This is a genomic window from Streptomyces sp. NPDC053069 (genome assembly GCF_044546895.1).
GTDB lineage: Bacteria > Actinomycetota > Actinomycetes > Streptomycetales > Streptomycetaceae > Streptomyces.
Genome location: NZ_JBITZN010000003.1, coordinates 112312 through 167292 on the forward strand (window position 1 = coordinate 112312; position 54981 = coordinate 167292).

Below are 54981 nucleotides of genomic sequence, written 5' to 3' on the forward strand. Positions count from 1 at the left end.
CGCCGCAGCCGCCCCGCCGACAAGGAGCTCCAGGTGGCGGGGCTGGTCCAGGACATCGGCGCGACCGAGGCGGTGCGCTCACTGCTCGGGGAGCGGGTTTTCCGGCTGGTGCGCGGGGACTGCGACCCCACCGCCCCCGCCGACGACGATGTGCTGCGGCTGCGCCAGGCCGACGCGGAGAGCCGCACCGCGGGCTTCGACGCGGGTGTGCTGGAGGACTGGCGTACGGTGCTGGAACTGGTGGCGGCCCGGAACTCCAGGCTCGGCGCCGTCGACTGACCGGGGAGGACGGTCCCGGCCTGCGGCCGGTGGCTGACGGCGCGTCACCACCGTCGCCCGCTCACCATTTGCCGGGCGCGTAGTCCTTCAGGAAGACGCCGTACAGGTCCTCGCCCGCCTCGCCGCGGACGATCGGGTCGTAGACGCGGGCGGCGCCGTCGACCAGGTCGAGGGGGGCGTGGAAGCCGGCCTCGGCGAGGCGCAGCTTGTCGTAGTGCGGACGCTCGTCCGTGATCCAGCCGGTGTCTACGGAGGTCATGAGGATGCCGTCGGTGTCGAACATCTCCTGGGCGCTGGTCCGCGTGACCATGTTCATGGCCGCCTTCGCGGCGTTGGTGTTCGGGTGCCCGGCGCCCTTGTAGCCGCGGCTGAAGACGCCCTCCATCGCGGAGACGTTGACGACGTACGCACGGCCGCTGGAGGCCTTCTTCGCGGCGTCCGCCATCGCCGGGCGCAGGGCGCTGATCAGGATGAACGGGGACGTGTAGTTGCACAGCTGGGTTTCGAGCAGCTCGACCGGCGAGATCTGGTCGATGGTCTGCACCCAGGTGTTGGTGTCGACGACGTCGGGAACGAGGCCGCCGGCGTCGATGGCGGTGCCGTCGATGTGCCGGGCGATGCTCGCGTTGCCCGCGACGAGGGCGAGGTCGGCGACCTTCTGCGCGTCCAGGCCGCTGGTGCCGACGGGCAGCGCGGCGATGCCGTCGACGGCGCCGGAGTTGAAGGCGCCGATCACGTGGTGGGCGGGGAGTTCACCGGCGGGCAGCGGGGCGCTCTCGCCCTCCACCAGGGCCGCGTACGCGGAGGGCAGGCGGCGTACGGTCTGCGTGGCGTTGTTGATCAGGATGTCCAGCGGGCCCGCCTCGGCGACCTGCTCGGCCAGGGCCACGGCCTGGGCCGGGTCGCGCAGGTCGATACCGACGACGTCGAGCCGGTGCAGCCAGTCCGCGGAGTCCTCCATCGCCTTGAAGCGCCGGATGGCGTCCTTGGGGAAGCGGGTGGTGATGGTGGTGTGCGCACCGTCACGCAGCAGCCGCAGCGCAATGTACATGCCGATCTTGGCGCGGCCGCCGGTGAGCAGGGCCCGCTTGCCGGTGAGGTCGGTGCGGGCGTCCCGCTTGGCGCGGTTCTCGGCGGCGCACTTCTGGCAGAGCTGGTGGTAGAAGTAGTCGACCTCGACGTAGCGCTGCTTGCAGGTGTAGCAGGAGCGGGGGCGCTGGAGTATGCCCGCGATCTTGCCGGCCTCGACCTTGGAGGAGGGCAGGATGCCCTCGGTCTCGTCGTCGATGCGCTCGGCGGAGCCGGTGGCGGTGGCCTCGGTGACGGCGCGGTCGTGCGCGGTCTTGGCGGCGCGGCGCTCCTGGCGGCGGCGCTGCTTGACCGTGCGGTAGATGTGCGAGGTGGCCCGGCGGACCTTGATCGCGTCCGGGTGGTCGACGTCGAGCTGGTCCAGTTCCTCCAGCACGCTCAGGCAGACGGCCAGCCGCTCGGGGTCGATACCCGGCCCGTAGACCACCTCGTCCGTGGCCATGGAGGCCATGGAGCCGTCCTCTGTCACCGTCATCGCGCTGCCGCTTCCCTGATCACCCGCGCAGCGCTCCGACTCGCGCCCGCTTTCGAACGGGGAATTTTACGGAGCGCACGGCCCGGCCGCCAAACCCGATCCGTTCCGTGGTCGTGATCGGGCGTGCTCGCCGTGGCCGGCTTGCGGTCGTGCGCTGGGGGCGGGGGCGGTGCTGTGCTCGCCGTCGAGGCCGTGCGGGACCATACCCGGCGGACACGTCCCCGGCCTCCCACGCCGAGCCGGGCCCCCTCACCGGCGACGGACCCGCAGGCGCCCCAAGGCGAGCTCCGCCCCCACCGACCGACCCGCAGGCAACCCAGGGTGAGCCCTGCGCCCCACCGACCGACGCACGGCGACCCATGGCGAGCCCTGCACCCCCACCGACCGACCCACGGCGACCCACGGCACGCCTCCCCCGCCCCACCAACCGACCCGCAAGCCCCCACGGCGCCCCTCCCGCCCACGGACCCGCGAGCCGCCGACGGTGGACGTGCCCCGCGGGGGCCACCCGCACCCGGCGACGAAAGCCGCGCGGGTGGTGCGGGTGGTGCGGGTGGGAACCCCTCCCGGCCGGAGGCCGGATCAGGCCTCGCAGACCGACAGCAGCATCGACACCTCGGCCGACACCGCGTGAGCGAACCGGTCCAGGTCCGGCACGGCCTCCGCATCGGCCACCAGCCCGTAGTGCACACGCCCCCGGTACGTCGAGATGGCCACCGCCAGCGCCTGGCCCGGGGCGAGCGGAGCCAGCGGATAGACCTCGGCCAGCTCGTGCCCGCCGAGCCGCAGTCCCACCCCCGGCAGCGGCACGCTGGTGACGAGGATGTCGAACCACAGCCGGGCCGCCTGTCCGACGAGCGGTCCGCCGAGCCGGTGGCCGAGGGCCGGGACGTGATCGGCGAGCAGCGCCACTGCGCCCGCACCCCGGTCGGGCCCCGCGTCCTTGTTGCGGAGCATGGCCGTGCGCACGGTGTCGAGCCGGCCGAGCGGGTCGGGCTCGTGCACGGGGAGCCGTATCAGATAGCCGGAGAGCCGGTTGCCCTGTGGGTGGGCGGTGCGCGGGCGGCGCCGGGAGACGGGGATGAGCGCACGGGGCGCCACCCCCTTGCTGCCGTCGCCCCGCTCCTCCAGCCAGCGGCGCAGCGCCCCGGCGACCACGGCGATGAGCACGTCGTTCACGGTGCCGCCGGCGGCCTTGCGCACCCGGTGCACGTCGTCGATGTCCACGACGACCCCTGCGGTACGGCGGGTACCGCTCGGGGCCGAGGTCAGCGCGGAGACCGGCCGCATACCCAGGGTGGAGCGGGCGAGCGAGGCCCCGATGTCCAGCGCCCGGCCGACGTCGGACAGCGCGCCCCTGACCAGCCCGGGAACGAGCCCGGGCAGCTTGCGGATGTCGGGCAGCAGGCCGCGCGGAGGCTCGATGGCGCGGGGTGCCCGCTCGGGCATGTCCACGGGATCCAGCACACCGGCGGCGAGTTTCAGCGCGCGCAGCCCGTCGGCGAGGGCGTGGTGGAACTTGAAAAGGACGGCGAAGGAGACACCGTCCTCGCCGGGCAGGACGTGCGCCTCCCACGGCGGCCGGCCCCGCTCCAGGGGGCGCTCCATGAGCCGGCCGGCGACCGCGTGGAAGTCGGCGGTCGGCGCGTGCAGCCGTACGTGGTTCAGCGGGTCGAAGTCCGGGTCGGGTTCCCGGGTGGCGCCGCCGAAGGCGAGCGGCTGCCACACGTCGCGGATGCGCAGGCGCAGCCCGGGTACGGCGGCGGCGCGGGCGGCGAGCAGGTCTGCGGCATGGGCACCGGCCGTGGGCGAGTGGCAGCCGAAGACGCCGAGGGCGCCGAGGTGCATCGGGTGCCGGTCGGACTCCATGTTCCAGAACGCCAGGTCGAGGGGAGCGAGCAGGTCGGAAGTCAAGGGCTTGCCTCACGCGTCGACGACGGGTGGATCTACGGTCTTTTGCAGTCAATCCCCGTCGACCGATTACGGTCAAGTACGATCAGGCTACGCTCAGTTAACGGCAGATTAAGTCCCGCCCCTGCAAAGCGGGCGGGACCTAGGGATACCTGAGCTCACTTCAGGACGGGCTGCGCCGCCTCGGGTGACGTACCCCACTCAGACGGGCGCGGGCCGACCGTGAACGCGAGCGAGCGCAGGGAGCGCAGCGCACCCGTCGTCAGATACGTCCGCTCGTGCGGTGTTCCGTCGGCACGGACGGTCTGGATGTAGCGGTCGGTGGCGGAGGTGCCGGGCGCGGCGATCGTCAGCCCGCCGCTCGGCCAGTACCGGCGGTCCAGGGTCAGGTCGACGCGGTCGAAGACCGGGGTCGACAGGCCCCAGGTGCTGTACCCGGGCTGGATCGGGAACAGCCCGATGGACGACAGCACGTTCCAGGCGGACATCGTGCCCAGGTCGTCGTTGCCGGTCATGCCGGTGGGCCCGTCGGTGAAGAGGGTCAGGGCCGCGTGCACCACGTCGGTGGTCTTCCACGGCTGCCCGGTGGCGAGGTAGGTGTAGGGGGCGATGAGGTCGGGCTCGTTCATCGGGTTGTACTTGTCGGCGTTGTAGTACGCGTACGCGTTGCCGTGCACCCACACCTCGCGGGCGGTCCTCGCGGGGTCGGCGAGCAGCCGGTCGTAGGCGAAGAAGGAGTCCAGGCGCTCGTTGGCGGCGCGCTCTCCGCCGATGAGCCGCACCATGCCGGGCACGTCCTGCGGCACCAGCCACTGGTACTGCCAGGCGGTGCCCTCGTGGAAGCCGGTGCCGAGCGCCGGGTCGGCCGAGCCGGTGAAGGCGCCGGATGCGTCGCGGGCGCGGAAGAAGCCCGTCGACGGGTCGAAGATGCTCCGGTAGTTCTGGGCGCGGGCCGCATACCGGTCGGCGTCCGCCTCATGGCCGAGTCCGCGGGCCATCTGGGCCAGCATCGCGTCGGCGAGCGCGTACTCCAGGGTGACGGAGGCGCCGTGGTGGTAGTCGGAGTCGCCCAGCTTGGCCAGCGGACGGTCCTTGATGAACGGGGCGAAGCCCTGCGCGAGGTACTCGGCGTTGGCCTCACGGCCGATGCCCGGGTAGTCGGCGGGCGGGACGCCGTCGGCGTTCTTCTTCAGCGCGCGGTAGGCCCGCTCCTCGAAGCCCTTGAGCAGCCCCGTCTGATACGCCGTGGTCAGGAACGGGGTGACCGGGTCGCCGCTCATGACGTTCGTCTCGACCGGACCGTAGCCCCACTTGGGCAGCCAGCCGCCGTCCTCGGCGATCGCCACGACCGAGCGGGCCATGTCCCGGGCCTCGTGCGGCGCGAGCAGCGCGAGGAGCTGGGCCTGGGTGCGGTAGGTGTCCCACAGCGACCAGTTCTGGTAGTACGTGAACCCGTCGGCGCGGTGGGTACGGCGGTCCCAGCCGAGGTACCGGCCGTCGGCGTCGCCGCCGATGTTCGGCGCGAGGAACGACCGGTAGAGCGAGGAGTAGAAGGTCCGGCGCAGGGTGCCCGTGCCGCCCCGCACCTGGACGGCTGCGAGCCGCTTCTCCCACTGCTCACGTGCCCGCTCGCGTACCGCGTCGAAGGACCGGCCGCCCTCGGCGCGCAGATTGCCGGCCGCGCCGCCCGCGTCGACGTACGACAGGGCGGTGGTCGCCTCGACGGTACGGTCCTCGGTGGTGTCGAAGCGGACGTAGGCGCCGCCGTGCCCGCTGCGGGAGCCCGGGGTGACGGTCTTCCCGTCCCAGGTGCCATAGGCGGTGAAGGGCCGGCTGAAGCGGGTGATCGTGTGGACCGTGTAGGGGCCGGTGTCCCGGCAGAAGCCGCGGCCGGTGATCTCGGTGCGCACGGTGTGGTCGTCGAGGATCTCGACGGTGCTGGAGACCGCCTTGTGCAGCGACTGGGCGGCGTTCAGCAGGACGTTGGCCTTGCCGGTGGCGGGGAAGGTGTAGCGCTGCACGCCGGTGCGCTCGGTCGCGGTCAGCTCGGCGCGGATGCCGGAGGACAGGCCGACACGGTAGTAGCCGGGGCTCGCCGTCTCGTCCTGGTGCGAGAAGCCGGCCGCGTACTGGCTGTAGTCCGTCTGCGTGACGTCGCCGGTGGTGGGCAGCACGGGCAGGTCACCGCCGATGCGGCAGCCGACGCCCGAGAGATGGACCAGGGAGAAGCCGCGAATGCGGTTCTGTGTGTAGTCGTAGCCGGTGCTGTGCCCGGTGTCCGGGGAGAGCTGCACCATGCCGAAGGGCACGGCCGCGCCGGGGAAGGTGTTGCCCTCGTCCTGGCTCCCGATGAACGGGTTGACCAGATCGGTGAGGTGGCCGTCGGTCCGCTCGGCAGCCCGTGCGGCGGGGGTGGCGATCAGCGCGGACGCTGCCATCACCCCGGCCAGGCACAGCCGTGTGCGCCGGGTCCCTCTCATGTCGGATGACCTCCGGAGGTTCGAGTCGTTGCCTGCATCCTGAGGGGCGAACGAGCCGAACCCGGGCATTCCATGGGGGTTACCCCCAACGCGTCGCACAAGGTCATGTGTACGAACGAACCATGACAGACGGTCAGAGCGTCAGCTTGAACCCCTCGTGGCTGCGGGCGAAGCCGAGCGCGGTGTAGAAGCGGTGCGCGTCCTCACGGCTCTTGTTGCTGGTGAGCTGAACGAGCGCGCAACCCCTCGCGCGTGCACGGCCCGTGGCCCGCTCCATCAGGGTCCGTCCGAGCCCGCCCCCGCGCCGGTCCGCGCGGATCCGCACCGCCTCGATCAGTGCCCGCTCGGCGCCGCGCCTGCCGAGCCCGGGGATGTACGTCGCCTGCAGGCAGCCCACGACCGTCCCGTCGGCGCTGTCGACGAGGACCAGCATCTCGTTGCGCGGGTCCGCCTCGATGGCGGCGAAGGCGCGCTCGTAGGCCTCCGTCACCTCCACCGTCTCCGGATCCACCACCCGGTCCTCGTCGGCGAGCAGGGCGAGAACGGCGGGCAAGTCGGCGCGGGTGGCGGGACGGAACACCAGTGCGGAGGCAGCAGACATGGCGCGACCCTATCGGGTGCCTCCCGCCGCGCAGCGGCCGTCCTACGGCACCCGCTGCCCCTTCCCCAGGGCGATCACGCCGCCCTTGGAGACGGTGTACAGCTCCGCGTCCCGCTCCGGGTTGACGCCGACGGTCGCGCCGGGCGGAACCTCGACGTTCTTGTCCAGGACGGCACCACGCACCACCGCGCCCCGGCCGATGCGCACGTTGTCGTGCAGCACCGAGCCCTGGACCACCGCGCCCGGGTCGACCCGTACGCCCGGGGACAGGACCGACCGGGTGACCTGACCGCGGATCAGGCAGCCCGCGCTGATGATGGACTCGCCGGCGATGCCGCCCGCGTTGAAGCGGGCCGGGGAGAGCTGGCCCGAGTGGGTGTAGATGGGCCACTGGCGGTTGTAGAGGTTGAACGCGGGACGCTCGGCGATGAGGTCCATGTGCGCCTCGTAGTAGGCGTCGAGGGTGCCCACGTCCCGCCAGTAACCCTGGTCGCCGGAGGTCTCGCCGGGCACGTGGTTCTCGCTGAAGTCGTACAGCCGGGCCTCGCCGCGGGCGGTGAGCTGGGGCAGGATCGAGCCGCCCATGTCGTGCACCGACTGCCCGTCCTCGGCGTCCCGTTGCAGCGCTTCGACGAGGGCCTTGGTGGTGAAGAGGTAGTTGCCCATCGAGGCGAAGACGGTCTCCGGGTCGTCCGGCAGGCCCGGGGGGTCGGCGGGCTTCTCCAGGAAGCGCTCGACGACACGGCCGTCCGGACCGGGGGTGATCACGCCGAAGGACGAGGACGCCGCGCGCGGCACCCGGATCCCGGCCACGGTCACGCCCGCGCCGCCCTCGATGTGCTGCCGGAGCATCTGCCGCGGATCCATCCGGTAGACGTGGTCGGCGCCGAACACGGCCACGTACTCGGGCCGTTCGTCGTGGATCAGGTTCAGCGACTGCAGGATCGCGTCGGCGCTGCCCAGGTACCAGCGCGGGCCGAGGCGCTGCTGGGCCGGGACCGGGGTGACGTAGTTGCCGAGCAGGCTGGACATCCGCCAGGTGGTGGTGATGTGCCGGTCCAGCGAGTGCGACTTGTACTGGGTCAGCACGCAGATGCGCAGGATGTCGGCGTTGACGAGGTTGGACAGGACGAAGTCGACGAGACGGTAGGTGCCGCCGAAGGTGACGGCTGGTTTGGCACGGTCGGCGGTCAGCGGCATCAGGCGTTTCCCCTCGCCGCCCGCCAGTACGATCCCGAGCACGGAAGGTCCTCCACGACGCATGGCCGCTCCCCTCACCCTCGTTGAACCATGGCTGCCCCGAGCGGACGGGACTAAGCCCGCTTGAGGATCTCCTCGTACAGCGCGGCCGTCCGCCGGGCCACGGTGTCCCAGCCGAACTCGCCGACCGCGCGCTCCCGTCCGGCCTCGCCCATCCGCCGGCCGACCGCCGGATCACCGAGGACGGTGTCCAGGGCACGCGCGAGACGCGTCTCGAACTCCTCGTCCACGTCGACCAGCACACCGGTACGGCCGTCGTCCACGACCTCCGGGATGCCGCCGACCCGGGAGGCCACGACCGGGGTGCCGCAGGCCATCGCCTCCAGGTTGACGATGCCGAGAGGTTCGTACACCGAAGGGCACACGAACACGGCCGCGCGGGTGAGGAGTTGGATCACCTCGGGGCGCGGCAGCATCCGCGGGATCCAGAACACGCCCGTCCGGACCCGGCTCAGCTCCTCGAACAGCTCCCGGAACTCCCGGTCGATCTCCGGGGTGTCGGGGGCGCCCGCGCACAGCACGACCTGGGCGCCCGGGTCGATGTCCCGTACCGCGCGCAGCAGATGGGGCACGCCCTTCTGGCGGGTGATCCGGCCGACGAACAGGACGTACGGGCGGGTGGGGTCGATGCCGTGCCGGACGAGGGCGTCGGTGCCGTGGTCGGGGCGGTACAGGCGGGTGTCGATGCCGTTGTGCACCACGTGCACGGCGGCCGGGTCGAGCGCCGGGTAACAGGCGAGGACGTCCTCGCGCATGGCTCCGGACACGGCGATGACCGCGTCGGCGGCCTCGACCGCGGTGCGTTCGGCCCAGCCCGACAGCGCGTATCCGCCGCCCAGTTGCTCCTCCTTCCAGGGGCGCAGCGGCTCCAGGGAGTGGGCGGTGAGCACGTGCGGGACGCCGTACAGCAGCTTGGCGAAGTGGCCGGCGAGGTTCGCGTACCAGGTGTGCGAGTGGACGACTTCGCGGCCCTGGAGGGCGGCGGCGACGGACAGGTCCACGGAGAAGGTGCGCAGCGCGTCGTTGGCGCCGTCCAGCGCGGACCAGGGCCGGTGGCGTACGACCCCCACCCCGCGTCCCTCGCCCCAGCAGTGCACCTCCAGGTCGACCAGCGAGGTCAACTCCCGGGCCAGGAACTCCACATGGACACCGGCGCCGCCGTACACATCCGGGGGGTACTCCCGGGTCAGCAGTCCCACTCGCACCCGACAACCCCCTGGTCTCGGCGGCAGGTTCCTTTTCATGGTCACCCAGACGCGGCCCGTGGGGAAGAGCGCGGCGGCCGGGTGAAGCAGCAGTCGCCGCAGACCCCGCCACCGGGCACCCGGTAGTACAGGCAGCAGCTGCGGCGGCGGAAGGCCGTGCCGGTGCGGGTGCCGGTGGTGCGCAGGAGGGGGTGGGCGAAGAGTTCGTCCGTGAGGGCGCGGGCCCGGCCGGCGGCGTCGGTACGGCCGTGTGCGCGGGCCCAGCGGTCCAGTTCCCGGGCCGCCCCGGCGAGCGCGGAGCCCGCGTTGCCCCACAGCAGTCCGGGCGCGCTGCCGTACCGGGCCCGCAGGGTCTCCGCCAGCGGTTCCAGGTGTCCGTGCAGCACGGTGGCGGCGAGGGTGGCGGCGTCGCCGGGCCGCGGGCGCAGCCGGGTCAGGAACAGGTCGTCGGGGGCAGCGGCCGACGGGTCCCAGCGCAGCAGGCGCGGATCGAGATCGGGCGACCTCCCGTACAGGACGGCGCAGCCGAGGGCCACCGCCCACAGCCGGGCGGCCAGCCCCTGCTGGGCGAGGGAGGCGGCGACGCGCGGCTCGGGTGTGCGCAGCCGGTCCGCGACCGTGGCCACGCGCTCCGTCAGGGCGTCGCGGTGGACATCCGAGGTCACCCGTTCGTAGGTCTCCGCGAGTGTCGGCAGCCGCCCGGGATCCGGCCCGCCGGCGGCGTCGGCCGGGTCCGGGGCCGTACGCAGGACGAAGAAACCGCCGAGCGGGCGGAGGGCGGCGAGAGCGGGGTCGAGGTCCACGACACGTACTGGTACCAGGCGCGTTCCCGGCCCGGAGCCCCGGGTCTCCACCATGCGCACCCGTCCCGAGGATGATCACGCGGCCGGTGTACTCCATCGGCAGTAGGACGCATGGCGTGCTCAGGTACGACGACGGGGGGAGCGCGGGCGGGCAGAGTGTTGGCCATGCGATCCGACCGAACGCCGCGCCGGGCCCAGGGCTCCCGCCGCGCGCAGAGGAGACGCCGATGAGCGCCCTCGCGTGGTCCGTGCTGCTGTCGTTCGTGTCCGCCGTCGCCTACGCGGCCGGCGCGATCGCGCAGGAGCAGGTGGCCGTGTCCTCGCCCGCCCGCGCGTATCTGCCGCTGCGCCGGCCGGGCTGGTGGGGGGCGCTGCTGCTCAACGGCCTCGGCGGCGTGCTGCACGTGGTGGCGCTGGCCTACGGCCCGCTCAGCCTCGTCCAGCCGCTGGGTGCGCTGACCATCGTCTTCGCGCTGCCCATGGCGGCGCTGTGCGTCGGCCGCACGGCCGGGGCGACCGCCTGGCGCGGCGCGGTCATGGCCACGGTGGGCCTCGCCGGTCTGCTGTCCCTGGTCGGTTCCTCCGACGCCCACTCCCTCGACGCGGTCCAGCGGTTGGCGGTCGCGCTGGTCACTGGCGGCGCGGTCGTGGCGCTGCTGTGCGCGGGTCTGGCCGCGCACCGGCACCCGGCGGTGCGCAGTGTGCTGCTCGCCGTCGCGTCCGGCGCGGCATTCGGCATGTCGTCGGTGTTCACCAAGACCGTCGCCGTCGACTGGACCCGCGGCATCTGCCTGTCCGAGCTGCCCTCGCTGGCGGTGATCGGCCTGTTCGCCGTCGCCGGCGTCCTGCTGTCCCAGGCCTCCTACCGGGGTGGCGGTCTCGCCGCCCCGCTGGCCACGCTGACCGTGGTCAACCCGGTGCTGGCGGCCGCCGTCGGCATCCTGATGTTCGGCGAGACGTTCCGCTACGGCGGCACGGGCACCGCGCTCGCCGTGAGCTGCGGGGCGGTGGCGGCGGGCGGCCTGATCATGCTGACCACCGAGCGGATCGGACACGGCGGGGCGCCCGACCTCGCGGACTCCCTTGCCGATTCCCTTGCGGACGCCGCCGCGCCGGCTGCCGCCGTGGCGGACGTCCGCGTCGGCGTGCCGCGGCAGCGGGTGACGGCACCACCGGCCGAGCCGGAGCGGGCCGTGCCCCCGGAGGCCGACGGGGTGCTCGACACGCCGGAGCTGCCGGACCTGCTCACGCCAGAACCGGGCACCGCGCAGCAGGCCGACGGCTCCGCGCCGCCGGCCGACACCGCGCTCCCCGCGTCGCACGCCGCGCTGCCCGGGCACGGCCCTGTGCCGCTGCCCGTCCTGGAACCGCCCCGTACCTGCGTCAGATCCTGACGCCGCCGGCCCGCAGATAGGCGAGCGGGTCGATGTCCGTGCCGAAGCCGGGTCCGGTCCGCACCTCGAAGTGCAGGTGCGGACCGGTCACGTTTCCGGTGGCTCCCGAACGGCCGATCCGCTGCCCCGCGCCGACCGTCTGCCCGGTCCGTACCGAGATCGCCGACAGATGGCCGTACTGGGTGTAGCGGCCGTCGGCGTGCCGGATCACCACCTGGTAGCCGTACGAGCCGCCCCAGCCCGCGGCCACCACCTGCCCGGTCTCCGCGGCCTGCACGGCGGTGCCGGTCGGCACGAGGAAGTCGACGCCGGTGTGGTAGCCCTTCGACCAGTGCGCGCCGGCCACGCGGTAGCCGGTGCCGATGGGCGCGTCGACGGGGGCGACGAGCGTGCGGCTGGTGGACGTGGAGTGGTGCGGGGCGGTCCTGTGCTCCGACGGGGCTTTCCTCTTGCGGGAGTCGGTCTCCTTCGCCGGGGACGTGGCGGAGCCGGCGGCCGTGCCCCGCAGGTCGAGCCGCTGGCCCGGCAGTATCAGGTCGGGATCGGACCCGATCGTCGCGCGGTTGCCGGCGTACAGCCCGCGCCAGCCGCCCCGGACGTGGTGCTCGCCGGCGATGCCGGAGAGGGTGTCGCCGTGCACCACCGTGTACATCTCGGCCCGGCCGGCCCTCGACTGCGGGGTGGTCTGCGGCCGTACGTCCGGTACCGGAGCCTTCTTCCCGGCTGTCACGGGCCGGGTCGTGGCGCTGTCCGGGTGCGGGCCCCGGCCGGCGTCGCCCCGGCTCAGCCCGGCCCGCACCGAGCACACCGGCCAGGCGCCCGGCCCCTGCCCGTCGAGGACCCGCTCGGCCACGGCGATCTGCTGGTCCCGGGTCGCGCGGTCGGCGCGCGGGGCATAGCGGGTGCCGCCGTACGCCTCCCAGGTGGACTGGGTGAACTGCAGCCCGCCGTAGTAGCCGTTGCCCGTGTTGATGCTCCAGTCGCCGCTGGACTCGCAGGCGGCGACCTTGTTCCAGGTGGAGGCGTCGGCCGCGGCGGCCGTGCCTGCGGCGACCAGCGGGATCGCGAGGCCGGCGCCGCCCGCCGTGACGGTGAGTGAGGCGCGGTTGATCCTGTTCGGCTGGTACCGGCGATGCCGGCCGCGTACGGCCATGTCCGAATTCCCCTCGGCATGCGTCAGGAGGGGCAAAAGTAAGCGCCGCGAACAGGCCATGACAAGACGGAAAACCGGCCTCCCGCACCGGCCAAGTGGCCGGGAACGGCCCTGTCTTGACCTCGATCGCCGCAAGCCTGCGGGTGAAATCGCCGGACGCTGAGGCCATGGGCTCCGTCACCCGTACACAAGCGTGGCGGGCCGGATGTGCGTTCGCCGGAGCGGCACGTCAGGATGGGCGAGGCCCCGTACTGACGGAGCCGTAGTCACGAGGCAACCAGGGAGCAGGCGGTATGAGCACTTCAGCGCAGATCGGTGTCACGGGCCTCGCGGTCATGGGCCGCAACCTCGCCAGGAACTTCGCCCGCAACGGCTACACGGTCGCCGTGCACAACCGGACGGTTTCGCGGACCAAGGCGCTGGTGGAGGAGTTCGGACACGAGGGCGACTTCGTCGCGGCCGAGACGGCCGAGGACTTCGTGGCGGCCCTGGAGCGCCCGCGCCGCCTGGTGATCATGGTGAAGGCGGGCGAGCCGACCGACGCGGTGATCCAGGAGTTCGCGCCGCTCCTCGAACCCGGAGACATGATCATCGACGGCGGCAACGCGCACTTCGCGGACACCCGGCGCCGGGAACGGGAGCTGCGTGAGCAGGGCATCCACTTCGTCGGCACCGGCATCTCCGGCGGCGAGGAAGGCGCCCTGCACGGGCCGAGCATCATGCCGGGCGGTTCGAAGGAGTCGTACGACTCGCTGGGCCCGATGCTGGAGAAGATCTCGGCGAAGGCCGCGGACGGCGCGCCGTGCGTGACGCACGTGGGTCCGGACGGCGCCGGGCACTTCGTGAAGATGGTCCACAACGGCATCGAGTACGCGGACATGCAGCTGATCGGAGAGGCGTACCAGCTGCTGCGCGACGTCGCCGGGTACACGCCGGCGCAGATCGCGGACATCTTCCGCACCTGGAACACCGGCCGGCTGGACTCCTACCTGATCGAGATCACCGCCGAGGTGCTGTCCCACGTGGACGCGGCGACCGGCAAGCCGTTCGTGGACGTCGTCGTCGACCAGGCCGAGCAGAAGGGCACCGGCCGCTGGACGGTGCAGATCGCACTGGACCTGGGCGTGCCGGTGTCCGGCATCGCCGAGGCGGTCTTCGCGCGGTCGCTGTCCGGGCACGCGGCGCTGCGGGACGCTTCGCGGGGTCTGGCGGGGCCGAAGCCGGCCGCGCTCGGCGAGTCGGAGGCGGCGGCGTTCGCCGACCGGGTCGAGCAGGCGCTGTACGCGTCGAAGATCGTGTCGTACACGCAGGGCTTCCACGAGATCGCCGCGGGCAGCGAGGAGTACGGCTGGGACATCGACCTCGGTGCGGTGTCCTCGATCTGGCGGGGCGGCTGCATCATCCGGGCCGCGTTCCTGGACCGGATCCGGGCCGCGTACGACGCCCGCGCCGATCTGCCGAGCCTGCTGGCGGACGAGACGTTCGCGCGCGAGATCGCGGACGCGCAGGACGACTGGCGGGAGGTGCTGATCGCCGCGACACGGCAGGGGGTGCCGACGCCGGGGTTCGCGGCGGCGCTGGCGTACTACGACGCGTTGCGTGCGGCTCGCCTGCCGGCGGCTCTGACGCAGGGCCAGCGGGACTTCTTCGGGGCGCACACCTATCGGCGGGTGGACCGGGAGGGTGCGTTCCACACGCTGTGGGGCGGAGACCGGACCGAGGTGTCCGCGTAGTTTTTGTCCGCCTGCGGGGCGGGGAACGGGCGTCGGGCGACTGCAGGCGCGTGGTGGCTGGTCGCGCCCGCGCGGCGGAGCCGCAGGTGACACGGCCCCGCGCCCGTTTCAGCTCCCGGTGTGGTCAGGTGAGCGGAGGTCCCGGCTCGGGATTCGGTACGGGTTCCGGGCCCGGCGGGATCGGGGACGGTGAGGGTTCCGGTGGGCCCGGGGCCGGCGGGGCCGGGGGCGGGGTCGGGTCGGGGCCCGGCGGGGGTGGTGTGGGCTGCGGGCCCGGCTCAGGGGGCGGCACCGGGGTCGGGTAGGGGTCCGGCGGGGTGGGACCTGGACCCGGTGTCGGCCCCGGCGGGACCGGGCCGGGGTGCGGGTTCGTCATGGTGTCCTCCAGGCAGTCGCTGGACGTCGCCTCTGGACTACTCCCCCGCCTACCCGGCAGCCCCTCGGCCACTCACCCGACAGGGCGAGCCGCCGTTCAGAACCGGCCCGGGTGGGCCCGAAGCCAGTCCTTGGCGGCCGCCGTCAGCTCGGGATCGGCCGGCGGGGCGACCTCCGGGTGCCGCTCCGCCCACCCGACGACGTACGGGCACAGCGGCGCCACCGGGACGCCCTCGCGCTCGGCGAGGGCGTACAGCTCGCGGGCGAGGGAACCGGCGATGCCCCTGCCCTCGTGCGCGGGCTCGACGATCGTGTGGACCGGGACCAGTGCGCGGGCGGGCGACTCCAGCACGAAGTACTCGATGTGGCCGACGACAACGCCCTCGCCCACGGCCTCCAGACGGCCAGCCGCCCGGTCGTCGCGGATCTCGGTCTCGCTCATGGGCTCGGCACGCTCCTGTTCCGGTCCGGCACGGTCCCTCGGTCAGGCCCGGACGGCCTGCGGGCTGCGCTGCTGGTCCGAGCCGGGCACCGGCTCGGCGGGGTCGGCCCCGAGGGACACGATCCGGTTGCCGCCGTCGACGTGCACGATCCGCGGCTTCAGCTCCCGCGCCTCGGCGTCGGTGACCTGGGCGTAGCTGATGATGATCACCAGGTCTCCGGGATGCACCAGATGGGCGGCCGCTCCATTGATCCCGATCACCCCGGATCCGCGTTCACCCTCGATGACGTACGTCTCCAGCCGGGCACCGTTGGTGATGTCGACGATGTGCACGAGCTCGCCGGGCAGCAGGTCGGCGGCGTCGAGCAGATCGGCGTCGATGGTCACCGATCCCACGTAGTGCAGGTCGGCCTGGGTGACGGTGGCGCGGTGGATCTTGGACTTGAACATGGTACGAAGCACGAAGAAACTCCCGATTCGTCTGCTCCCTGCCTGCTTTTTGCGGGTCAAGGGCGTCGTGGATTGTACATCGGCACGCCTTTCAAACGAAGGCTCACCAGAACCTCGCGCGCCACGGCGAGCAGGCTTCTCACCTGCGCGATCTGCGCAAATCAAGCTGCCGCGGAGCCGTCGACCAGGAGCGTGCACGGAAGACTGTCCCGGTCCCATGCTGATGGGATGCCGACTTACCTGATGAGTCATCAGGTAAGTCGAGGGATCTACGTCGGTACCGACCAGTCCACCCTGGCAGGACAAGGGCGCTGCGCCTACGGCGGCACAGGGGTACCAGCCGCTGCGGCGGATGAATCGGGTGCCCTGTTCGCCGAGAGCCAGGTCCGAACCGGCCCACATGCAGTGAAGGCCCGGTGGACACCGGGCCTTCACTTTTGAGTAGCGGGGACAGGATTTGAACCTGCGACCTCTGGGTTATGAGCCCAGCGAGCTACCGAGCTGCTCCACCCCGCGTCGGTACGGTGAACTGTACGGCACCGAGCGGGATCGGCCCAATCGACTTTCGCCCCGGTCCGGATTCCGAATTCCCGCAGGCCCCAGTGAGTGACCGAAATGTTCCCTCGGACGGCGTTGGAATACGGGCACACCTGGTGAGTAGTCTCCATGAGCCGGCCGGCGGTGGCCTGGTCCAAGCCGGGCAGGTGTGGCGTCAAGACCCATCAGTGAACAGCCCCCGCTATCAAGGGTGATCAGCCTCCCCCGTTCCGCCGCCCACGAGGACCTTCTGGCGCACGCTTTGCAGCAGGTTCAGACCGGCGGCGTCCACAAGCCCAGTTCCCCGGGGATCTCTCACCGGACCAGGCAGGTTCTTCCTCCACACTCACACAGCAGTACCCCTGCACCAGGGTGCCGCAGGGAGCGGGCGGTGGCAGCCGGCACGGCCGTGATGGTGAACGCGGGCGAGCCTGCGGTAGCCGGCCACATTTCCTAGGGGTTGTGGCGGGTGCCGGCCGGGCCGGAGGCGAGGGCGATGCGGGCGGTGATGCGTTTGCCGACCGGCTCGCGCCGGGCTTCCACGCCCTGCGCGACGGCCATCACGATCTCCAGACCGTGCTGCCCGATGCGATCGGCGTCCGAGGCACGCGCCACCGGCAGTACCGGGTCGGAGTCCCAGACGACGACCTCCACCATTTCGCCCATGATCCGCAGTTCCATCAGTACGGGTCCGGGCGCGTACTTGCGGGCGTTGGTGACCAGTTCGCTGACCACCAGCTGGGTGAGGTCCACGGCACGCTGAGAGACCGTCACACCGTGCGCGCTCTGAGCGCGGGTGAGGAAACCTGCGGCCAGATGGCGGGCCTGGGCGATGCAGGTCCCGTCCCCCTCCAGCGCCACGCCGATTTGCAGAACTTGGGCGTCAGGCGCGGTGTCGTCCTCCCCTTGCGGGTCTGATCCCATCACAGCCCGCCATTCATTCCCCGTTCACGATGCCCGGCACGTACCCCCGCAGCCGGGGTTCACGCCTTGCCCGCCTTGTTGGCTGTGCCACGCAAAGAAGCCGCCCGTACCGTGCCGGGCGGCACTGCGTACGAGGGGGTGAATATGCCAGGATCACCACACTCCACCAGGCCCTGGACGCTTCCACCACCCCCACTGGCGGCCCGCATAGACGGTGGCGGAGTGCCCGGCCCGGCATGGCTGACGGGACCGCTTCCGGGACCGATTCGCGGTCCTGCTGCCCGGGGTCGTCCGGTTACCTTGCGTGCGCGGCGGCCAGGGCGGCGAGAGGGGTGACCAGGCGGTGCAAGGGGGTGGGTCCGGCTCGTAACCTGCCGCCCATGACGACCCGGACCCAGCCTTCGACGCCCCGTGAAGCCTTCGAGCTGCTGCTTGCCGGGAACCAGCGCTTCACCGCGGGCGCCCCTGAGCACCCGAACCAGGACGCCACCCGCCGCGCTCAGACCGCGCCGGTCCAGCACCCCTTCGCCGTGCTGTTCGGGTGCTCGGACCCGCGGCTGGCCGCCGAGATCATCTTCGACCGGGGCCTGGGCGACCTGTTCGTGGTCCGCACCGCCGGGCACGTCGTGGGTGCCGGGACACTGGGCAGTATCGAGTACGGGGTGGACCTGCTGGACTGCCCGCTGGTGGTGGTCCTGGGCCACGACTCGTGTGGCGCGGTCGCCGCCGCGTGCGCCACGCTGGAGCACGGCAAGGCGCCCGCCGGGTACATCCGGGACGTCGTCGAGCGCGTCACCCCCAGCGTGCTCGCAGCCAGGGGCGCGGGCCGCTTCGACGCGGACGAGGTCCTCGCCGAGCACATGGGGCACACCGTCGACCTGCTGCTGGACCGCTCCCGTGTGCTGGCCGAGCGGGTCGCCGACGGCCGGGTCGCCGTGGTCGGCCTGCGCTACCGGCTCGCCGACGGCAGCGCCCAGCTCGTCGCCGCCCGGGGCCTGGTCGCCGAGGTATCCACCGCGGTCTGACCGGCCCCGGCTCATTCCACAGTGGTTCCTCAGCGTGCGGGACCGGGCCAGTGCGCCAGGCCGTCGAGGGCCGGCGACTGGCAGGTGGCCTCCTGCGGCGAGTCGTAGAACTCGTAGGCGTCGGCCAGGCCGCCGTGCGCGAAGACGGTGCGCATCCGAGCCGAGGGGCACGTGATCCGCAGCGAGCCCTCGCGTTCCCGGATGCGTTTGGTGAGCGCCACGACGGTGCCCAGGAACATCGAGTCCAGGAAGGGCACGAAGCACAGGTCGAGGACGAAGTGGCGGTGCCCCTCACCCAGCAGCTCGATGACTGCCTGACGGATCAAGGCGTGGGTGTGGATGTCCACCTCGCCGTCGACCTCGACAACGGTCCAGCCGTTGACGACTTCGTAAGCGACGGCGATCTCCTCGGTGCGGACGATGCTCCAGCGCATGGCCCGTCCCTTCTCGCGGCTCTGCACGAAACGCCAGGCCCCCTGCGACGCATTGCACGCCTGGTCAGCGAGGGTGTTTGCGTGCAGATGCCGCCTGCCTCCATCCAAGGCGTTTTCCGGTTGATCGCAAGCCGGGCATCCTGGTCCGATGCGGGCTACAGCCGAAGCGGGTACGGGCCTTCCGTACGCCCCCTGCACGGCCCGCCTCACGTCCGCTTCCGCCTGCCGCGTGACCGACACAGCCGGTGGTCGTTGGGTACGGCATCGCGCCATGAACATCCGCCCCCGGCGGATGCAGTGCAGGCCCGGACCCGTCGGCGCCCCGCCTGGTCACCCTACGCCGCCGCCCCACCGACGACCTGACCGTGCAGGTGCTACCCGTCTTCGCGCCGCGGACCGTGCCAGTCCAGGATGAGGACAGTGGCGTCGTCCCTGAGGTTTCCCCGACAGGCATCCAGTACCGCGGTGGTCAGGCTGCGCACGGCTTCCCTGGGATGTGAGGTGCGGGTGTCCCACACGAGGCGGGCCAGGTCGACGGCTCCGGCGCCGCGTTCCTGCATGCCGTCAGTGAGCAGGATCAGACGGTCGCCGGGGAGAAGATCGAGCTGCTGGAGGTGGTAGGAGGCAGGGGCTGCCACGCCGAAGGGGAGGTTGACCGCGAGCTGTACCTCTTCGACCTCGGTGGCGCCTTCGCGTAGGCGCAGGGGCCGGGGATGCCCTGCGTTGACCAGTTCGCAGGTCCCCGTTGTGAGGTCGATGCACAGCAATTGGCCAGTGGCCAGGCCGCGGCTGTGGGTCAACAGGGCGTCGTGGGCGTGTTGCGCCTGCTGGAGTGCGTCACAGCCGCTGCGGCGGGCGCCGCGCATAGCGCCGACCAGGAGTGTGGCGAGCAGCGCGGAGTTGGTGTCGTGGCCCATGGCGTCGGTGATGGACAGGTGCAGTGTGTCGCGGTCGAGTGTGTAGTCGTAGGTGTCGCCGCCGATGTCGTCGGCCGGCACCAGCCCTGCCGCGAGGGTGAACTGGGGAGCCTCGCAGCAGGAGGCCGAGGGAAGCAGTTGGTGCTGGATCTCGGCGGCCAGGCTGATCCGGGTGGTGCGCCGGCCCGCGTGGTACAGGTCGGTGAAGCGGCGGTCCGTGACGATGATGTAGGCCAGTGCGTGCGCCGCGTCTTCGATCTGCGCGAGCACGGTGTCGTCGGCGTTCTGCAGCGTAGCCTCCAGCAGACCGATGCAGTCGCCGCGATTGGTGACCGGCGAGATCACGCGCCGCCCGCCCTGGCCGTCCGGTTCCACGCGCTGGCACTGGGTGCGCAGGACTGCGTCGTAGACGCTGCCCTCCAGGTCGATCCGCTCGGCAGCGCCCCCCATGTCATCCTCGGCCTGTGTGGTCAGGCGCAGCAGCCGCCGACCCACGAGGTCGACGAACAGGAACGACACACGCTCCGCCCCGAAGCGCTTGCGCAGGTCATTCGCAAGTACCTCGACGGACTCCCCGGGCGGTGCCGCCTCAGCGGCGGCCAGAAGCTGCCCCAGTTCCAGATCCCCGCCATCCATGGCAACCTCCTATCGGTTGCCGGTCCTTCTTCCCCCGGTTCGCCCCCTCGTCACCCACTACATGCATCACCCCCGCTCGCGGTTCTCTCTTCCGGCGGGGTTCGGTTGACGCGTTGAGCCCGTCCGAGCTGCCGAACGGCGGTGCGGTCCCTCAGCGGTCTCGTCCGCCGACAGTGCATCGGTTCCCTCAGGTTCGGGCGTTCTGATCAGGCTGATGTCTTCGGCTGAGGCCTGCCGCCCTCGGCGCGCAGTTGCTCGTTGATGCGCTGCGCCTCTTCAAGCTGGTCTTCGAGGATGACGATGCGGCAGGCGGCCTCTATGGCGGTGCCCTGGTCGACGAGTTCGCGGGCTCGGGCGGCGATGCGCAGCTGGTACCGGGAGTAGCGGCGATGGCCGCCTTCGGAGCGCAGCGGGGTAATCAGGCGGTGTTCACCGAGGGCACGGAGGAAGGCAGGGGTCGTGCCGAGCATCTCGGCGGCCCGGCCCATGGTGTAGGCGGGGTAGTCGTCATCGTCGAGAGGGCCGACGGGACGGGAACCGGCAGGCGGCATAGACCTCTTCTTTCGGGGACGCGTCGGGGGGCCCGGGTGCCAGTACGGCACCCGGGCCCCGAGCTTTCAACACCATCTACCGGCGCTCCGCGCCGGCCTTCTTTTTCCGCAGGTGCCGCCTGGGAGGGCGGGGCTGCGGGGATCGCGAATGCGTGACCGGGGACCACCTTCCAATCCGGGGCCTTGCGTCGTACCCGGGCGGACTGCTTCCTCGCCCGGGCGATCCTGATGGCGTTCTGCTCCTTACCTTTCGATTGCGCGGATACCGCGGGTGTTGCTCACAGCCCCACTGGGGCCGTGTCCTTCTGGTCTACCTGTACAGCAGTTCGTGCCTGCTGTACCTACTTCGACTTCTGGGTACGGAGACAACGCTAACCCCGCATCGGCGGGATGTCTACTGTCGCCATGACAGTTTTTCTCCATGGAGGGTGTGTGTGCCTCTACCGCAGGTAAAGCAGAAGGAGTGCCCACTCGAATGGCGGTCCCCCTGCCTGCACGGCAGTCCACCAGCTCGCTGATCACCAGCTGGGTCAGGGTGCACGATCCGCTCGGAGGCCCAGCCGAGGGGCCGGCCGCACCCTGAACTCCATCGCGGCGCCCGGGGCACCACAACACTCGTGTAGGTGCCAGGACCATCCCCGCGCCTGCTTCGAGGGCCTCAGCGTGGTGAGAGTCTGCGGCGAAATCGACCGGGACAGGGCCCCTCCACTTCTCGATGCCGCAGCTGCTCACGGCGTCGCCTCGTACCGGACGGTGCTGGACGTCGACCACGTCACGTTCATGGACTCCAGCGGCATCAACGTCTCTTCCAGATCGTCGGTCTCGATGACGTCGTAGCCTGTCACCCCACCGCTCGCGACGCCTTGCGCCCCTGGCCTCGGGGCCGTGGCGCCAGATGACGCCTGATGCCCGCCACGGTCGTGGCGGGCATCAGGCCGGGTGCTGACAGCCGGCTGTCAGCCGGTGGGGAGCAGGCCCTCGCGCAGGCGAGCGAGGCAGCGGGACAGGAGCCGGGAGACGTGCATCTGGGAGACGCCCAGGCGCTCGCCGATCTGGGCCTGGGTGAGTTCTTCCACGAAGCGCATGTGGATGATCTGCCGGTCGCGCTCATCCAGGTCAGCGATCAGCGGGGCCAGGGAGTGGAAGTCCTCCACCAACTCCAGGTCGGTGTCTTCGACGCCGATGAAGTCCTGGAGGACGCTCTCGCCGTCCTCGCTGCCGCCGATGGCGGCGTCCAGGGAGGAGGAGTTGTAGCCGTTCGCGGCCAGACGGGCCTCCATCACCTCGTCCTCGGGCAGGCTCATCAGCTCCGACAGTTCCTTGACCGTCGGCGTGCGACCCAACCGGCTTCGCAGTTCTTCCGTGGCCCGGGCGAGCTGGACGCGGGCCTCCTGCAGCCGCCGGGGAACGTGCACGGCCCAGGTGGTGTCGCGGAAGAACCGCTTGATCTCCCCGACGACGTAGGGGATCGCGAAGGAGGTGAACTCCACCTCGCGGGACAGCTCGAACCGGTCGATCGCCTTGATCAGGCCGATCATGCCGACCTGGACGATGTCCTCCATCTCCTCCGGTCCGCGGCTGCGGAACCGGCCGGCCGCGTAACGGACCAAGGACATGTTCATCTCGATCAGCGTGCTGCGCGCGTAGCTGTACTCGGGCGTGCCCTCCTCCAGCACTGCCAGCTGCTCGAAGAACAACCGGGAGAGTTCGCGGGCATCCTTGGGCGCCACCCGGGTGGGGTCGGCGACTTCGGGCAGCTCGGTGGTCTGCGTGTCCAGCGTGCTCATGAGCGCCATGAGGTCCCCTCCCGGATTCGAACTCGTGCCACGGCCCGCTGTGAAACGGCCGACGACGCTTCGGCTACCCCTTCACTTTCCACCCATGCCTGCCACCACGCGATCGAGGGGCAGGACTGTGAGCCGGCACGTCTCCCCGCTGGGAGGACACCCGCCCGGTCCGGCCGGAGAACCCGCCTGCGTTCCGGAGTCGGCCTGCGGCCCTCGTGCTGCGGGTGGAGCAGGGGTTGCGACCGGCACCGGGGCGGCGCCCCGTCGGCACAGGCCAGTAAGCGGATCACGGGTGCAGTGGCGTCGGGGTCCTCGAATGAGGCCCCGGTCGGGGGCGTCAGGGGGCGAACAGTAGTGGCGTCGGCCGCCGACGGCGTGCCCCACGGAGTCGAGGAGACCGGCAGCACTGGGTCGGAGTCCCACACCTGGACCTCCACCAGATCACCGGCGATCCGCAGATCCAGGAGGATCGCGAAGCCCTCGCCGCCTGACCGAACCGGCCGCACGCTGCCCCAGCGGGATGCGCCACAGAATCACGGAGTGCGGCAAGCTCGAGTGCCTCCTGACACCGTCGCCGAGGCCGTCATCACCTGGGCCCACCGCCACCAACCCCTGCCACACCGGTCATGCAAGCACTGGATGCCCTACGCCTGCACGTGGCGCCGGGAGCGGCAGCGCGTCGCGGACGCTGAGGTCGCCCTCCTCGATCCGGAGGCGTGGCAGTTGCCCCAGCAATGCCACGCAGATGACGGCAGCGTCGGGCGGCGCGGGGTGCTCCTGGTCGACGCCCTCTCCGACGGCTGGCAGGTCCGCCGTTGCCCCCGCGGCAAAGACGTCACCGCCTGCTTCCAACCGCCCACACCAGGACAGGCGACATAAGCGGAGGCAGGAATAGCCAGGGGCCGCGCAGGTTTCTTCAGCGCGTACCCGTCCTGCCTCCACCGCATCACATTCACCATTTTCCCTTCAGACTCTTCTGACGCTCTTTCATTGTGCGAGCGTCAGCCAAGCCCGTAGGGCCTGGCCGGTATCAGCCAGGCCCTACGAAGGGGTGAGTACCGGTCAGGTCACCATCGATACCAGCGGCCGCGGCCACCCCCGGCGCTCGTGGAGCGCATGACGAAGCCGAGCAGCCACAGCACCAGGACGGCGAGGGCCACCCACCACAGCATCTTGACAGCGAAACCGGCACCGAAAAGGACGAGTGCGAGAAGCAGAACGAGCAGCAAGGGAATCATGATTATCGACCTCCTGAGCCGCCGTATGCCCCGCCACTGCTCCTTCATTCCGCAGCTCTGCCCGTTTGTGCAAGGAGAGCCGGGGCACGGGTGGGCTACAGCGAAAACAGCACCGAAGCAATTGGGAAGCGCCATCGGGAATGACCGCATGGCCGCCGAAGGACAGGCGGAAAAGAGCACGGCCGATGCCCGTGAGGCCAAGGAGAAGGCCAAGGACGCCTTCGGGCACTGACGACATCTCGGCCCACCTGGGCTGCGCTGCCGCGTAGTGGGCGAGGGCCCCACCGGCCCGGGCACGCCTGACCCACGGCGACACCTGTGAAGGGCCATGCACCTGTTGCGTCATTGCCCGGTCAGCCCACTCCGTCCTCAGGAATGGGGGATGGTCTCCCTGTCGCAGTGGATGGGGAAGATCTGGCCGAGCAGTGCGGTGTCGTCGTCGAAGCGGCCGTCACCGAAGCTGTGCAGCAGGCCGGTCAGGGCCTGGATCGCAGCGGGCGGGGGCTTGCCGGCGTGGTCGGCGGCGAAGGCGAGCAGGGTTTCGTCCCCGTACGGGCCGGCCGGTGCGGTCTTCACCGGTGCGCGCCTCGGTGATGCTGTCGGTGGAGAGCAGGTTGACCGGGGCCGGCCCGCTACCCCGTGCAGGAGGCCCTCCTGTCCTGGGGCCGGGGCAGCGGGCAGCGGGCAGATGAGACGGTTGCCGACCTGAGCGCCAGTACGTCTCCGGCGTCGGGTCGTATCGAGCGCTCGTTGGATCACACAGGCAGTGGATCGCCCTGTCCCGATCTCCGGGTACCGTCAGGGTATGAGTCATCCGCACCCCGAGCTGAAGGCCGCACCGCCCCTTCCCGAAGGAGGGCTGCGGGTCATCGCCCTGGGCGGCCTGGGTGAGATCGGCCGCAACATGACCGTCTTCGAGCACGCGGGCAAGCTGCTCATCGTCGACTGCGGCGTACTGTTCCCCGAGGAGACCCAGCCCGGTGTGGACGTGATCCTGCCGGACTTCACCTCGATCCGGGACCGGCTGGACGACATCGTGGCCGTAGTACTCACCCACGGCCACGAGGACCACATCGGCGGCGTGCCGTACCTGCTGCGGGAGCGGTCCGACATTCCCGTCGTCGGCTCCAAGCTGACGCTGGCGTTCCTGGAGGCCAAGCTCAAGGAACACGGCATCCGGCCGCGCACGGTGCGGGTGCGGGAGGGCGACCGGCGTGGCTTCGGGCCCTTCGACTGCGAGTTCGTGGCGGTCAACCACTCCATCCCCGACAGCCTCGCGGTCGCGATCCGCACCCGGGCCGGGATGGTGCTGCACACCGGCGACTTCAAGATGGACCAGTTCCCTCTCGACGACCGCATCACCGATCTGCGCGCCTTCGCCCGCCTCGGCGAGGAGGGCGTGGACCTGTTCCTCACCGACTCCACCAACGCCGAAGTACCCGGCTTCACCACCTCCGAGCGAGAGCTGAACCCGGCGATCGAGCAGGTGATGCGCACCGCGCCGCGCCGGGTCATCGTCTCCAGCTTCGCCAGCCATGTGCACCGCATCCAGCAGGTCCTGGACGCCGCCCACCAGCACGGCCGCAAGGTCGCCTTCGTCGGCCGGTCGATGGTCCGCAACATGGGCATCGCCCGTGACCTGGGTTATCTGAAGGTGCCCTCCGGTCTGGTCGTGAGCACGAAGGAGCTGGAGAAGCTCCCGGACCACAAGATCACTCTGGTGTGCACCGGCTCCCAGGGCGAACCGATGGCCGCGCTGTCACGGATGGCCAACCGCGACCACATGATCCGCATCGGCAAGGACGACACCGTCCTGCTCGCCAGCTCCCTCATCCCCGGCAACGAGAACGCCATCTACCGGGTGATCAACGGACTCACCCGGTGGGGCGCCCACGTGGTCCACAAGGGCAACGCCAAGGTGCACGTCTCCGGGCACGCCAGCGCCGGCGAACTCGTCTACTGCTACAACATCGTCAAGCCCCGCAACGTCATGCCCGTGCACGGCGAATGGCGCCACCTGCGAGCCAACGCCGACCTCGCCATCCGTACCGGTGTCGACCCCGACCGGGTCGTCATCGCCGAGGACGGCGTCGTCGTCGACCTGGTCGACGGACGCGCGTCCATCACCGGCAAGGTCCCCGCCGGCAACGTCTACGTCGACGGCATGGAAGTCGGAGGCGCCACCGAAGCGTCCCTCAAGGACCGCCTCACCCTCGCCGCCGAAGGCGTGGTCACGGTGGTGGCGATCGTCGACGCGGACACCGGCGCCCTCGCCGAGGCCCCCGACTTCCTGGCCCGGGGCTTCGTCCACGACGACGCCACCTTCGAGCCGGTCATCCCCGTCATCGAGAAGACCCTGGCCACCGCAGCCGAGGAAGGCGTCGGAGACGCGCGCCAACTCGAACAACTCCTCGCCCGCGCCGTGGCGAACTGGGCGTTCCGCACCTATCGCCGCAAGCCCCTCATCATCCCCGTCATCATCGACGCCTGAGCCATAGCCCGGCGGCACGGTCCCCGTTCCGGCCCCTGCCCCGCCCGCGACGGACTCCCCGGGCGGGGCCGCCGCACGCCTCTTCCAGATCGTCGGCCTCGGGTGAGGGAGAGGCCGCCGACGCAGGCGATCCCCTCGCCGGGGCAGAGACGACGGCAGAGACGACGGCCGACACGGAGCGCGCCATGCAGGCGAAGGCGGTGCCCTGCGAACCGGCACACCGCGTCATTCCGCAGGAATGCGAAACTCGAATTCGGGACGGTCCCACGGGACCGCGGGCGGGTTCGCGAGGGCGGTCCCGATCCGTATGGCACCGACGCGGTGGTAGAAGTCCTCGGCGGGAAGGTGCGACACGACCATGACACGGTCGAGCCCGGCGGCACGGGCCTCGGATTGCATGTGCGCGACGAGCAGTCGTCCAATACCCCGTCCTTGCGCTTCGTCGGCGACGAACAGCAGGTCGAGCTCCGGTGGAGCGAGGACGAGCGAGTAGAACCCGAGGACCCGGCCTCCATGCTCGTCGGGGCCGACGGCTACGAAGGCGCGGTGGGCCTCGATGTAATCAGGGCCGACCCGGTAGCCCGCGACTGCGGCTGCGTACTTGCCCTCGTAGGCGCCTGAGCCACGCACGAGCCGTGTGAGCCTTTTGGCATCCCGCGCGACGGCCCTCCGTATGGTGATCGGCTGACTGACCGGGGAAGTGCGTGAACTCATCAGTAGAGTATTTCGCACCGGGGGGTGCCTTCGTTCGGAGGGGTCGGCTGCTCGGGCGACGCCATGCACGCCTTCACGACCGTGCCGATGGCCACCCTCGTCCTCGCCCCGGTTGGAAGGCCCAGGCACCGGCCCCTGGACGCTTCGCCGGACCAGTGCCGGGCACCCGGCCTCCCCTGCCGCTGACCCCCGGCGGGAACGCGCAGTACCTCGAAGCCGGGCAGGGACTGATTCTCGGAACCCACCTGGGCGTCGGCAGTCATATCCGAGTGCCGCTCGCGCCCTGCCGCCGGGATCCGCGCTCCTGCCGTACACCGACGGCCTGATCGAGGCTCCGGGCAGCGACCTGGACAGCGGGCTCGGCCGACGGCGCCGCCATGCCCTCGCCCTCGCGCACGAACCGCTGCACCCCCTGTGCGACCAGCCGTCCGCCCGGATGCCACCCGGCAGCACCGACGACACCGCCCTCCTTGCCCGGCGCCTGTCCGTGCGCTGACCGGGGCGGGCCGTGATCGATGACGGCACTGCTCACGCCCCCGCAGTCAGCACCAGCACGCGGCACGAGCCGGGCGCTCCAGCCGTGCGGGTGTCGTCTCCGGCGCTCCGCCACCCCCACGCCCTCAGCGTCTCAACCATCCCGACGTCCCAGGCTTCCACCAACGTGACTCCGAGCGCGGCGCCGTGGTCGGCGAGCAGTCGCCGCTGCAGGCGCCGGGCGAGGTTCCAGGCACGGCCCTGGTTCTCCCGGCGCACGCGGGACGGGACGACGATCCCGGAGACGACGAAGAGCCGCCCGGGGGCGACGCGGCGGAGCAGGCTCTCCCGAACGTCTCCGTCGAAGCCCGCCCACCACGGCCCGGCGCCGCCCACGGGAAAGCCGTAGGCGCATCCGGTCAGGACCGTGGTCTCCGCGATCAGCAGCGAGAACCCCGGTCGTCGTGCGTCGGCCGCGAGGTGTCGCAGAAAGGCGGCACGCGCCTCGTTCCACGCCCATGGGCCGCCGCCGGAGACCTCCGCGTACAGGTCGCCCAGCTCCTGCAGGCGGTCCTCGACCTGGCCGCGCGTCAGCGGGCGGAGGCGTTCTCCCTCGTGGGGCGAGGATCCCTGCTCCCGCATCGGTCGGCCCGGCCTGCGCGTGTACGACCTGCCCGGTGCCGGCTGGGGCGCGGGGAGGTTCGAGGTCGTCGGGAGGAGCATGTGCGCGCTCATGGGTCGAACCCTGCCCCGGGCGCGGACCAGGCCGACCCGGCGTCGCCGATCACCGAGAGTGGCACCGGTGCCGGAGCCGGTGCGCGGCATGCCCTCGGTGTCTCCACCGTACTCCCGGCCGGGCCCGCCACGGTGGCGCGGCGGCGGCCGACGACTGCGACAGCCCGCCGGGAGAGCACCGGTTCTTCCGCGAGGGGTCGGTCGTGGCACGCACGCTCCCTTGCCCGGCATACCCTTCAAAAGGGGGGGTGGCCGTGGTGACGCGCCGCAGCCCGCACCGAGACGGGCGTCGGGCAGCGACCTCGGTCGGGGTTGCACCCTCACCTGCCAGGAGGTCCGTATGAAGCACGAGCCCTTTCCCTCCGAAGGCCAGGCCGAGGTCCGCATCGTGGCCGCGACGCCGGAGGTCGCCCGGCGCGTCGCCGAAGTGCTCCGGCGCTGCTTCGCCTCGACCGAGCAGCGCAGCTATCCCGCGGGCCGCGCAGGAGGGACCCGGCTCCACATCACCCTCGACACCGCTCAAGCGGCGGAACCCGCACAGTCCTGGCTCACGACCAGCACCTCGACAGAGCAGACACAGACACACGCCGACGAGGTGTGACGCGGATCCGAGCAGCCCGAGGATCCGCCGTCGCCTCGTCCCCGCGCGGCCGTCAAACCGGAGAACGACAGCCATGACGAAACTCCGCGAACGCAAGAACAACCGGAAGGCGGTCCTGCGATCCCTGTACGGGGCCGTCGAGCGCAACCGCCCCGAGGTCAATGGATCGGCGCTGCGCGCCGAGCTGGCCCTGCCCGACGAGGACCTCGCCGCCGCCTGCGCCTATCTGACCGACGAGGGTCTGATCAGCGTGGACTGGACATCACACCACACCCCCGCCACCGTCTCGCTGACGCATGAGGGCATCCGTCTGATGGAGGAACTGGAGGAGGAAGAGGAGGCAGAGGAGGAACAGGAGGACGGGGTGAAGCCAGAGGAGGCACAGAGCTTTTCGCGCAGCGCGACCGGCGGTGCCGTTCCCGGCGAGTGACGAAACGGGCAGTCGTCCGACGTCTCCCGGGACGGGACCCGCACGATGGAACCCGGCGGAACACCGGCCGAAGCCGCGTCCTCGCCGACGCGCACACGTACCGCATGCCCACGCCTCGCCTGGTCGTCCCGCCGGATGAGCCGGCCGGAACAGCCGCCCGGCTGCTGGCCGCCGCGGCCGACCCCGAGAACCCGCTGACCGCCGCGCGCATGCCGGCCCTCGCCGAGACCGATCGCCTCGGGGGCACGACAGGGGAGGCGGAATGAGGCACGCCGGCCCTGGGGCGCCCACGGCGGCACTGCCATCCCGCCTTGCCCCCGGTCCCTGCGCGAGCCGTTGACCACGCAAGGTGGAGCGCCCGCACTCTTCGAGGAATGCCGCATCGTCCGCGCACACGGCGGACTGGACGGGCAGACCGTGGCGCCCCTGGCCCGCGCCCTGGCCGAAGCCCGCGCGGCCCGGCCCGGACGGCTCCTCCTCATCGTGGACCTGAGCGAGGCAGTCTTCACCGACTGCAGCATCCTGACGCCATTGTGCGATGCCTGGTACGACTGCCGCGCCCGGAGCGGCTGGCTGCGCATCGTCTACGGCAACCACGCGACGGACCTGGTCCTTCGCTGCGCCGGTCTCCTCGACCGTTTCCCCGCGTACGCCAGCGCGCAGGACGCCTGGGGGGCAACCTCGGCGATGACGACTACCCCGCCTATACCATCGGACGGGCGGCGGACGTTCTCGGCACCACCCCCGCCTTCCTCCGAGCCGTCGGTGAAGTCGGACTGATCGTTCCTCTGCGTTCGGATGGCGGCCACCGCCGTTGTTCCCGCCGCCAGTCGCGCATCGCCGCCCGAAGCCGGACGAGCACTGCGCAGATACCTAGTCCCGCCACTACAGAAATACAGCCCGATACAGGAGAATAATTACCGGACGTTCCCGAAAACGCATGACCGTCTCCACCCGGCCTGTGTTAACGTGAGAGCAGTTGCAGTTTTGGTTGCCAGAGATTTTTTCTTTGCAAAGCTTTCCGGATCTTTCCGGAGGGGTGATCATCGCGGCGACTCGGCTCCGCAAAGTGCGGTGTCGACACTGCCCCCCAAGGGAGATTCGATATGGCATCTGGCACCGTGAAGTGGTTCAACGCGGAAAAGGGCTTCGGCTTCATCGAGCAGGACGGTGGCGGCGCTGACGTGTTCGCCCACTACTCGAACATCATCAGCAACGGTGGCTTCCGCGAGCTTCAGGAAGGCCAGAAGGTTAGCTTCGACGTCACGCAGGGCCAGAAGGGCCCGCAGGCCGAGAACATCGTTCCCGCCTGACGCTGACGCGAATCGTCGCGAGCCGGTGGCTCGCACATCACGTGGCTGGGGCCCGCACTCTTGGAGTGCGGGCCCCAGCTCATTGATTTTCCCGTTTTCCGGCTCTTTTTTCTTCGGCTCATTCTTGCGAACCCTCGTGCGGCCGCCCGCCGCCGACGGGAATTCACCTTGCCGGTCACCCTCATGCCCTTCCCGATCCAGGCGGCCACGCTGCCGAACGCACTGGCCGGCCGGGACGTCCTGGGCCGGGGCCGCACCGGCTCGGGCAAGACGCTCGCCTTCGGTCTGCCGGTACTGGCCCGTCCGGACGGGCAGCGGGCCCAGCCCCGGCAGCCGCTCGCCCTCGTCCCCACCCGGGAACTGGCCCAGCAGGTCACCGACGCGCTCACCCCCTACGCCCGCGCCCTGCGGCTGCGGCTCACCACCGTGGTGGGCGGCCTGTCGATCGGCCGTCCGTTCTGGCCGGGGCGCCTTTCCGGTGTGGGGTCGGCTGGTTGGGTTCTCGCCTTCTGCAGAGCACCGTCAGGGCGCGACGGTGGGTGCGGGAGGAGTCCAGCGGTGGGTGGGGGGCACGTTGCTGCTGATGCCGAAGTCCTTCTTCAGCTGTTCGGGGATGGCGTAGTGCATGACGCGGCCGCGGGTGAGGGAGGACAGCTCGAAGACGGTGGTGAGGTGGCCGAGGCGGTCCAGGGCCCACGCGCCCAGCGGTGAGCTGTCCTCGATGGTCTCCAGCACGCCGAGCAGGCTGGGCACGATCTTGACCACGTTGTCCCAGCCGGTGCGGGGGACCCGGAGCCAGTCGGCGCAGGTGTCGCCGACGAGGTGGCGGAGGAGGGCGGAGACGATGGGGTCGAAGAAGGTGCCGGGGACGACCTCCTCGTAGAGGTCGATCAGTTGTCGGGTCAGATGGGCGCCTTCTTCCGAAGGGCCCATGTGGCGGATCATGTACAGGTCGAGGAACTGCCGGGCCTCTTCCAGGGACTTGGGCACGGCGTCCTGGTCGACACCGAGGATGGCGCCGACCACGCGCCATGCGTAGAAGTACGCTTCGGCGCCTTCGGTGGACATGTGGATCCCGAGCCGGTGCAGGCTGTCCAGGACGAGGAGGGAGAAGAACATCTGCCCGCCGATCATGTCCTCCTGGCAGATCGGCGTCCCCAGGGCTTCGGTGTCCCAGCGGTTCTCGCGCTTGAGGTGGTGGCGGATGGAGGCATGCAGGAGACGAACCTTCTGCGCTGCGGGGATGAAGCGGCTGCCTGCTTCGAAGGCGTCGGGCTGCATCAGGTAGACGGTGAACTGGCCCGTCTCCGCCATCCGCTTGGACGGGTAGTTCAGCCCATGTGTGGCGGACAGCAGCTTCGCGACGTGTGGCACGACGTAGCAGGCGGGCATGGAGGCGAAGGACAGAGCGGTGGAGATGTGCACGTTGTTGTCGATGAAGAACAGCCGGGCCTTCTCCATCTCGCCCCAGTCCACCCAGGACGGGGGCACGCTGGTGGTCTGGAGGTACTCGCGAGCGACCTCGGGCAGTCCATCGGGCAGAGGGGAGCCGGCGGTGGAGACGTAGCGCATCAGGGTGTTGAACTTGCCGACCTCCCCCCGCTCGAACAGTGTGGTCACGACGGCGTCGGCGAGTTCGTCGCCGGACTGGCGCAGGGCGTTCATCGAGGCTTCGGTGTAGGTCATGTCAGCAGTCCTTCTCGACAGGCTGCACGGTGGTGTGCGCTGGCCGTTGCGCGGAACTGGTCAGTTGCGGCGGTCGGTGGCGGAGTGGGCGAGAGCGGTCAGGGCTCGCCGTACTTGCTGAGACATGTCGAGCCCCTCCAGGCGGCCGACGGCTTCCCATACTCGGGAGGCGATCATGTTTTCCACTTGTTCCGGGGCCTTGAGTTCGACCATCAGCTCGCGTACGTCCCGCAGGTGCTCCTCGTTGAGGTCACGGCGCCCCAGCACGCCGGCCAGACGCTCACGCTGTGCGGGAAGAGCGGCCTGCCAGGTCATGGCCAGCAGCGCGGTGGGGCGGTTTCCGCGGATGTCGTCCAGGCCGGCCTTGCCCGTGCGCTCCGGTTCGCCGAAGAGGCCCAGCAGATCGTCGCGCAGCTGGAATGCCTCCCCCAGCGGAAGCCCGTACGCGGACAGGGCGGCCCGCAGCTCCGGGGAGGCGCCCGCGAGCAGGGCACCGATGAGCAGGGGCTGCTCGACGGTGTACTTGGCCGTCTTGTAGCGGACGACCTTCAGGGACACGTCCGGGTCCGGGTGGGCGCCCGTGCTCAGGATCTCCAGGCATTCGCCCGCGATCAGCTCCCGCGCGAGTTCCGCCCACATCGGCCTGGCCCTGGCCAGGTAGGCGCCGGGAAGGCCGCTGGCGGCGAACAGCTGCCCCGCCAGCGCCATCAGGTGATCCCCGACCAGCATGGCCAGCGAGCGGGCGGCAGCGCGCGCCTGTGGACGCCCGGCGAGGGGAGCCTGCAGGGAGATGTGAACGGTGGGCAGGTTATGACGCAGTGGGCTGTCGTCGATGATGTCGTCGTGGACGACCGCCGCGGCATGGACGAGCTCCATGGAGGCAGCCGCACGCATCAGGGCATCGCTGTCCGGCTGGCCGGCCGCACGCCACCCCCAGTAGCAGAATGCCGCCCTCAGGCGCTTGCCGTGCCTCGCGGCCACCTGCAACTGCTCGGCGACCGGCTGCAGAGCGTCGTCAATCGCGAGAAGCTGATCGGCTTCGCCTGTCAGGAAGTCGTCCAGAAGGGCGTCGATACGGTCTTTGAACCCGGCCGGATCCCAGCGGTCAGACATCGCCGGCGGCCGCCGCCTGCCGGGCCACAGCGTGCTGGGCCAGCACCTCCAGGTGGGCCGGGGAAGCAGATGCGGCGCGATCCAGGGCGATACGGCCGCGGGCCATCAGGTCCTGCTGCGCATCCCGGACGAGTTCGGGGCCGTCCGACCGGCGCAGCAGTTGCTGCACGGTTCCGGCCGCCGAGCCGGTGGCGCTCACCGCCAGGTCCGCCAGACCCGCGACGACCAGCACTGCCTGCTCCTCCAGACCCCGGCCGCTTGTCGGAGTACATGCCATACCGATCCCCCTGCATTGTCGGTCGGATGCGGCACACGCCGGCTCGCGGCGCTGCTGATCACAGGATGACCGCGCGATCACTCCGCGTTGCCCGCATTACCGCATCGAGTGATCGCATGAACGGGTTTGCGACCTGAGTGGCCCAGGCCAGAGCGAGAGCGGCGACCAGCCGCTTGCCGTCGCGTGGAGCTGCCGCCGATTACCGGCACGCGAGTTCGGCCGATCCAATGCCGGGCAACGGGTCGCGGTTTGCGCTGTGTTCACTCGGGGGTAGCTCTCGGGCCATGCGTGACTTAGTGCGGGAGCAGTACTACCGGCATCGTGCCCCGGTCTACGACGAGACCAGCTATCGCGGGGACGAGATGGTGAACGCCGGACTGGACCGGGAGACGGCCGAGATCGGGAAGCTGCTCAACGCCCTGCCGCAGGGGCGAGTGGTGGATGTCGCCTGCGGGACGGGCGTGTGGACCCAGTTCCTGCGCGGCGACGTCGTCGCCCTGGACCAGAGTGCGGAGATGCTTCAGCTGACGCACGTACGGGTGCCGCAGGCCCGGAGGGTGCAGGCACTGTTCCCGCCGCTGCCGTTCATCACCGGTGGCCTGGACCGCATCGTCACGGGCAACTTCTACGGGCTGCTCAGACCGCCTGAGCGGGCCGTCTTTCTTGCCGAAGCACGGCGTACGGCCCGCGAGCTGATCGTGATCGACCTGCGCAGTGACGGCGACCTGCACGAGGAGCAGACGGAGCTGCGAACCGTCGACGGGAACACCTACCCGATCTTCCGGCGCCGCTTCACCCCTGAGAGCCTGAGCACGGAACTGGACGGTGAACTGATGTACGTCGGGCGCTACTTCTTGGCCGTACGGGCGTGACCAGCACGGCCAGAAGGGTCATGCAAGCGGTGTCTCAAGCGTGAGCAGGTGAGAGTCGCCGGCCGCTTCGCCGTCGTCGGGTGCGGCGAACATCCGCAGGGTGCTGCCGTCGATCTCCAGATGGACCGCGTTGTAAGTGACGACACGGCCGGCCGGAGACAGGGTCGTCACCGGAGCCTCGTGCTCGATCCGGCCCGACTCGATGTCGACGACAGCGATACCACCGAGACTGAAGACGCCGGTGCCCGCGAGCGGGTACTCCGCGATACCGGTGCACACCATGTGACCGCCGCCGGCCGTGACGCAGGTCTGGTAGTCGACGAAGTGGCTCTTGTTGTCGACCCGATGAACGAGCCGCCCTTCGGCGGTGAAAGTGAGCAGCCGCCTGGATCCCCACGTCACGGCGTGCAGCAGGCCGGTCTCGCGGTCGCGGACGATGCCCCCGATGTGGTCGTCGAAGCGGAACGCCTCGGTGACGGCCAGAGTGCCGGGATCCACGCGGTAGACGATGGAACGGGAGTCGGGCCGGTACTCAGCGGTCGGGACCCAGAGGGATTCACCGTCGAAGTCGATGCCGCCGGGGTGGTAGACCGTGTCCTCGCCCACGGTGACGTGACCCAGCGCCGCGCCCTCGGCGTCGGTGACGAACACATGCCCGACGCCACGACCGGGCGTGCGGTCGTAGCCGTCCACGGGCTTGTCGTACGGCCTTGTCGCTTCGATGATCTCGGCGGTCGACACGTAGAGCCGGTGGTCTTGACCGCGGGTGATGCCCTGGGGGTGATGGGCGGCGAAGTCGAACGGCACCTTGTCCTGCACCGTCCAGACGGTGCCGCGGGAGAGCTGTCGCACGGCTGTCACAACGGCCTTGTTCGAGTCGTCGCGCCCAGTGACGGCAATAGGAGAGTCGTATGGATCGCTCATGATTCGTCAACGACCCCTTCGCCGGCGTGTAACGGGACTGCGTTCACATTCGACAGCGCTCGTGACACCCCGCCTCCGTGGGCGCAACTGCTGCGTCAGTCGGGGCCGATGTCGTGGCCGACCTTGGAGCCGTACAGGAAGGTGTTGGAGGCGCCACTGGTCGCGCCGGCGCTGAATCCACACCGCTCCCGCAGCTGAGCCCGAGCCTGACGGTGAATAAAGACGATCTCAAGACACCGGTTCCTCGGAGCCGCCGCGGCCGTGGTCGGCGAACCCCGTCAGCGGGTGGTGGCCCTAGGGGGTGTCGCCGCCAGGGCCCGCCTCCCGCCTTCGGCGAGGGTCGTGGGGCCGGACGTCAGGACGCATCCCTCCGCAACGACGCGATGAGGAGGTCGAGGTCCCCGCGTGCCGTGTACGTACGGATCGGGTCGATGTAATCGCGTGACTCGATGATCCGACCGTCCCGGACACGCATGACAAAGACGCAGGGCACCTTGCTCATGGAGTCGTCCGGCAACGTGAACTCATAGGCGAACTCGGCGACGATCACTTCAGGATCGGCGGTCTCGTGAACGACGACATCGACGACCCGCCTCTTCGGCAAGGACTCCCGAGCTTCCGGCGGCACCGTGAAATGCTCCTGGAGTGCGCGCCGAGTCGTCAACGGCTCGGCCTCCGGCGTCGCCATCGGATGGCGGACATCGGTGACTTCGCCATACAGGTCGGGCAACTCATCGAAGTTCCCGGCCGCGACCCCATGAACAAGCCGGAGAAACACTTCACGCGGACTCGGACTCACAAGACCTCCCCGGGTAATGCGTACAGGCGGCTGGTGATCATTGTCGCCTGATCCAGGCCAGTCTTGCGGAGTTTCTCCGGAGCGGGCAGCACGGTGGCAGGGCTGCGTCAGCGAAGCACCTCGTCGCTGGAATCCTGTGCCGGAAGGAATTTCACGGCTTTTCGGGCCAGGACGGCAGACAAGTATTCACGTGCGTCGGGACGCAGTCGTGCCAGGGCGACCATGCCGGTGATGACGGCGTCGGCCACCTCGTCCTGGACGTCTGTCCACGTGTGGCTGTGGCCCTTCCGCGGGTTGGTGCCCCGGGCGCCGATGACGGCCTGTGCAGCCTCGCCCACCTCTTCGGCGAGCTTGAGCACTTGCAGGGTCCATTGCTCCTCCGGTGCGAGTCCGTTCTCGGTGTCGAGGCAGCTGAACGTGCCGGCCAGACGCAGGATCGTGTCCCAGTCGTCGGTCGCAGCGCCGTACCTGTGCCGGCCGTGGGATTGCGGAGGTAGTGCGGTTCTGCGCATGAGTGCCGGATCGCTGACGAATCCGAGCCCCTCGTACAGGGGCCTGGACTCGTCACTGGCGTGCAGTTCGAAGAGGGTGACGCCTTCCTGCTCCAGGTCGTTGAGGAGTGCGGTGAGGGCGGCCCTGGCGTAGCCACGGCGTCGATGGCCGGGGCGGGTGGCCACCGCCTGGATGCGCGCGGACAGTCCCTTTGGGTACCGCGGGGCGGGCAGTACGGGACTGACCAGGGCCAGGGCACAGGTGGCGACTCCTCCCTCCGGTGCGTCCACGACGTAGGCCCGGGCGTCGCCACCGGGCTGGAGTCGTTCGGCCAGCTGGTCTCGGCAGAGGGACAGCCAGTTTGAGTCGAGCGGTCGGGAGAGGATCAGCTCGGACCGCAGGCGGGTGATGCCTTCGGCGTCGGCGGGCGTGGCTCGGCGTGGAGTGGTCATGAGTTCGTCCTTGCAGGGGCTTGTGGGGGCCACGGTCTGGTCGTCCGTGCGGTCCTGCCCGTTCAGGGAGCGGGTCGCGCGGCGGGGGTGGTGGACGGGTCGGTGATGGGGGTGAAGTGGGCGGGGGCGTGGTCGATCGGCAGACCGGGGCGCCATGCGGTGAGGATCTGGGCGCTGCACTCGAACAGGTCCGGGGGCAGGGCGTCCAGCGGCCACCAGCGCCAGTCGCCGACGCTCTCGCCGGGCTGGTCGGCCGGCTCGCCCCGCCAGCGGGTGACGAGCGCGCCGAAGGTGATGCGGACGACATCGCCGACCTGATCGAGGAACATGCCCAGAAGGCGGACGTCGGCCGGGTCGGCGTACAGGCCGGTCTCCTCGGCGAGTTCGCGCACGACTGCTTCCCGCAGTGACTCGCCCGGCTCCACGGTCCCGCCGGGCAGCTCTCGTGTGCCCAGCCGGTGCCGGCCGAGGAGAAGGCCCTGATGCCCGAGCAGCACGGCCCCGACGCCGACGGCCGCGTGGGCGAGGGGTGGTTTCGGGGTGCGGGGACGGGCGGTGATCCGGGCCGGTCGGTGGACCTGGAACAGCCGGTAGGAGGCGTGGTTGTCCTTCTCCGGCGCGTCGAGGACGGTGCTGCCCTGCACGCGGAAGCCGTACCGGACGAGCAGGTCTTCCCACAACTCCGCTGTGAGTACCCACATGTGCACGGTGAGATCGTCGCCGCCGGCCAGGCGCAGGATCTCCGGGCGTGGGGTGACGGTCGAGGTGGGGCCGTCGCCGGCGGAGTTGGTGTGCAGCACGGTGAAGCACAGCCGTCCGCCCGGTTTGAGAGCGGTGGCCAGGGCGGGCAGGAGTCGGTGCGGGTCGAGGAAGTGGAAGGTGCTGAGGGAATAGATCACGTCGTACGGCGCCGCCGTGCCCAGGTGCTCGACGGCGTCGGCGTGGACCAGCCGCAGTCCCGGCACCTCGGAGTAGCGGGCGCGCGCCCTCTCGATCTGGCTGAGGGAGGCGTCGACGCCGTCCACCTGCGCACCGTAGGTGCGGGCCAGGTGTGCGGCGTGCCGACCAGGGCCGCAACCGATGTCCAGGACGCGCAGGCCCCTGATGTCCCCCAGGACGGCGTCCCCCGGCGCGTTCGCGGCAGGGCCCCAGGTGATCCGATCCACCTCGGTCAGGGGCGTACCGCGCCCCAGGTGGTGTGCTCCGTAGGCGTCCCAGGCGAGGCGGGTCTGCTGTTTGGCGTCCAACACGTGGGCCTCCATGCTGAGTTCAGGGGCGAAGTGCGTAGCAGCGCAGCACGTCGAGATCGGCGGCGCGTACGACGGACCAGCCCGCGGTGAGGATCTCGGCCTCGGCGGATGTGATCCCGAGGTGCCTGTACGGATCGTTCTCCTTGCGACGGCCGGCGAGTTCTGTGACGACCCAGAAGGTCCCGCCGGGCGCCAGGACCTGTCGGACGCGGTCGAGGAAGCCCGCCTTGTCGTCCATCCAGCGGTAGACCAGGCGGCAGGTGACGACCGCATACGCGGGGTCCGGCAGGGTGCTGAGGTCATCGGAGGTGAAGTCCATCAGGTGCCAGGCCGGCCCCTCGCTCTGCTGGGTGTTCCGGGCTGCTGCGATGGCGCTGGGCGCGAAGTCGATGCCGGTGGTGCGGTAACCGAGCTGGTGGAGGTGGCGGGCGAGGGAGCCCTCGCCGGTGCCGATGTCGAGAGCCGGGCGTCCGCGGCCCGGTCCGACATGGTCGGCGAGCAGCGCGGCCTCGGTGCTGGTGACCTCTCGATACCGGCGTCCGCCGGCCCAGAGCGGCTCCCAGTAGTCGGCGGCGGCTGGGGTGATCGCCATGCGGCTCCTTTGCCGGTGGGCGGGACGGCCGGGATTTTGACGCAGGGTGCCGCGCCATGCTTTCCCAGGTCATGCGGGATCTGCGACGGTGGGTGAGCCAGGGCGGGGGATGGTGCCCGAAGGGGCGTACTGGGCGGCTTGTGCGGCGAACATCGAGGCGTAGCGCCCTTGGGCGGCGATGAGTTCGTCGTGGCTGCCGTGCTCGACGAGCCGTCCGTGGTGCAGGACGTGGATGCGGTCGGCGTGGCGGACGCCGGACATCCGATGGGTGACGAGGACGACGGCCCGGTTGGGGGCGGCGAGTCGGCGGATGCGGTCGAAGGCGGCGATCTCTGCTTCCGGGTCGAGGGCGGAGGTGGGCTCGTCCACGATGAGCACGCCGTCGTCGTCCGAGGTGGAGCTGCGCCAGTGGGTTCGCGCGAGCCCGATCTTCTGCCATTCGCCGCCGGACAGTTCACTGGCACCGCGGAACATGCGGGCCAGGAGGCTGCGCAGGCCGTCGGGGAGTTTCGCGACGACCGGTCCGGCGCCCGCGTAGTCGACGGACGGCTGGAGGTCGTCGGGGCCGGCTTCCCGGCCGGGCCGGCCGATCCGGATGTTCAACGCCGCCGTCACGGGCCAGCGTTGGAAGTCCTGGGTGAGCAGCGCGACACGGTCGAAGACCTCGGAGCGGTCCAGCGAAGCGATGTCGGCCTCACCCCACCGCACGGTCCCGCTCTGCGGCAGCAACAGGCCCGACAACACCTTCATCAGCGTGCTCTTGCCGGAGCCGTTCTCGCCGACCACGGCGGTGACCGAGCCCATGGGCAGCGTGAGGGACACCTCGTCCAGGGCGGGGGCGTCCCGGTCCGGGTAGCGGTAGCCGACCCGGTCGAGGACGACTTGCTTCACCTCGGCCGGGACGGGATCGCCCCCGCTGGGGATGGTGCGTAGTGCCGCCTCGTCCAGGAACCGGGCGTGGTCGCGGACGTAGAGGGACTCCTCGTGCAGCTGGTTGACGTTCATCACCAGCGCGCCCAGGCTCGCCGAGCCGGACCGGACGGCGATGACGGCGGTCCCGGCCACGGCCAGACTCATGTGCCCGCTCATGATCAGCCAGAACATGGCCGCGTACGTCGCCGCCATGGCGAGTCCGGACAGCGCGGCGGCCACCCACTCGGTGACGGCTTTGCCGGTGGCCAGGCGCTCCTGCTCGGCCTCGGCGCTCTCGGCCATCCGCTCGTAGCGGCTGAGCAGGAACGGCCCGACGGCGTGGATGCGCACCTCTTGGGCGGCGGTGCGCTCGGTGAGCAGGTTGCCGATGAGGCGGCTGGCCCGCACGTGCTCGACCCAGCTCATGACCGACACGTACCGTTCCTGCGCCACCCGCATCGCGCCCCAGCCGCGCGGCGCCGCGATCAGGATCAGCATCGGCAGGAGGACCGGGTGGAGGATGGTGAGCACGCCGGCCGTGGAGATCAGGGAGATGGTCCCGTTCAGCGCGGCGACGCAGGCGCTGATCATGCGGCGGGCGGATCCGGCGCCGTACTGGGCGACGTCGATCAACCGCCGGAAGTCCGGGTCCTCGATGGCCTCCAGTTCGACCGATGCGGCGGCGGCCAGGTACTGGGTCGTGGCGATCCGCTCGACCAGCGGCTCCAGCCGGCCCGCCCGCGAGGTGGACCATCCGGCCAGGCCCGAGTTGACCACGGCCGCTCCGGCGGCGGCGAGCAGTCCGGGCAGAACCGCGTGCAGCCGCTGCCCGGGGGTGCCGGAGCCGAGCAGCGCGTGCATGACGGCGTTGACCGCGAGCAGCCCGATGGCTGCGGCGAAACCCTGTCCGATCTCGCTGATCGCGACCGTGAGCAGCGCGCGGCGGTCCGCCTGCCACGCCATCCGCAAGGTCGCCCCGACCAGCCTGGGCATGGAGCGCAGAGCCGACATCATCGTCAAGTCCAGCCGGGCACGCTCGTGTTCCGACCAGCCCAGGTCGTAGCGCAGAGGACCGCCGAAGAGCTCCTCCTCGGCGTCGGAGACCTCCGGCTCCGCCATCCGCACGCGTCCGAAGAACCTCTTCACCGCGCGCCTCCTGGCCCCGGCCGGCTCAGCGCCCGGAGAGCCGGCGTGGGCAGCCGCCTGGACGCGTCGCGATGCGAGTACTCCTCACTCGGTGCTACGCCATGAGGAGTCGCATGTGTTTGTGTCCTGTGTGTTTGCGCCCTGTGTGTTTGCGCCCTGTGTGTTCGCGTCCTGGCCGAAGTCAACGTGGTCCCCCTTGACGGTGGTGTGGCTGCTCCTTCGGCTCAACGAGCCGGCCAGAATTTCGAACACATGTGTTTCGGTCGTGTTGGTAACCCCGGGGTTGAGCGCGCGCCGGAGCTTGCGGGTTGCATCGACCCTTGCGACCCCTGGGCCGCGGTCTGGAGCGGCGGTGGCCGAAACGCCGAGCGTGCCGCTGTCCCGCATGTTCGATGTGCCCCGGTCTCACGACCATGCATGACAACCGAAAGGCTCCCGCGAGGCAGATCCTCGCGGGAGCCTTCCCTTGTAAGGCCTGCCTGTGAAGGGGAGAAGACGATCACGGGCAGGACATCCGTGTGGCTACGGCATCACGGCTTGAGCAGCAGGCTGTCGCCGCGCTCCTTGGCGGCGGCGTAGCGCTTGGCGACGTCCTGCCAGTTGACGACCTGCCACATCGCCTCGATGAAGTCGACCTTCTGGTTCTTGTACTGCAGGTAGAAGGCGTGCTCCCAGGCGTCGAAGACCAGGATCGGGGTGGAGCCCTGGCCGACGTTGCCCTGGTGGTCGTAGACCTGCTCGACGATGAGGCGGCCGCTCAGCGGCTCGTAGGCGAGCACGCCCCAGCCCGAGCCCTGCGTGGTGGCGGCGGCCTTGGACAGCTGCGCCTTGAAACCGGCGAAGGAGCCGAAGGACTCGGTGATCGCGTCTGCCAGGTCACCGACCCCGTCCTGGGCGAGGGGCTCGCCGCCGCCGTCCTTCGGGCCGGTCATGTTCTGCCAGTAGATCGAGTGCAGGATGTGGCCGGAGAGGTGGAAGGCCAGATTCTTCTCCAGGCCGTTGACCGAGCCCCACGACTCCTTGTCCCGCGCCTCGGCCAGCTGTTCCAGGGTGTCGTTCGCACCCTTCACGTACGCCGCGTGGTGCTTGTCGTGGTGCAGCTCGATGATCTCCGGGCTGATGACCGGGGCGAGCGCCGAGTAGTCGTACGGAAGTTCCGGAAGCGTGTAAAGCGCCATGTCCAACGTCCTCCGACGTTATTGCGAATGACTTGCAGCTGCACGCTACCAGTAAGAACGTCACCTTTCGATCAGGCGTTGGACCTAGGACCCCTCCCCCAGGTCGCATCTCGGATCTCGTCCTCTTCCGTGCCCTCCTCGCGGGCGAGAGGCTGAGCCGCGTAGGTGATGCGGACAACGTCGTCGGCGTGCCGTTCTGCGGACGCCCGTACTCCGAAGACGTCGGCGAGGAGCTGCGGGGTGAGCACCTCCAGGACCGGACCCGCCGCGACCACTGCTCCCTCGTGGAGCACGACCAGGTGGTCGCAGAGGCGGGCGGCCAGGTCGAGGTCGTGCAGGACCGCCAGCGTGGTGACGCCGGTGGCGCGGATCAGGTCCAGCAGCTCGAACCTGGCGCGGATGTCGAGGTGGTTGGTCAGCTCGTCGAGCACGAGCAGCTGGGGGTCCTGTGCCAAGGCCCTCGCCAGGAGGACACGTTGACGCTCGCCTCCGGACAGGGAGGCGTAGTCCCGGTCCGCGTACGGTCGTACGCCGCACCGGTCGATGGCCTCCTCCACCGCGCGGTGGTCCTCGGCGCCGTCGCGCCCCAGGAGCCCGTGGTGCGGGGCACGGCCGAGCGCGACGATCTCGGTGACCGTCAGGCCGGTGGTGTTGCCGGTGGCGTCCTGCAGGACGGCGGCGGTGCGGCGGGCCGCGGTGCGGGCGGACAGGACCCATACGTCGTCGTCGCCGACCTTGACCACACCGTCCGCAGGGCGGAGCGAGCGGTAGACGGCGCGCAAGAGGGTCGACTTGCCACTGCCGTTGGGGCCGACGAGGCCGACGATGTCGCCTTTGCGGGCCTCCAGGCTCACGGCGTGCAGGATCGGGCGACGGTCCAGCGTGATGTGAAGCTGGTCGACGGTGAGTTTCATGCGTCAGTCCAGGCCCTTGTTGCGGCGCAGCAGCCACAGGAAGAAGGGGGCGCCGAGCAGCGCGGTGAGGATGCCCAGCGGCAGTTCGTTGGGGCGGTTGAGGGTGCGGGAGAGCAGGTCGACGAGGACCAGGTAGAGGGCGCCCAGCAGGGCGGTCAGCGGCAGGAGACGACGGTGGTCGGCGCCGAGGGTGAGACGGACGAGGTGCGGGATCATCAGGCCGACGAAGCCGATGCTGCCGGCGACGGCGATGACGGTTCCGGTGAGGAGCGCACTGAGCACCAGCAGTACGGCGCGCAGGCGGTTGACGTCGACGCCGAGTGCCGTGGCGGATTCGTCGCCGGCCAGCAGGACGTTGAGCCGCCGGCCGAAGAGCGTGAGGAGGGCGGTGCCGGCCAGGACCACCGCCGCCACCGTGGGGAGTTGGTCCCATTGGGCGCCGGCCACGCTGCCCAGCATCCAGAACATCACGGTGCGCAGCTCGGTCGGTGTCGCCTGCAGCTGGACGTAGCTCGTCGCCGAGAGGAAGACGTAGCCGACCGCGACGCCGGCCAGCACCAGCCGGGTGGGTGCCATACGACCCCGCCGCTGTCCGAGGGCGAAGACGAGTGCGCCTGCCGTCACCGCGCCGAGGAAGGCCGCCGCCGACACACCGAGCCCCGCGAGGGCCACGCCGCCGCCCAGGGTGATGACCAGCACCGCGCCGAGCGTGGCTCCGTACGAGAAGCCGAGAACGATGGGATCGGCCAGTGGGTTGGAGACCACGGTCTGCAGCACCGCTCCGGAGACGGCCAGGCCCGCGCCGACCAGGGCGGCGAGGACCACCCGGGGAGTACGGAAGTTCCAGACGATCTGGTCCGTGGCGGGGTCGCCGGAGGCGCCCTGCCCGGTGACGTGGTGCCAGACGATGCCCCACACGTCACCGAGTGGGAGGGTGACCGCCCCGATGCTGATCGCCACGATCATGGTGACGACCAGCGCGACCGGCAGGAGAGTGAAGGCCAGAGCGGCCTTCAGTCGGGTCGGCCGGCTCAGAACGCGTCCGGATGCAGCACCTTGGCGATCTTCTCCACCGCCAGGTCGTTGCTCGGGCCGAGGTACATCGAGTCGGACAGAACGACGTACGTGTTCTTCTTGGCGGCCGGCCACTGGGGGAACTCCTTCAGCAGTTTCCTGGCGTAGGCCGCCGGGTCGGGGTCGTTGTAGCCGATGACGACGAGTGCGTCGACGTCGGTGGCGGCCACCTTCTCCTTGCTCAGGTCGGCGAAGGAGGTCCTGGAGGCCGCCTCGAAGGCGTTGGCGCCGCCGGCCTTGGTGAGGATGTCGTTGTAGATGCCGTGGGCGACGACCGAGCTGAAGGCGTTGCCGCCCATGGACATGTTGGAGAAGAGCACCATCACCTTGGGCGCCTTCTTGCCCCTGACCTTGGCGGCCACCTCGTCGATGTGCTTCCGGGAGGCGGCGATCAGCTTCTCGGCCCGGTCCTTGACGTTGAAGATCTTCCCCATGTCGCGCAGCAGCGTGTAGCTGTCGGCGACGGTCATCCTGGAGGTGTCCTGGTCGCAGCCCTGCGGGGAGACATAGGTGTGGGCTGCCACCTGCTGCAACTGGTCGCGGGTGGCGAAGCCGTTCTTCTCGTCGAAGCCGTACGACGTCGTGGACAGCACCAGGTCCGGGCGCAGGCCGAGCATCGCCTCGCGGGGGATGTCGTAGGCGTCGTTGAGTTGGATGTTCCCGGTGGGCAGGGCCTTGATGGCCTTGGCCCGGCCGGGTACCTCGCTCATGCCGTAGCTCTGCTCGTTGGCGACGATCCTGTCGCCGAGGCCGAGGGCGAGCAGGGTCGAGACCTCCGCGACGGAGGCGCCGTTCATGACGACCACTCGGCTGGGTGCCTTCTTGAAGGTCTCGGTCCGACCGCAGTTCTCGACGGTCACCGGATAGCCGGTCTTCGATGCGGCGGCGTCGGCCCGCTCGCCGCTCGTCCTGTCGTCCTTCGAGGAGTCGGCGCATGCCGCCGTGACCAGACACAGGGCCGTGGCCAGAACTGTGGCGACCGGCCGTTTCATGGACATGCTGGCTCCTTGCTTGCGGGGCTCGGTGGTGTTCCGTTGCAGTAGTCGTGGCGCGGTGGCCGCGAGTTCCCGGCGAAGCCCGACTACTTTGCGGGGCAGACCGGATGAGGTTCCTCGCCGGTCGCCGCGGGCAGTTCGCCCGCGGCGACGCACTGGTCGAGGTACCGGAACACCAGGTCCCGGCCGATGGGCGGGCAGGTGATGCCGCTGTCGCGCAGGCCCTTGCGGACGTTGTCGGCGTGGACGTGCCCAAGGCGCAGGTCGGGGGCCTCGCTCCCGTTCTCGCCGGCATCGAAGAAGGCGAGCGTGGTGGCGGCGACATCGGCCGAGCGGGGCAGCGCAGCGCGCCATTGGGCCAGCGTCAGACGTCGTACGGGGTAGCCGTACTCCTCGATCCAGTCGTAGAGGTCGCTCAGCCGCAGCCTCGGTACGGCCGCGTGGTTGAAGACGGGGCCGGTGGCGGTGAGGGCGAGATGCAGGACGGACTTGGCGACGTGGTCGACCGGTGTCCAGATCTCGTCCTCGAACAGCTCCGGGAGAATCCCTGCGGGGATACCGGCCCTGAGCACGCTCCACAGGAAGTCGCGTGTGTTGACGTATCCGGACCCGGCTGGTCCCACCACTCGGCCCAGGCGGTGCACGGTGACCGGCAGTCCGCGCTCGGCGGCCTGTTGGAGCAGGCGTTCGGAGGCCCACTTCGACTGCTGGTAGCCGTACCGCAGACCGGCGTGGGCCGGCAGGAATGCTTCCGGTACTTCGGTGCTGAGGCCGGCGGGCGGAGCCACGGACAGCGTGGAGACGTAATGGAAGGGGATCGACCGCGCGGCGGCCAGGCGCAGCAGGTGCCGGGTGGACTCGGTGTTGACGGCGCGCAGGGTGCCGTACTCCCGCATGATGCTGACCGTCGCGGCATTGTGGAAGATCGCGTCGCAGGTCTGGGCCAGTTCGCCGACAGTGTCCGGTGACAGACCCAGGCCTGGGCGGGCGAGGTCGGCGGGCACGGCGGTGATGCGGTCCTCGGCGGCTTGCGGAAGTGTGATGTGCTGCTGCTTCAGGGACTGTTGGAGGCGGCCCATGGCCTCGTCCGTGGTGCGCGCGCGGACGGTGCAGACGATCTCGCCGTCAGTGGCCGCCAGCAATTCGGCAAGCAGGTGAGCGCCGACGAAGCCGGTGGCGCCGGTCAGCAGGATGCGCCGGAGGGCGTCCGGGCGGTGGCCGGTACCGGGCCGGATGTCCCCGTCGAGGACGATGTCGGTGTGCAGGGCCGACGGGAGGCCGGTGGCAGCAGGCGGGCAGTCGTCGAGGAACCGGGCGAGTTCGGCGGCCGTGGGGTACTGGAAGAGCCAGGCCACCCTGATGTCGCGGCCCAGTTCCACGCCGAGCCGGTTGGCCACCTGGATGGCTTGGAGGGACTGGGCGCCCAGGTCGAAGACGTCGTCGTCGGCGGTGATGTCGTCCGCGCCCAGGATCTGCTGCCAGATGCCGATGACGGTCCGCTCCAGCGGGCTGCCGACGGTCGGAGCCCCGGTCGCGGATGGTGTGCTCAGTCCCGGTCGGTCGATCTTGCCCGATCCTGTGCGGGGCAGGCGGTCGTGGAACTCGACAACGGAGGGCAGCATCGCCGCGGGCAGCCTCTGCCGAAGGTGGTCTCTCACCTCGGAGGCGGACGGAGCCGGAAGGCCCGCAACCAGATGGGCGGCGAGGCGACGGGTGCCGTCCGGCGAGGTCTGCCCGAGGACGGCCGCCTCACGGATCCGTGGGTGCGTCAGCAGGGCGCTCTCCACCTCGGCGGGATGCACGCGGTGACCGCTGATCTTGAACTCCTCGTCCGCCCGGCCGAGGAACCGCAACTGCCCGTCGTCGCCGAGGTGCACCAGGTCGCCCGTGCGGTAGGCGCGGGGCCCTCCGGGGAGCGCCGTGAGAGGGGCGAACCGGACGGTGTCCGGGTCGGTGCCACCCCGGTATCCGGAGGCCAGGTTGTCGCCGAGGAGGTACAGCTCCCCACCGACGACGGCGGCCCGCGTGCCGGGCAGCGGCAGCCCGATCGGTACGTCGCCGGGGTCGAGGGCAGGGTCGTGCAGGTCGGCGACGGTGGCGACCACGGTCGCCTCGGTCGGGCCGTACGTGTTGAAGAGCCGGACCGACGTGCCGACGGCCTTGCGCCAGCGCTCCACTCGTTCGGGGAGCGCCGCCTCGCCGCCGATGACGACGGTCCGCACTCCTGCGGGCAGCGCGGCCGTGCCCGTGGAGAGCGCGTAGGCGAGTTCGTGCCAGTACGCGGTGGGCAGGTCCAGCACGCTGACTTTCAGGCGCTCGCAGTCGTCGAGGAAGCGGGGGACCGACTCGGTCATGTCGTCGGAGCGGATGACGAGGGTGCCGCCGGTGCACAGGGTGAGGAAGATTTCCTCCACGCTGGCGTCGAAGTGGAGCGGCGCGAACTGCAGCACCCGGTCGTCGCGGCGCAGCCCGTAGCGGTGCGTGGCACCCGCCACGAAGTTCGCCAGGGCACCGTGGCTGATCTCGACACCCTTGGGGCGGCCGGTGGAGCCGGAGGTGTGGATGACGTAGGCGGGGTCCTGGAACGACGGCGGCGTCGGGGCCGGCCCGAGGGTCGGATCCGGCTGGTCGAGCGCGAGTACGGGCGTGCCCGCGCAGGCGCTCGCACGGGCGGCCGTCGTCAGGAGCAGGTCGGGCCTCGCCCCGCTCAGCAGTTGCGCCGTCCGGTCGGCGGGGGCGGCCGGGTCGAGCGGGCAGTAGGCCGCGCCCGACAGCAGCACACCGAGAATGGCGGTGACGGCGTCCGTCCCCCGGGGCAGCGCCACGGCCACCAGGCTGCCCCGCCCGATGCCTCGGGCCGCGAGGCGACGGGCCAGGTGGCGTGCGCTTCCGTACAGCCGGGCATAGGTGAGGCTGTCATGGCCGTGCTCCACGGCGGCGGCTCCGCCCCGGCGTGCGGCGTGGTCGGCGATCAGGCTCAGCACCGGGCGGGCCGGGGCAGGCAGCGGCCCACCGTCCAGGACCGGTACGGACGCCGGGCGCAGGGGGCGGTCGGGGCCGGCGACCGCCTCGTCGAGCAGCGCGAGCAACCCCTGGTGAAAGGCGGCGGCCTCCCCCTGGTCGTACAGATCGGGGTGGGCGTCCACCACGATCCGCAGACCGGTGCCGTCCGAGCGGTCGTACACGTTGACCGCCAGGTCGTCGACGGGACCGGCGGAGACGTTGTGGACGGTGCTGCGGTGTCCGGCGAACCGCAGGTCGTACTGGAACGGCATGATGTTGACACCGGGCCCGGAGAGCCTGCGCTGACCGCCCACCAGCTTCAGGTCGCGGCGCAGCTGTTCGTAGCGGTAGCGCTGGTGCGGGAGGCCCGCGCGCAGTTCGCCGGAGACACGGGCCGCGAGGTCGCGCAGGCTGTCGTCGGCGGAGACGGCGACCCGCAGAGGCAGGATGTTGCGCACCATCGCCGGCACGCGCAGCGACACAGAGCCGAGACGCCCCATGGCCGGCAGGCTCAGGACGATCTCCGGCGCCCCGGTCACCCGGTGCAGCTGGGCCACCGTCACCGCGAGCAGTACCTCGGACCAGGTCACCGACAGCTCACGGGCGGCCTTGCGCAGGACGTCGGCCCGGGTCGCGTCCAGGTCGGTGACGCATCGGTGGAAGGTGCGGGCGGGCAGGGCCGAGCGTCCCGCCACAGTGGCCACCGAAGGCCGGTCGGCGTATCGGCCGGTCCAGTAGGCGCGGTCCTTGGCGTATCGGGCGGAGTCCCGGTAGGCGCGCTCCTCGGCACGCACCGACTCCAGGGTGCCGAAGCCGCTCTCGGGTACCGGCTCGCCCGCCATGAGAGCCGTATAGACCTGGGCCACGCGACGGGCGACCAGGGAGAGGCCGAAGCCGTCGAGGGCGATGTGGTGAACGCGGTGGTACCAGAGGTGCTGGTCGCTCCCGGTCTTCAGCAGGGCGTGCCCGAACACCGGACCGCGGGTGAGGTCCACCGGGCGGGCCATGTCCTCGGCCATCCATGCGAGGGCGGCGCTGTGCGGGTCCGGTTCGGCGGTGAGATCAGCGGTGTGCAGCACCCAGTCCCTGACGGGTGTCTCGAACTGCCAGGGGCGCCCTTGCCCGTCCACTTCGAAGGTGACGTGGAGAGCTTCGGTCTCGGTGACGACATGGTGCAGGGCGATGTCGAAGACGGCACAGTCCACCGGGCCGTCGATGCACACGTACTCGGCGGTGTTGTAGGCGGGGCTGTCCGGGTCGAGCTGCTGGCCGGCCCAGATGCCCTCCTGGGCGGCCAGCAGCGGGTGGCGGCGCGCGGGCTCAGGTGTCGGCATGTGCCGCACCTCCCTGGCGTTCGGCCAGCAGCTGCCACCACTGGGCGAAGGACGTGCGCTCGGCGAGATCCACGAAGCTGACGTCCGCGCCGGCGGCCTGCCACCGTTCCAGCAGGGTGACGATGCGCAGGGAGTCCAGTCCGGCGTCCAGCGGGCTCTCCTCCAGGTCGACTTCGCCGGGCTGCAGGTACAGGAACTCCGCGAGGTCGGCGCGGAAGCTCTCCGGGGTGAGGGGTTCAGGCATGGGCTCTCTCTACGTCGGTGTCGGCGGCGCTAGGGGGGTGTCGTTTGGACGCCGGGATGATCCGAACGACACCCCCTAGTTGACCTTGCGGGCGGAGTCGCCCCAGAAGCGGTCGCGCAGTTCCCGGCGGAGGATCTTGCCGCTGGGGTTGCGCGGTACGTGGTCGATGAATTCGTACGCCGAGGGCAGCTTGAAGGCGGCGAGGCGCGGAACGAGGAAGGTGTGCAGGTCCCTGGGGCTCGGTTGCTCGCCGGGGACGGGGACGACGAAGGCGTGGACCCGTTCGCCCCAGCGCTCGTCCGGGGCTCCGACGATCACCGCCTCGGCCACGCCCGGGTGGTGCTCCAGCACCTTCTCGATCTCGGCGGGGTACACGTTCTCGCCCGCGACGAGGATGGCGTCCTTGATCCGGTCGCGGATGAAGAGGTAACCGTCCTGGTCGATGTACCCGGCGTCGCCGGTGTGGACCCAGCCGTCCACCAAGGTCTGAGCGGTCTTGTCGGGCAGGCCCCAGTACTCCACCATCCGGGCCGGGGTGTGCAGGCAGACCTCTCCGATCTCGCCCGGCGGCAGTTCCTTGCCGTCGTCGTCGATCACCTTGGCGCGGACGCCCGGATAGGGGTGGCCGGCGGCCTGCATGCGCGGTCCGCCGGGGACATGGTCGGCCGGCGGCAGGCACACGGCGGTGTTGCCGGTCTCGGTGAGCCCGTAGATCTGTGCGAAGTCGCAGTCCAGTACGGCGAGGCTCTCCTCCAGCAGGCTCTCGGAGATCGGGGAGCCGCCGTAGACGGTCTTGCGGAGCGTGGCGAAGTCCTTGGCACCGACCCCTGGTTCGGTGAGCATCATGCGGAGCATCGCCGGCACCACGCAGGCGGTGGTGATGCCCAGCTCACGGATCAGGTCGACGGCGTGGCGGGCTGCGAAGGCACGCATCGCCACGACGGTCGTCCCCGCGTTGAGGTTCTGCGTGGCCCACCACAGGCCGCCGATGTGGAAGCCGGGGATACCGACGAGTGCGATGTCGCCGTCCCGCCAGTCGATCCAGTCGAGCCCCTCGCTCGCCAGCGCCTCACGGATGGCGAAGAAGCTCCGGTGAGCGAGGACGACTCCCTTGGGCAGGCCGGTGGTGCCGCTGGTGTAGAGCTGGGCGACAGGGGTGTCGGCGGTGGCGTCGGACTTCGTGTCCGTGTCCGGGTGTCCGGCCTTCCAGCCTGCGAAGTTCACGCCGAGGGGTACGACGGTCTCGGGCGGTTCGGTCGGCATGCGCGCCACGATCGGCGCGAACTCCGACTCCAGGAAGAGGAGTCTGGTGCCGGAGTCCTGGAGGATGTGGCTCACCTCGGGTGCGGTGAGCCGCCAGTTGACGGGGACCAGGACGGTGCCGCTCTTGGCGCAGCCGAAGAGGATCTCGTAGTAGTGCTCGGACTCCTTGCCCAGGTATGCCACGCGGTCGCCCTCGGTGAGTCCGGCGGCCCGGATGGCGTGGGCTATGCGGTTGCTCTCGCGGTGCAGGTCGCCGTACGAGAGGCTGCGGCCCTCGCAGAGCACGGCGGGGGTGTCCGGCCGGTGGTGGGCGTGGAGGCGAATGGTCTGGACGAGCGTCTCCATGGGCGGTCCCTTCGGTGGTTCACGGGATGTTGACGAATGCGAGCGTCGCCTCGCCGTCGCACCGGCCGCCGTGGGTGTCCCAGTAGCGGTACGAGGTCTCGGCATGGAGGAACGGCTTGCCGCCGGGCTCTCGTCGGGTGACGGACAGGAACTCCATCTCTCCCGAGAAGGAGCGAGGGTTGACCGGACGCCGGAAGTTGCCCGCGAAGCGGGCGATGAGGATGTCCGGGAGCTGGTGCCGCCAGAAGTCGTCCAGGGTCCAGTCCTCGAACCCGGCCAGGAGTCCTTCCTGCACGGACTTCGCGACGAGGTAGTACATCATCTGGTTGTAGGCGATGTTGACCTCGACCGAGTTCAGGTGGCCGGTGTCGTCGATGTAGCAGGACTCGGGGATCACGAACGCACAGCGGGCCGAGGTGTTCTCGCGGCCGGCGGTGACGACGGCGGACTTCAGGTACTTGCAGTGGGTCTTGTACGGCGCCAGAACGCGCTCCAGCAGATCGGCGTCGGTGGCGTACGTGCGGTCGGCGGCGGATGTGGTCATGCCGCTGGTATCCCGTCGTGCAGCTTGCGCTCGTCGTGGACGGTGACGCGGTAGGAGACGGTCGGCTCGGGAGTGGCCGTGTGCCGGGCGCGGTGGATGAGGCTGCGGTTGTCCCAGATCAGCAGGTCTCCCTGCTCGAAGCCCTGCAGGTGGATGTTGTCGTGCTCGAAGGTGTCGTCGAGCTGGCCGGTCGCCTCGAAGAGACGGTGCAGCAGGTCGTCGTCGAGCGGTTTGCCGTCCGCGTCCTCGATGCCGACGGTGAAGCCCTCACTGATGTACAGGACCGTTTCGCCGGTGAGGGGGTGGGTGAACGTGGTGGGCTGGCGGACGGCCGGGGTCTTGCGCTCCACCTCGTCGATGATCTCGGAGAGCGGACGGTAGACGTCCTGCGGCCGGATCTTGAAGTACTTGCGGACCGAGTGCCTGCAGTAGGTGCCGGCGATCTGCTTCTTGAGGTCCTCGGGCAGCCTCTCGTAGGCCCGGCCCATGTCGATGAAGTAGGTGCCGCGGTTCTTCTGCGGAATGACCTGGGGGTAGATCAGAGTGATGCCGAAGGGGTCGGGCATGAACTGGTAGTCGGCGTGCCAGAACTTGCCGGTCTTCGGCACACCTATCTGCTTGCCGTTCTCGGGGACGTTGGAGGAGACGAAGATCTCCGGGAGCTCGGGGTGGTGGTACATCGGCTCGTAGTACGTCTCGGGCTGACCGAGCCGCGTGCCGAGGTCCAGGAACTGCTGGGGGGTGAGGTCCTGTCCCTTCAGGACGGCGATCTTCTTCGTGTAGACGGTCTGCTTGAGTGTCTCGATGTCCGTGTCGGATGCGCCGGCGTGGTCGAAGTCCTCGATCGTGGCGCCGAGGGCCGAGCCGAGCTGTTCAGTGATCTGCATGAGTGTCGTCCTTCGTGAAAGGGTCAGCCGGCCCGCTTGGCGTCGATCAGTGCCGCGGTGCCGCCGAGGGTGAGGGTGGGTCGCAACTCGCTGTCGTGGACCATCACGCCGAGGTCGCGTTCGATGCGGATGCTGATCTCGACCATCGTCAGCGAGTCGACGTCCAGGTCGGCGAAGGTGGCCTCGGGGGTGAAGCGGTCGGCCGGGGCGTCGTGCAGGGTGGCCAGGATCTCGACCAGCTGGTTGTAGGTGGTGCTCATGAGACGGTTTCTTCTCCTCGGTCGTGCGGGTGGGCCCCTGGGGGCAGTTCGGGCCAGGTCAGCAGGCAGGAGCCCCAGGTGAGGCCGCCGCCGAAGGCGGTGAGCAGGAGTCGGTCCCCCGGCCGGAGCGTCTGCTGGGCGGCCGCGCCGGTGAGAGCCAGCGGTATGGAGGCAGCGCCGGTGTTGCCGACCGAGTCGACGTTGACCACGCAGCGTTCCCGGGGCAGGCCCAGGTCGTCGGCCACCGAGTGCAGGATGCGCAGATTGGCCTGGTGCGGGACGAAGTGGTCGACGTCGTCGATCTTCCAGCCGGCCGTGCGCAGCACGGTGCGCGCGGACTCGGCCATGCGGGTCACCGCGTGCCGGTAGACCTCGTTGCCGCGCATCGCGAAGTGCCGGTCGCCGCGCTGCACTTCGTCTCCGGTGGAGCGCTGGCGGGAACCGCCGGCGGCGACGGTGATGAGGTCCTCGTGCGCACCGTCGCTGCCCAGGTCGAACCGGCCCACGGCGCCGGGTTCGTCGGCGTGTCCGGTGCGCAGGACGACGGCGCCGGCGCCGTCCCCGAAGATGATGGCGTTGGCCCGGTCCAGTGGATCCACGATGGTGGAGTAGGTGTCCGCGCCGATGAGCAGGACCCGTCCGGCCACGCCGGAGGTGATCAGCCCGGCGGCGGTGGCCAGTCCGTACACGAAGCCGGTGCACACCGCGCCGACGTCGAAGGCGGCCGCTCCGGCGAGCCCCAGCCGGGCTGCGACCGAGGGCGCCGTGGCCGGGCAGGGCCGGTCGGGTGTGGTCGTGGTGACGATCACCGCGTCCACGGTGTCGACTCCGGCACTGTGCAGGGCCCCGCGCCCGGCCTCGACGGCCAGGTCCGAGGTCGCCTGGCCGGGCTCGATGACATGGCGGCGGAGGATTCCGGTGCGGGTGCGGATCCAGGCGTCGTCGGTGGCCAGTCGCTCGGCCAGCTCGTCGTTGGTGACCACGCGGGGCGGCACCCATCCGGCCAGTCCGCACAGAACGGCGGCGGGTGGACTGGGAGCGTTACGGGGCACGGCTGTTCTCCAGGTGTGGGGAGGTCCGGGGGCGCCCGGAGGAGACGGGGACGGCAGTAGTGGTCCAGGGGGTGTCGTTTGGATCGGCCCGCGACGCCGGGATGATCCGAACGACACCCCCTAGGGACCGGAGGTCGTTGTGCGCAGGGCCAGGGTCAGTGGCACCCCGCAGGCGATTCCGGCCGCTATCGCGAACACGGCGGCCCTGATGCCGGCCAGCGAGGTGCCGCCTGCCGGGGGCTGCCCGGCAGCGCCTGCCAGCGCCACGAGCAGCGCGAGACCCACCGCGCCGCCGACTTGGAGGCTGGTCGAGGCGAGCCCCGATGCCACACCCTGGTCGTCGGGAGCGACTCCGGCGGCGGCTGTGATCCACATGCCGGTCCAGGCGGCACCTTGGCCCAGGCCCAGCAGCACGATTCCCGGCAACAGCAAGGGATAGGAGCCGTGTCGGGTCAGCGCGAGGCCGAGCGCGACGGCTCCCGCTGCGCCAAGGACCATGCCGCCGACCAGCATCCGGCGGACACCGACCGCTGCGACAGCCCGTTCTCCGGCCTGGGTCCCGGCGGCGACCACCAGGGCCGGGACCAGGAAGGCGAGGCCGGTCGCGAACGCGCCGTAGCCGCGCACGGTCTGGAAGTACAGGGTCAGGAAGTACGGCAGTGAGCTGAAGGTGGCGCTGTACAGGGCAGTCACCGCCATCGCTGCCACGAGCCCTCGATGCCTGAACAGCCGGCTCGGTACCAGCGGGCTGCGTGAACGCGTCTCGACGACGGCGAAGAGCGTGAGCAGAGCCGACGACAGCGCCGCGCTGACGAGGGTGACCGAGCTGCTCCAGCCGGCCTCGGGCGCGTGCACCAACACGAACACCAGGAGAGTGATGCCTCCGGTCCCGGTCAGTGCACCCGTCAGGTCGAAT

General features: G+C 70.5%; 52 protein-coding genes, 1 tRNA gene and 3 pseudogenes (2 of these 56 cut by a window edge). 15 read left to right on the forward strand and 41 right to left on the reverse strand.

All coding sequences use genetic code 11. The features are described 5' to 3' along the window. Nucleotides 1–279, forward strand: partial view of a hypothetical protein gene (locus ACIGXP_RS07495; protein ID WP_399765137.1) — the 3' portion only. It extends 84 nt beyond the left edge of the window; the window shows 279 of its 363 coding nt (coding positions 85–363); the start codon falls outside the window, past its left edge; the stop codon is at nucleotides 277–279. A gap of 61 nt (nucleotides 280–340) precedes the next feature. Here the strand turns inward: ACIGXP_RS07495 and ACIGXP_RS07500 are convergent, their stop codons facing one another. The 7 genes from ACIGXP_RS07500 to ACIGXP_RS07530 all read right to left on the reverse strand — a co-directional run bounded on the left by ACIGXP_RS07500 (nucleotide 341) and on the right by ACIGXP_RS07530 (nucleotide 10103). Further along, entirely contained in the window at nucleotides 341–1843 is a 1503-nt protein-coding gene (locus tag ACIGXP_RS07500; protein ID WP_363215516.1) for an SDR family NAD(P)-dependent oxidoreductase, read from the reverse strand. Nucleotides 1844–2425: 582 nt separating this feature from the next. Further along, nucleotides 2426–3757 carry a wax ester/triacylglycerol synthase family O-acyltransferase gene (locus ACIGXP_RS07505; RefSeq protein WP_399765141.1) on the reverse strand — a complete coding sequence of 444 codons (1332 nt, stop codon included), beginning with the start codon at nucleotides 3755–3757 and terminating at the stop codon, nucleotides 2426–2428. A gap of 155 nt (nucleotides 3758–3912) precedes the next feature. Continuing rightward, nucleotides 3913–6234, reverse strand: coding sequence for a GH92 family glycosyl hydrolase (locus tag ACIGXP_RS07510; protein WP_399765144.1), 2322 nt, complete (start codon nucleotides 6232–6234; stop codon nucleotides 3913–3915). A 133-nt stretch (nucleotides 6235–6367) separates the two neighbouring features. Further along, the gene (locus ACIGXP_RS07515) at nucleotides 6368–6835 is read right to left on the reverse strand and encodes a GNAT family N-acetyltransferase (RefSeq protein ID WP_399765147.1); all 468 of its coding nucleotides are present in this window, start codon (nucleotides 6833–6835) and stop codon (nucleotides 6368–6370) included. A 42-nt stretch (nucleotides 6836–6877) separates the two neighbouring features. Continuing rightward, nucleotides 6878–8098 carry a glucose-1-phosphate adenylyltransferase gene (gene glgC / locus ACIGXP_RS07520; protein WP_399765150.1) on the reverse strand — a complete coding sequence of 407 codons (1221 nt, stop codon included), beginning with the start codon at nucleotides 8096–8098 and terminating at the stop codon, nucleotides 6878–6880. Between the two features lie 50 nt (nucleotides 8099–8148). Next, nucleotides 8149–9300 carry a glycogen synthase gene (glgA, locus tag ACIGXP_RS07525; protein ID WP_399765153.1) on the reverse strand — a complete coding sequence of 384 codons (1152 nt, stop codon included), beginning with the start codon at nucleotides 9298–9300 and terminating at the stop codon, nucleotides 8149–8151. 41 nt (nucleotides 9301–9341) lie between these two features. Beyond that, a complete protein-coding gene (locus ACIGXP_RS07530) occupies nucleotides 9342–10103 on the reverse strand; it encodes a (2Fe-2S)-binding protein (RefSeq protein ID WP_363216052.1) in 762 nt (253 codons plus the stop codon). Nucleotides 10104–10330: 227 nt separating this feature from the next. On the opposite strand from ACIGXP_RS07530, the gene ACIGXP_RS07535 reads away from it, so the two are divergent. Further along, nucleotides 10331–11497 (forward strand): DMT family transporter, encoded by a 1167-nt coding sequence (locus tag ACIGXP_RS07535; RefSeq protein ID WP_399765157.1) that lies wholly within the window; start codon nucleotides 10331–10333, stop codon nucleotides 11495–11497. On the opposite strand, the gene ACIGXP_RS07540 is transcribed toward ACIGXP_RS07535, so the two are convergent. After that, nucleotides 11487–12650, reverse strand: coding sequence for a transglycosylase family protein (locus ACIGXP_RS07540; RefSeq protein ID WP_399765160.1), 1164 nt, complete (start codon nucleotides 12648–12650; stop codon nucleotides 11487–11489). The genes ACIGXP_RS07535 and ACIGXP_RS07540 overlap by 11 nt on opposite strands. Before the next feature lie 293 nt (nucleotides 12651–12943). Between ACIGXP_RS07540 and gndA the strand changes: the two genes are divergently transcribed. Continuing rightward, entirely contained in the window at nucleotides 12944–14383 is a 1440-nt protein-coding gene (gndA, locus tag ACIGXP_RS07545) for an NADP-dependent phosphogluconate dehydrogenase (protein WP_363216055.1), read from the forward strand. 472 nt (nucleotides 14384–14855) lie between these two features. Here the strand turns inward: gndA and ACIGXP_RS07550 are convergent, their stop codons facing one another. The 4 genes from ACIGXP_RS07550 to ACIGXP_RS07565 form a co-directional block, all read right to left on the reverse strand. Continuing rightward, entirely contained in the window at nucleotides 14856–15200 is a 345-nt protein-coding gene (locus ACIGXP_RS07550; RefSeq protein ID WP_363216056.1) for a GNAT family N-acetyltransferase, read from the reverse strand. Nucleotides 15201–15242: 42 nt separating this feature from the next. Next, on the reverse strand, nucleotides 15243–15662 hold the full coding sequence (gene panD, locus ACIGXP_RS07555; RefSeq protein WP_399765163.1) for an aspartate 1-decarboxylase: 420 nt from the start codon (nucleotides 15660–15662) through the stop codon (nucleotides 15243–15245). A 430-nt stretch (nucleotides 15663–16092) separates the two neighbouring features. After that, nucleotides 16093–16166 (reverse strand) — tRNA-Met (locus ACIGXP_RS07560). A 474-nt stretch (nucleotides 16167–16640) separates the two neighbouring features. Then, nucleotides 16641–17111, reverse strand: coding sequence for an ATP-binding protein (locus tag ACIGXP_RS07565; RefSeq protein ID WP_399765166.1), 471 nt, complete (start codon nucleotides 17109–17111; stop codon nucleotides 16641–16643). A gap of 380 nt (nucleotides 17112–17491) precedes the next feature. On the opposite strand from ACIGXP_RS07565, the gene ACIGXP_RS07570 reads away from it, so the two are divergent. Next, nucleotides 17492–18136, forward strand: a complete 645-nt coding sequence (locus ACIGXP_RS07570) for a carbonic anhydrase (protein WP_399765168.1) — start codon at nucleotides 17492–17494, stop codon at nucleotides 18134–18136. A gap of 29 nt (nucleotides 18137–18165) precedes the next feature. Here the strand turns inward: ACIGXP_RS07570 and ACIGXP_RS07575 are convergent, their stop codons facing one another. The 5 genes from ACIGXP_RS07575 to ACIGXP_RS07595 all read right to left on the reverse strand — a co-directional run bounded on the left by ACIGXP_RS07575 (nucleotide 18166) and on the right by ACIGXP_RS07595 (nucleotide 23699). Beyond that, nucleotides 18166–18570 carry an STAS domain-containing protein gene (locus tag ACIGXP_RS07575; RefSeq protein ID WP_399765171.1) on the reverse strand — a complete coding sequence of 135 codons (405 nt, stop codon included), beginning with the start codon at nucleotides 18568–18570 and terminating at the stop codon, nucleotides 18166–18168. Nucleotides 18571–18944: 374 nt separating this feature from the next. Beyond that, nucleotides 18945–20123 carry a PP2C family protein-serine/threonine phosphatase gene (locus ACIGXP_RS07580; protein ID WP_399765174.1) on the reverse strand — a complete coding sequence of 393 codons (1179 nt, stop codon included), beginning with the start codon at nucleotides 20121–20123 and terminating at the stop codon, nucleotides 18945–18947. 206 nt (nucleotides 20124–20329) lie between these two features. Then, entirely contained in the window at nucleotides 20330–20674 is a 345-nt protein-coding gene (locus tag ACIGXP_RS07585) for a MerR family transcriptional regulator (RefSeq protein ID WP_399765177.1), read from the reverse strand. Between the two features lie 956 nt (nucleotides 20675–21630). Continuing rightward, nucleotides 21631–22470, reverse strand: coding sequence for an RNA polymerase sigma factor SigF (locus ACIGXP_RS07590; RefSeq protein ID WP_399765180.1), 840 nt, complete (start codon nucleotides 22468–22470; stop codon nucleotides 21631–21633). 1058 nt (nucleotides 22471–23528) lie between these two features. Next, a complete protein-coding gene (locus ACIGXP_RS07595) occupies nucleotides 23529–23699 on the reverse strand; it encodes a hydrophobic protein (protein ID WP_399765183.1) in 171 nt (56 codons plus the stop codon). Between the two features lie 121 nt (nucleotides 23700–23820). Here ACIGXP_RS07595 and ACIGXP_RS07600 point away from each other — a divergent pair, with 121 nt between their 5' ends. Further along, entirely contained in the window at nucleotides 23821–23931 is a 111-nt protein-coding gene (locus tag ACIGXP_RS07600) for a CsbD family protein (protein WP_399766141.1), read from the forward strand. A 137-nt stretch (nucleotides 23932–24068) separates the two neighbouring features. On the opposite strand, the pseudogene ACIGXP_RS07605 reads toward ACIGXP_RS07600, so the two are convergent. Further along, nucleotides 24069–24312, reverse strand: a pseudogene (locus ACIGXP_RS07605) (SpoIIE family protein phosphatase); the annotation flags it as partial. Between the two features lie 192 nt (nucleotides 24313–24504). Between ACIGXP_RS07605 and ACIGXP_RS07610 the strand changes: the two are divergent. After that, complete coding sequence (locus ACIGXP_RS07610) at nucleotides 24505–26190, forward strand: ribonuclease J (protein WP_191878267.1); 1686 nt, start codon at nucleotides 24505–24507, stop codon at nucleotides 26188–26190. A gap of 225 nt (nucleotides 26191–26415) precedes the next feature. Here ACIGXP_RS07610 and ACIGXP_RS07615 read toward each other — a convergent pair whose 3' ends face one another. Further along, nucleotides 26416–26904 (reverse strand): GNAT family N-acetyltransferase, encoded by a 489-nt coding sequence (locus tag ACIGXP_RS07615; protein WP_363218566.1) that lies wholly within the window; start codon nucleotides 26902–26904, stop codon nucleotides 26416–26418. On the opposite strand from ACIGXP_RS07615, the gene ACIGXP_RS07620 reads away from it, so the two are divergent. Then, nucleotides 26891–27400 (forward strand): SpoIIE family protein phosphatase, encoded by a 510-nt coding sequence (locus ACIGXP_RS07620; RefSeq protein ID WP_399765188.1) that lies wholly within the window; start codon nucleotides 26891–26893, stop codon nucleotides 27398–27400. The two genes, ACIGXP_RS07615 and ACIGXP_RS07620, sit on opposite strands and share 14 nt — an antisense overlap. A gap of 32 nt (nucleotides 27401–27432) precedes the next feature. Here ACIGXP_RS07620 and ACIGXP_RS07625 read toward each other — a convergent pair whose 3' ends face one another. After that, nucleotides 27433–28113, reverse strand: a complete 681-nt coding sequence (locus ACIGXP_RS07625; RefSeq protein ID WP_399765191.1) for a hypothetical protein — start codon at nucleotides 28111–28113, stop codon at nucleotides 27433–27435. A gap of 340 nt (nucleotides 28114–28453) precedes the next feature. Here ACIGXP_RS07625 and ACIGXP_RS07630 point away from each other — a divergent pair, with 340 nt between their 5' ends. The 7 genes and pseudogenes from ACIGXP_RS07630 to ACIGXP_RS07660 all read left to right on the forward strand — a co-directional run. Next, on the forward strand, nucleotides 28454–28714 hold the full coding sequence (locus ACIGXP_RS07630) for a hypothetical protein (RefSeq protein WP_351812883.1): 261 nt from the start codon (nucleotides 28454–28456) through the stop codon (nucleotides 28712–28714). 73 nt (nucleotides 28715–28787) lie between these two features. Then, on the forward strand, nucleotides 28788–29144 hold the full coding sequence (locus ACIGXP_RS07635) for a hypothetical protein (RefSeq protein WP_399765194.1): 357 nt from the start codon (nucleotides 28788–28790) through the stop codon (nucleotides 29142–29144). 104 nt (nucleotides 29145–29248) lie between these two features. Beyond that, the gene (locus tag ACIGXP_RS07640) at nucleotides 29249–29410 is read left to right on the forward strand and encodes a hypothetical protein (RefSeq protein WP_399765197.1); all 162 of its coding nucleotides are present in this window, start codon (nucleotides 29249–29251) and stop codon (nucleotides 29408–29410) included. 70 nt (nucleotides 29411–29480) lie between these two features. Continuing rightward, nucleotides 29481–29924, forward strand: a complete 444-nt coding sequence (locus ACIGXP_RS07645) for an STAS domain-containing protein (protein ID WP_399765200.1) — start codon at nucleotides 29481–29483, stop codon at nucleotides 29922–29924. Beyond that, nucleotides 29855–29998 (forward strand): annotated as a pseudogene (locus ACIGXP_RS07650) (MerR family transcriptional regulator); the annotation flags it as partial. The gene ACIGXP_RS07645 and the pseudogene ACIGXP_RS07650, both read left to right, overlap by 70 nt. 252 nt (nucleotides 29999–30250) lie before the next feature. Then, nucleotides 30251–30457 (forward strand): cold-shock protein, encoded by a 207-nt coding sequence (locus ACIGXP_RS07655; protein ID WP_067116135.1) that lies wholly within the window; start codon nucleotides 30251–30253, stop codon nucleotides 30455–30457. Between the two features lie 183 nt (nucleotides 30458–30640). Further along, nucleotides 30641–30910: pseudogene (locus tag ACIGXP_RS07660) on the forward strand (DEAD/DEAH box helicase); the annotation flags it as partial. Between the two features lie 69 nt (nucleotides 30911–30979). Here ACIGXP_RS07660 and ACIGXP_RS07665 read toward each other — a convergent pair. From ACIGXP_RS07665 to ACIGXP_RS07675, 3 genes are read right to left on the reverse strand one after another with little or no spacing between them, the layout of a single operon-like run. Beyond that, on the reverse strand, nucleotides 30980–32143 hold the full coding sequence (locus tag ACIGXP_RS07665; protein WP_399765204.1) for an oxygenase MpaB family protein: 1164 nt from the start codon (nucleotides 32141–32143) through the stop codon (nucleotides 30980–30982). Between the two features lie 60 nt (nucleotides 32144–32203). Beyond that, nucleotides 32204–33256: a polyprenyl synthetase family protein gene (locus ACIGXP_RS07670; RefSeq protein WP_399765207.1), complete on the reverse strand. Its 1053-nt coding sequence runs from the start codon at nucleotides 33254–33256 to the stop codon at nucleotides 32204–32206. Next, nucleotides 33249–33533 (reverse strand): polyprenyl synthetase, encoded by a 285-nt coding sequence (locus tag ACIGXP_RS07675; RefSeq protein WP_399765210.1) that lies wholly within the window; start codon nucleotides 33531–33533, stop codon nucleotides 33249–33251. Before ACIGXP_RS07675 ends, ACIGXP_RS07670 begins: the two co-directional genes overlap by 8 nt. Before the next feature lie 284 nt (nucleotides 33534–33817). On the opposite strand from ACIGXP_RS07675, the gene ACIGXP_RS07680 reads away from it, so the two are divergent. Continuing rightward, nucleotides 33818–34405 carry a class I SAM-dependent methyltransferase gene (locus ACIGXP_RS07680; protein ID WP_399765213.1) on the forward strand — a complete coding sequence of 196 codons (588 nt, stop codon included), beginning with the start codon at nucleotides 33818–33820 and terminating at the stop codon, nucleotides 34403–34405. Between the two features lie 18 nt (nucleotides 34406–34423). Here the strand turns inward: ACIGXP_RS07680 and ACIGXP_RS07685 are convergent, their stop codons facing one another. The 18 genes from ACIGXP_RS07685 to ACIGXP_RS07770 all read right to left on the reverse strand — a co-directional run. Beyond that, nucleotides 34424–35266, reverse strand: a complete 843-nt coding sequence (locus ACIGXP_RS07685; RefSeq protein ID WP_399765216.1) for a DUF6454 family protein — start codon at nucleotides 35264–35266, stop codon at nucleotides 34424–34426. A gap of 418 nt (nucleotides 35267–35684) precedes the next feature. Beyond that, the gene (locus ACIGXP_RS07690) at nucleotides 35685–36128 is read right to left on the reverse strand and encodes a nuclear transport factor 2 family protein (protein WP_399765219.1); all 444 of its coding nucleotides are present in this window, start codon (nucleotides 36126–36128) and stop codon (nucleotides 35685–35687) included. A gap of 107 nt (nucleotides 36129–36235) precedes the next feature. Beyond that, entirely contained in the window at nucleotides 36236–37072 is an 837-nt protein-coding gene (locus ACIGXP_RS07695) for a GNAT family N-acetyltransferase (protein WP_399765222.1), read from the reverse strand. A 62-nt stretch (nucleotides 37073–37134) separates the two neighbouring features. Continuing rightward, nucleotides 37135–38322 (reverse strand): bifunctional class I SAM-dependent methyltransferase/NUDIX hydrolase, encoded by a 1188-nt coding sequence (locus tag ACIGXP_RS07700; RefSeq protein WP_399765225.1) that lies wholly within the window; start codon nucleotides 38320–38322, stop codon nucleotides 37135–37137. A gap of 19 nt (nucleotides 38323–38341) precedes the next feature. Beyond that, nucleotides 38342–38914, reverse strand: coding sequence for a class I SAM-dependent methyltransferase (locus ACIGXP_RS07705; protein WP_399765228.1), 573 nt, complete (start codon nucleotides 38912–38914; stop codon nucleotides 38342–38344). Between the two features lie 69 nt (nucleotides 38915–38983). Next, nucleotides 38984–40972: an ABC transporter ATP-binding protein gene (locus tag ACIGXP_RS07710; protein WP_399765231.1), complete on the reverse strand. Its 1989-nt coding sequence runs from the start codon at nucleotides 40970–40972 to the stop codon at nucleotides 38984–38986. A 530-nt stretch (nucleotides 40973–41502) separates the two neighbouring features. Then, nucleotides 41503–42150, reverse strand: a complete 648-nt coding sequence (locus tag ACIGXP_RS07715; protein WP_363218576.1) for a superoxide dismutase — start codon at nucleotides 42148–42150, stop codon at nucleotides 41503–41505. A 71-nt stretch (nucleotides 42151–42221) separates the two neighbouring features. After that, nucleotides 42222–43064 (reverse strand): ABC transporter ATP-binding protein, encoded by an 843-nt coding sequence (locus ACIGXP_RS07720; RefSeq protein ID WP_363218577.1) that lies wholly within the window; start codon nucleotides 43062–43064, stop codon nucleotides 42222–42224. Nucleotides 43065–43067: 3 nt separating this feature from the next. Next, nucleotides 43068–44030, reverse strand: a complete 963-nt coding sequence (locus tag ACIGXP_RS07725) for a FecCD family ABC transporter permease (RefSeq protein ID WP_399765236.1) — start codon at nucleotides 44028–44030, stop codon at nucleotides 43068–43070. A gap of 65 nt (nucleotides 44031–44095) precedes the next feature. After that, nucleotides 44096–45136 (reverse strand): ABC transporter substrate-binding protein, encoded by a 1041-nt coding sequence (locus tag ACIGXP_RS07730; protein WP_399765239.1) that lies wholly within the window; start codon nucleotides 45134–45136, stop codon nucleotides 44096–44098. Nucleotides 45137–45219: 83 nt separating this feature from the next. Continuing rightward, nucleotides 45220–49470 carry an amino acid adenylation domain-containing protein gene (locus ACIGXP_RS07735; RefSeq protein WP_399765242.1) on the reverse strand — a complete coding sequence of 1417 codons (4251 nt, stop codon included), beginning with the start codon at nucleotides 49468–49470 and terminating at the stop codon, nucleotides 45220–45222. Further along, complete coding sequence (locus ACIGXP_RS07740) at nucleotides 49457–49714, reverse strand: phosphopantetheine-binding protein (RefSeq protein ID WP_399765245.1); 258 nt, start codon at nucleotides 49712–49714, stop codon at nucleotides 49457–49459. The genes ACIGXP_RS07735 and ACIGXP_RS07740 overlap by 14 nt, the downstream gene beginning before the upstream one ends. A 75-nt stretch (nucleotides 49715–49789) precedes the next feature. Next, on the reverse strand, nucleotides 49790–51322 hold the full coding sequence (locus tag ACIGXP_RS07745; RefSeq protein WP_399765248.1) for a fatty acid--CoA ligase: 1533 nt from the start codon (nucleotides 51320–51322) through the stop codon (nucleotides 49790–49792). 19 nt (nucleotides 51323–51341) lie between these two features. Continuing rightward, nucleotides 51342–51866 carry an FcoT family thioesterase gene (locus tag ACIGXP_RS07750; RefSeq protein ID WP_399765251.1) on the reverse strand — a complete coding sequence of 175 codons (525 nt, stop codon included), beginning with the start codon at nucleotides 51864–51866 and terminating at the stop codon, nucleotides 51342–51344. After that, complete coding sequence (locus tag ACIGXP_RS07755; protein WP_399765254.1) at nucleotides 51863–52753, reverse strand: TauD/TfdA dioxygenase family protein; 891 nt, start codon at nucleotides 52751–52753, stop codon at nucleotides 51863–51865. The genes ACIGXP_RS07750 and ACIGXP_RS07755 overlap by 4 nt, the downstream gene beginning before the upstream one ends. Before the next feature lie 23 nt (nucleotides 52754–52776). After that, nucleotides 52777–53013 (reverse strand): acyl carrier protein, encoded by a 237-nt coding sequence (locus ACIGXP_RS07760; protein WP_363218686.1) that lies wholly within the window; start codon nucleotides 53011–53013, stop codon nucleotides 52777–52779. Next, nucleotides 53010–54065, reverse strand: a complete 1056-nt coding sequence (locus tag ACIGXP_RS07765; protein WP_399765257.1) for a beta-ketoacyl-ACP synthase III — start codon at nucleotides 54063–54065, stop codon at nucleotides 53010–53012. Before ACIGXP_RS07765 ends, ACIGXP_RS07760 begins: the two co-directional genes overlap by 4 nt. 120 nt (nucleotides 54066–54185) lie before the next feature. Beyond that, on the reverse strand, nucleotides 54186–54981 hold the 3' portion of the coding sequence (locus ACIGXP_RS07770; RefSeq protein ID WP_399765260.1) for an MFS transporter. The gene runs 575 nt beyond the window's last position; only the last 796 of its 1371 coding nucleotides appear in the window; the start codon falls outside the window, past its right edge; its stop codon occupies nucleotides 54186–54188.

What these genes read in the sequence shown, in the direction of transcription:
- ACIGXP_RS07500 (WP_363215516.1), bottom strand. Translation starts at nt 1,843, where the DNA reads ATGACGGTGACAGAGGACGGCTCCATGGCCTCCATGGCCACGGACGAG.
- ACIGXP_RS07510 (WP_399765144.1), bottom strand. Translation starts at nt 6,234, where the DNA reads ATGAGAGGGACCCGGCGCACACGGCTGTGCCTGGCCGGGGTGATGGCA.
- ACIGXP_RS07515 (WP_399765147.1), bottom strand. Translation starts at nt 6,835, where the DNA reads ATGTCTGCTGCCTCCGCACTGGTGTTCCGTCCCGCCACCCGCGCCGAC.
- glgC (WP_399765150.1), bottom strand. Translation starts at nt 8,098, where the DNA reads ATGCGTCGTGGAGGACCTTCCGTGCTCGGGATCGTACTGGCGGGCGGC.
- ACIGXP_RS07535 (WP_399765157.1), top strand. Translation starts at nt 10,331, where the DNA reads ATGAGCGCCCTCGCGTGGTCCGTGCTGCTGTCGTTCGTGTCCGCCGTC.
- ACIGXP_RS07540 (WP_399765160.1), bottom strand. Translation starts at nt 12,650, where the DNA reads ATGGCCGTACGCGGCCGGCATCGCCGGTACCAGCCGAACAGGATCAAC.
- gndA (WP_363216055.1), top strand. Translation starts at nt 12,944, where the DNA reads ATGAGCACTTCAGCGCAGATCGGTGTCACGGGCCTCGCGGTCATGGGC.
- ACIGXP_RS07550 (WP_363216056.1), bottom strand. Translation starts at nt 15,200, where the DNA reads ATGAGCGAGACCGAGATCCGCGACGACCGGGCGGCTGGCCGTCTGGAG.
- ACIGXP_RS07565 (WP_399765166.1), bottom strand. Translation starts at nt 17,111, where the DNA reads ATGGGATCAGACCCGCAAGGGGAGGACGACACCGCGCCTGACGCCCAA.
- ACIGXP_RS07570 (WP_399765168.1), top strand. Translation starts at nt 17,492, where the DNA reads ATGACGACCCGGACCCAGCCTTCGACGCCCCGTGAAGCCTTCGAGCTG.
- ACIGXP_RS07575 (WP_399765171.1), bottom strand. Translation starts at nt 18,570, where the DNA reads ATGCGCTGGAGCATCGTCCGCACCGAGGAGATCGCCGTCGCTTACGAA.
- ACIGXP_RS07580 (WP_399765174.1), bottom strand. Translation starts at nt 20,123, where the DNA reads ATGGATGGCGGGGATCTGGAACTGGGGCAGCTTCTGGCCGCCGCTGAG.
- ACIGXP_RS07585 (WP_399765177.1), bottom strand. Translation starts at nt 20,674, where the DNA reads ATGCCGCCTGCCGGTTCCCGTCCCGTCGGCCCTCTCGACGATGACGAC.
- ACIGXP_RS07590 (WP_399765180.1), bottom strand. Translation starts at nt 22,470, where the DNA reads ATGGCGCTCATGAGCACGCTGGACACGCAGACCACCGAGCTGCCCGAA.
- ACIGXP_RS07595 (WP_399765183.1), bottom strand. Translation starts at nt 23,699, where the DNA reads ATGATTCCCTTGCTGCTCGTTCTGCTTCTCGCACTCGTCCTTTTCGGT.
- ACIGXP_RS07610 (WP_191878267.1), top strand. Translation starts at nt 24,505, where the DNA reads ATGAGTCATCCGCACCCCGAGCTGAAGGCCGCACCGCCCCTTCCCGAA.
- ACIGXP_RS07615 (WP_363218566.1), bottom strand. Translation starts at nt 26,904, where the DNA reads ATGAGTTCACGCACTTCCCCGGTCAGTCAGCCGATCACCATACGGAGG.
- ACIGXP_RS07625 (WP_399765191.1), bottom strand. Translation starts at nt 28,113, where the DNA reads ATGAGCGCGCACATGCTCCTCCCGACGACCTCGAACCTCCCCGCGCCC.
- ACIGXP_RS07630 (WP_351812883.1), top strand. Translation starts at nt 28,454, where the DNA reads ATGAAGCACGAGCCCTTTCCCTCCGAAGGCCAGGCCGAGGTCCGCATC.
- ACIGXP_RS07635 (WP_399765194.1), top strand. Translation starts at nt 28,788, where the DNA reads ATGACGAAACTCCGCGAACGCAAGAACAACCGGAAGGCGGTCCTGCGA.
- ACIGXP_RS07640 (WP_399765197.1), top strand. Translation starts at nt 29,249, where the DNA reads ATGCCCACGCCTCGCCTGGTCGTCCCGCCGGATGAGCCGGCCGGAACA.
- ACIGXP_RS07655 (WP_067116135.1), top strand. Translation starts at nt 30,251, where the DNA reads ATGGCATCTGGCACCGTGAAGTGGTTCAACGCGGAAAAGGGCTTCGGC.
- ACIGXP_RS07665 (WP_399765204.1), bottom strand. Translation starts at nt 32,143, where the DNA reads ATGACCTACACCGAAGCCTCGATGAACGCCCTGCGCCAGTCCGGCGAC.
- ACIGXP_RS07670 (WP_399765207.1), bottom strand. Translation starts at nt 33,256, where the DNA reads ATGTCTGACCGCTGGGATCCGGCCGGGTTCAAAGACCGTATCGACGCC.
- ACIGXP_RS07675 (WP_399765210.1), bottom strand. Translation starts at nt 33,533, where the DNA reads ATGGCATGTACTCCGACAAGCGGCCGGGGTCTGGAGGAGCAGGCAGTG.
- ACIGXP_RS07680 (WP_399765213.1), top strand. Translation starts at nt 33,818, where the DNA reads ATGCGTGACTTAGTGCGGGAGCAGTACTACCGGCATCGTGCCCCGGTC.
- ACIGXP_RS07695 (WP_399765222.1), bottom strand. Translation starts at nt 37,072, where the DNA reads ATGACCACTCCACGCCGAGCCACGCCCGCCGACGCCGAAGGCATCACC.
- ACIGXP_RS07705 (WP_399765228.1), bottom strand. Translation starts at nt 38,914, where the DNA reads ATGGCGATCACCCCAGCCGCCGCCGACTACTGGGAGCCGCTCTGGGCC.
- ACIGXP_RS07715 (WP_363218576.1), bottom strand. Translation starts at nt 42,150, where the DNA reads ATGGCGCTTTACACGCTTCCGGAACTTCCGTACGACTACTCGGCGCTC.
- ACIGXP_RS07720 (WP_363218577.1), bottom strand. Translation starts at nt 43,064, where the DNA reads ATGAAACTCACCGTCGACCAGCTTCACATCACGCTGGACCGTCGCCCG.
- ACIGXP_RS07725 (WP_399765236.1), bottom strand. Translation starts at nt 44,030, where the DNA reads ATGATCGTGGCGATCAGCATCGGGGCGGTCACCCTCCCACTCGGTGAC.
- ACIGXP_RS07730 (WP_399765239.1), bottom strand. Translation starts at nt 45,136, where the DNA reads ATGTCCATGAAACGGCCGGTCGCCACAGTTCTGGCCACGGCCCTGTGT.
- ACIGXP_RS07735 (WP_399765242.1), bottom strand. Translation starts at nt 49,470, where the DNA reads ATGCCGACACCTGAGCCCGCGCGCCGCCACCCGCTGCTGGCCGCCCAG.
- ACIGXP_RS07740 (WP_399765245.1), bottom strand. Translation starts at nt 49,714, where the DNA reads ATGCCTGAACCCCTCACCCCGGAGAGCTTCCGCGCCGACCTCGCGGAG.
- ACIGXP_RS07745 (WP_399765248.1), bottom strand. Translation starts at nt 51,322, where the DNA reads ATGGAGACGCTCGTCCAGACCATTCGCCTCCACGCCCACCACCGGCCG.
- ACIGXP_RS07750 (WP_399765251.1), bottom strand. Translation starts at nt 51,866, where the DNA reads ATGACCACATCCGCCGCCGACCGCACGTACGCCACCGACGCCGATCTG.
- ACIGXP_RS07755 (WP_399765254.1), bottom strand. Translation starts at nt 52,753, where the DNA reads ATGCAGATCACTGAACAGCTCGGCTCGGCCCTCGGCGCCACGATCGAG.
- ACIGXP_RS07760 (WP_363218686.1), bottom strand. Translation starts at nt 53,013, where the DNA reads ATGAGCACCACCTACAACCAGCTGGTCGAGATCCTGGCCACCCTGCAC.